The organism is Ruminococcus sp. AM31-15AC (assembly GCF_003462045.1).
Taxonomy (GTDB): Bacteria; Bacillota; Clostridia; order Oscillospirales; family Ruminococcaceae; genus Hominimerdicola; species Hominimerdicola aceti.
Window position 1 is genome coordinate 1 of the sequence record NZ_QTYG01000019.1, and the last position, 46,814, is coordinate 46,814.

A 46,814-nucleotide genomic window follows, 5' to 3' on the forward strand; every position below is an offset into this window, starting at 1 on the left:
ACAAATTTAATCAAATAAACGGTATTGATAATATTGAAAATAGCTTAATAATTTTATCACAAAAAATAAAAAAGTCGTTAAAATATTTACGAAAATTCACAAAACAACTTTGACAAATCAAACCAAATGTGGTATAATATCTGAACAAAGGTAGGGTGCAGTGCGTCTAAATGCGACATTATGGAGAAGGTGAGACATTTTGGGAAGAAAACGCATTGGAGTGATATTGTCTGAGGCAGAAAGCTATTATCAGGAAAGATTGCTGAAAGGCGTAATGACAAAGGCTTTTCAGCTTGACTATGATGTGCTTATCTTCACAAGCTTTGTCAAAGAGTCATTCTTAAAAGCAGTGTCTGTTGGAGAAATGCAGATATATGACGCTATAAATTATGATAAGCTCGATGGCGTCATCGTTCTGGCAGATACGTTGAAAATGCCTGGGCTTTTTGACAAAATATGCAGGGATATAGATGAGAAATGTCATGTTCCTGTGGTTTTTATAGATGGAAGCTATAAGGACTATGAAAGTATTTATACCCGTGACGAAAAACCCTTTATGCAATTGACAGAACATCTTATCGAGGTCCATGGATGCAGGAAGATACTTTTTTTGAGCGGTCCGCTGGAGACTGCCACCACTTGTGAACGGCTTGCAGGATATAAGCGTGCCCTTGAAAAGCATGGCATAGAGTATGATCCGGATTTTGTCTGCTTTGACGGAGGCTTCTGGTATGATAAAGCGGCAGAGGTGGCAAATAATATCATCTATGGCAGACGTAAAAAGCCTGACGCTATCGTTTGCTGTGGAGATTATATGGCTATAGGCGTTGTACATGAATATCAGAAAAACGGTTTGAGCGTGCCTGAGGATATGATAGTTGCAGGTTATGACGCAATAGACGAGGCTATCCATTGCGTGCCGGCTATAACCTCTTGCTCACCGCCGATCTTTGAAACTGGCGTGAACGCAGTAATGACCATAGAGGCAAGGATCAAAGGCGTTGAACTTCAGGGCATTATAGAGGACGGCGGCAAGGTGGAGATAGGTGCTTCCTGCGGCTGTCATGAGGATTACAGCTATACAAAGCGTGATCTTTTATCATCTCAGAACAAGATGAATTATCATGACTTTTTGGACAGCAGTATGACCGATATAATGGCTTGCTCTAAAGATCCCGATGATCTGATGGCCAGGATACAATATTTTCTCTATCTTATCATTGGTCAGAAGAGGTATTATCTCTGCCTTAATGAGGATTGCCTTGGAGAGCATGAGATAGTCGGTGAGATATCCGCTGTTCCAAAGGAATATACAGAAGATATGGTGCTTTATATAAGAAACGTTGACGGCAAAAGCAGAACTCTCCATGATCCTTTTGAACTCAAAGAGATATTTCCTGATCTGGATGAAGAACGAGAAAGCCCTTGTGCATTCTTTATCACTCCGGTACATTTTATAGATCGGTGCTATGGCTATGCTGTGTTGTCTTACGGTGACGAAATAAAAACGATAGATATCACTTATCGTAATTGGACAAATCATGTAAGCAATGCTCTGGAATCAATGCGGATACAAAACTCCATAGCTAATCTTGCAGTACGTGACGCTATGACAGGTGTTTATTCGAGAATAGGCATTGAGAAAAATATCCAGTTTGTTATTGACAGAATGTCAGATCCGAAAAATAAGGCTTTTATCGCTGTCTGCGATCTGGACTGCCTTAAAAAGATAAATGATAATTTTGGCCATAACTGCGGTGATATTGCAATAAAAGCGATCGCAGACGCAGTTTTGGCATCGACCAAAAATCATGAGATATGTGCAAGGGTAGGCGGCGATGAGTTTGTGGTGATAGGCTGTAACGACTATAACGACAACTATCCTGAACGATTTTCTGCAAGAGTCAACGACCGGCTTAGGGTATATAACAGGTTTGCAGGTAACGAATTTGAGGTCAGCGTTAGTATAGGCGGTATTTGTAAACATATAACAGATATCCACGAGCTTGAAGATATGTTTACACAGGCGGATAAGATAATGTACGCAAGTAAATTGGAAAGACATAAAAACAGGAAATAGCAATAGATAAAATATCAGTGCATTACAACGGACGGTCAGTGATCGTCCGTTTTTGCATGTGAGAGACACATATCCACTTGACTTATAGGCTCAAATGTAGTATAATGTAAAAGTTAAGGCGGTTTTCTGCCTGTTAGTAAGACGATTTTTTCGGAAAGGAAATGGATAATAAAATGGTTAAAGCTAAAAAAATAACGGCTGCTCTTACTGCCGCATTGCTTTGTACTGCGAGCCTTACCGCTTGCTCAGACACAAGCTATGTGATGACAGCAGGTGACAGCAAGATAAACGCAGGAATCTACATTTATAATGAGCTTACAGAAATGTCATATCAAATGACGATGATGTATTATCAGAAAGGCATCAAAAAGGACTATTTCGATCAGAAGGTAGACGGAAAGGCATTTGACGAGTATCTTTCAGATTATGCTCTCACTGCAACTAAGGAGTATGCGGCTGTAGTTGACAAGTTCAACGAGCTTGGACTTACTCTTTCAGATGAGGATATAAAGTCCATTAATGACAGCATAAGCAGCACATGGGATTCTCAGGGTGAGTTTTACGAGTCAGAGGGTATCTCAAAGGAATCTGTAAAGCTTGCACTCAAAGGCTCGAAAATGAGGGAAGAGCTTTTTGATCATTACTATGCAGAGGGCGGCGAGGAAGCCGTTTCAGACGATGAAATGGTGAAGTATCTTGATGATAACTACCTGAGATATAAGTCCATTTCATTTGCAAAAACTAAAGCATCAACTGATTCTTCATCATCAGCCACCGATTCTTCTACAGACTCAGCAGCCGCTGCAAATGAGGAAGCCAAGGCAAAAAGAGATGAGTTCCTTGAAAAGGCTCAGGGCGTTTCGTTTGACGATTTCGACAGCATTATAGACGAGTACAACGACTATGTTGCCTCAAAGAAAGCCAAAGATTCCAGTTCCGCCGCTGACAGCGATTCATCAGCCTCAGACAGTTCAACAGCGTCAGATGACACTTCTTCTGTAGCAGAGAGCGACACAAGCTCCACAGCTTCCGACGATACATCTTCTGTATCTGACAGCACAGCAGAATCAAGCTCCGCTTCAGACAGCGACTCGTCAACGGACAGCTCATCATCAGAGCCTGACCCATATGCAAATGAGAAAATGATGAACTACGGTGCTATGGACGATTCACAGAAAGACACTACAAACGGCAAGATACTCAAAGAAGTAAGCGGTATGAGCACAGACGTTGCAACAGCTTATGAGGACGATAACGCATATTACATTCTTATCAAGGGCGATATAAAGGGCAGAGATACAGAATATGCCAAGGACAAACATGAAGATATTCTAAAAGAAATGAAGAGCGATGAATTTCAGAAGAAATTAACAAGCTGGGTAGAAAAGCTTGACATCAAGGTAAACAACAAGGCAATAAAACGTTACACTCCGAAAGTTGTCTACGATAAGCAGACAGAGTATTACAGCAAGAACAAAAATTCATAGCAGATAAAATTACCGCCGCAACCGAGTTTGGTTGCGGCGGCTTTGTCATATCCGAAATTCACTTATGATACCTGGTATTAGCACTTATCTGAAACGCCCTGTAAACCTGCTCCAAAAGCATTATCCTTGCAAGCTGGTGCGGAAATGTCATCTCCGACATTGACAAGCGCAGGTCAGCGGCCGCCTTTATCTCAGGTGCAATGCCGAATGACGAGCCTATTATGAAATTCACTGTGCTGAATCCGTTCAGACCGCATTCGCTGAGCTTTTTGGACAGCTTTTCACTTGAAAGCTGCTTGCCCTCGATGCACATTGCAATGTTGTATGCACCCTTGATGTCAGTGTAGCCTTTCATGGCTTTTGCTTCGTTTTCAAGCGCCGCCGCTATCTCCTTTTCGGATGGGTTGTCAGATAACCTTGACTCGTTCAGCTCAACTATTTCAAGCTTGCAGAACGCCCCCAGCCGCTTTGAGTATTCCGCCGCAGCGTCACGCCAGTATTTTTCTTTCAGCTTTCCAACTGTAATAAGATTTATCCTTATCAAAATGCCACCGCCATTCCGCTGCCCTCAGGCTTTGCTATATGTAAAATATAGTCGCTGTTGCGCTCGTAATCTCCAAGTGCTCCCACAGCCGAGTTTTCAGCCTGCAAAGGCGTGTTGTTTTCCTGACTTAAATGCCCTAAAATAAATTTATATGTACCTGCTGTCATAAGCTTTTTTAGCTGTTCTCCGCAGGCTGAGTTTGAAAGGTGACCATGGTCTGAAGCGATGCGCCTTTTCAGCTCATATGGATAAGGTCCATTTTTCAACATTGACTCATCATAATTTGACTCCAGCAAAACAAGGTCAGAACCGCTCAGGTGCATATCGACCTCATTTGTAACAGTGCCAAGGTCGGTGCATACGCATACCTGCTTGCCGTCAGGGGTCTTTATCTGATATCCACAGCTTGCAGGGGTATCATGAAATGTGGCAAAACCTTTTACGGCATAATCTCCTATGCAGACTTCATTGCCGTCCACCTCGTTGACATCACAGGCAGGGTCTATTTTGCCGTCAGATACAAGTATCTCAAGATTGGTCTTTTGGGCAAATACAGGGATATGATATTTCTTCGTGAGAACTTTAAGTCCCGAAACATGGTCTGAATGTGTGTGTGTGATAAAAATTCCCTGTATCACAGCAGGGTCGATCTCGTTAGCTTTCAAAGCCTCACAAAGACGTTTGCAGGAAACTCCTGCGTCAACAAGTATCCCGCCGTCACTGTTGCCGATAAAAGAGCTGTTGCCCTTGCTTGATGAAAAAAGTGGATATATCCTTGCCATAACTAATTCCTTTCGAAAGTTTTCAGAAGATACTCTGCAACACCGTCTTCTTCATTTGTGCCTGTCACCTGGTCGCAGCATTCAAGCACCTCTTTGCAGGCGTTTTTTACTGCCACTCTTTTATCAGCCGCCTTGAACATAGGCAGATCGTTGGTGTTGTCGCCAAAAGCCGTGACAAAGTCAAAGCCGTAATTCTCACGAAGATACCTCACGCCCTGCTCCTTAGAAGCCGCCGAAGAAAACACTTCAAGATACCAAAGCTTGGGGTCATAAACATCATAATAGTATGTGATGTTCAGCTTTTCATTCTCTTTAAGAGCGTCATACAGCGGTACAAGTTTTTCTTTTTCTGCAATAAATGTGAAGTATATCACATTGTCGATGTACTGAGAAAGGTCACTGACCTGCGTGAAAGACTTGTAATATTTCTCTCTGCGTTCGTTGTAAAAGCTCTTCATTGCAGGTGAAATAAGCCTCTCATATCTTGTGGAAAGCTGGTTATCTGAAACTGAGTACATAAAAGGCTCTAAACCAAGTCCTTTTGAAAGACTTATGATAAGACCGCAAAGCTCCCCGGAAAGGCTGTTTATCTTGACGTATTTTTTCTCCGACATATCATAAATAAGCACGCCGTTCATAAGTATAACGGGAAGTTTCAGGTCAAGCCCCGAAAGTATTTTTCCTGCGGAAGCAAGCGTCCTTGCCGTGGCGGCAGTGAAATTAAGCCCCTTTGCCATGAGCCTGTTCAAAGTGTCTCTTGTGAACTCCGTCACCTCTGCATTGCCGTTAAGCAACGTTCCGTCAAGGTCGGAAATAAAAAGCTCCATATCATGTCCTCTCAAATGCTGTAAAAAACGGCGGCAAATAATATGCCGCCGCAGTGTTATCAATATTAATCAGCCGCTAAGCTCCATTTCGTTAGCGTCAGGCTTGTAAACACGCTGAATGTCAGCTCCAAGCCCTCTGAGTTTCTCATCTATCTTTTCATATCCTCTTTCGATGTAGAAAATATTGTCTATCTCAGTAGTACCCTCTGCGGCAAGTCCTGCTATCACCATGGCAGCGCCTGCTCTCAGGTCAGTTGCCACAACAGGAGCGCCTTTGAGCTTGCCAACGCCCTGTATAACAGCCACCTTGCCGTCAACAGAAATGTCAGCGCCCATTCTTCTAAGCTCAGCCACATATCTGAATCTGTTGTCAAAAATATCGTCTGTAACGATGCTCGTACCCTCAGCAAGCGTCAGCAGTGTTGAGAACTGCGGCTGCATATCAGTAGGGAAGCCAGGGTGCGGCATAGTTTTTATAGAAGTTTTCATTAGCGGACCGTCCACCCAAACATGAACGCTCTCGTCGCTTTCCTCAACGTTTACGCCTACCTTGCGTAGCTTTGCCGTGATAGACTCAAGGTGTTTAGGGATAACATTTGCGATAACAACGTCGCCCTTTGTGGCAGCCGCCGCTACCATATAAGTGCCTGCCTCTATCTGGTCAGGGATAGTCGCATAGGTAACGCCTTTGAGGTAATCAACGCCTCTTATCTTGATAACGTCTGTACCTGCGCCTCTGATATCAGCACCCATTGAGTTAAGGAAGTTCGCAAGGTCAACGATATGAGGTTCTTTCGCCGCATTTTCGATTATAGTAAGCCCCTTTGCCTTTACAGCGGCAAATATTGCATTCATAGTTGCGCCAACTGTAACAAAGTCAAAGTATATCTGATTGCCCACAAGCTCGTCTGCTGTGACATGATTAGCTCCGTTCACTATCTCGTCAGACGCACCAAGCGCCTTGAAAGCTTTCAAATGCTGATCTATAGGTCTGTCGCCAAGGTCACAGCCGCCCGGCATCGGAACAAAAGCCTCGTGAAATCTTCCAAGCAGCGTGCCAAGAAAATAGCATGACGCTCTCATGGTTCTTGCAAGCTCATATGGCACTTCGGGCTTTTCAATGCCCTTTGTGTCAAAATATATAGTATTTTTATCTAAAAGTCTGACCTCTGCGCCCATTTCACGCAGGATCTTCATGCACTTAGTTATATCGCTTATCTCAGGCACGTTCTCAAGAACGCACGGCTCGTCGCACAGGATAGTTGCCGCAACCAATGCAACAGCAGCGTTTTTTGCACCGCTTATCTGCACAGTACCATGCAGCGGCTTACCTCCATGTATAACAAACTTCTCCAAGTTTACACACTCCTTAACGAGATTGTCGGCTTCTCTCTCTGCCGACGCTCAGATTATTATACCACAGCCACAGGCAAAATAAAAGCAAAAAGCAAGAATTTCAACGATTTGGTTAAAATCATTTAACATACACCCAAGCAATCGTTAAATCTGCCTATATAATGCAGGCTATGGCGGTCTATAAAAAGAACAAATGTTCACATACTCTTAACAATAGAATATCCAACTCTTATATTTTAACACACCCCATTCAAAAAATCAATAGTGAATAAGGATATTTTGATAAATTTTCGACAATTTTTTCGGCTTTTTCGGTTAAAATTACAGCAATGTTACAACTGTACGAAATCTTGTACCTTATTGTAACCTTGTTGTAATATTTAAGTACAAAAAATCAGACACTTGCCGTTTGTCTTGACGAAAAAGAACGGCTGTGGTATACTCATAACAACAGATATACTGTAAAAAGGGGAGTGCGGCAGTGGTAAAAAGAAAGAATTTCATATGGGCGGCAGTTTTTGCGGCTGTTATCGTTGCTTGCCTGATATTTATTTTCCTCACAGGTGGAAAGAGCGGAGAAAATTCTGCCGAGATATATGAAAACGGCAAGCTCGTAAAGACTGTTTCTGACCTTTCCCCCGATAAGGAGTATTCCTTTGAGATAAAAACAGAAAACGGCACTAATACCATAACCGTTGGCGCGGGAAGCATTTGGGTGTCTGTCGCAGATTGCTCGAACCAGACCTGTGTTCATGCAGGAAAGATATCCCACGCAGGACAGACCGTCATTTGTGCACCGCACAAGCTTGTGATAAAAATAGTCGGCGAGACATCTGCTGACGCTGTGATATAGGGGTGGAAGCATGAAGATATCAGTACAAAAAATCACCCTTATAGGAATTTTTACCGCCTTGTCACTTATCATTTTCATGGTGGAGGCACAATTCCCTGTTATGCCCATAGGCGGAATGAAGCTTGGGCTTGCCAATATCGTCACAATGGCAGCGATGCTTTTTATCGGCAGAAAAGAGGCAGGCTTGGTGCTGCTTTTGAGGATAGTCCTTGCGGCAGGGCTTTACGGAACTGTGGTGAGCTTTGCGTTCTCACTCACAGGCGGAATTTTAGCGTATCTCGCCATGTACATTGCGGTTTCGAGAGTTGGTGAAAACCAGCTTTGGGTGACATCAGTTTTTGGTGGTTTTTCCCATAACATAGGTCAGCTTTGTGCGGCGGCAGTGATATCAGGCACATGGGCGGTGTTCAGCCTTTTGCCTTATCTCATAATAAGCGGCATTCTCACAGGCACGCTCAATGGTCTTATCCTCCAAAGATTGTGGAAGTCGCCACTTAGAAAATACAGCATAAAAAGATAACAGCGGTGTCAGGGGCATACCTGATGACCGCTGTTTTGTTCTATAGTCAGTTTAGCCAAAAACAGACTTTTCACAAAGTGGCATTTCTACATTTTCAACTTGTGAGAAATAGGTGAAAACTCAGCGTTTTGCTTGCATTTGACCGAAAAATATGGTATAATTAGTTGTTATAATAGGGTCATTATAGGATAGCGTTGAAATTGAACGGAGGAGTGGATTTGAGAATACTTGGTATCGACCCGGGCTACGCCATTGTGGGATTCGGAGTGCTTGAATACAACAGCGGAAAATTCACTGTTGTTGACTACGGTGCAATAACCACTTCTTCGGATATGGATTTCAACAGACGGCTGAAAGTCATCTATGATGATATGACCGAGATAATAACCACCTATAAGCCTGATGAAATGGGAATAGAAAAGCTTTTTTTCAATACCAATGAAAAGACCGCCATTGACGTTGCACAGGCAAGGGGAGTGACACTGCTTCCTGCCATAATAAGAAATATTCCAATCTATGAATATACGCCTTTGCAGGTGAAATGCTCCATAGTCGGCTATGGACGTGCCGAGAAAAAGCAGGTGCAGGAAATGACAAAGACCATGCTTCATCTTAAAGCTATCCCAAAGCCTGACGATACAGCGGACGCAGTGGCTATCGCTATAACTCACGGGCTTTCGGTGAACACAAGGCGTGTTATGAAAAATTTTGAGGAGAAATAATATGATATATTCACTTAGCGGAAAGCTCGTCCATACCGAGAGCGACCTTGCCGTAATAGAATGTGCAGGCGTGGGCTATGCCTGCAAAACAACGTTTTCTACCTTGCAGCAGATTGCAGGCAAAAGCGAGGTCAAGCTTTACACTCACCTCTCCGTAAGGGAGGATGCGGTGGAGCTTTTCGGCTTTGCAACTAAGGAGGAGCTTAAAAGCTTCCGTATGCTCATATCTGTCAGCGGAGTAGGTCCGAAGGCAGGTCTTGCCATACTTTCAGCCTGCACTCCGTCACAGTTTGCGCTTGCGGTTGCAACGGGGGATTCAAAGGCTTTCACAAAGATAAAGGGTATCGGTACAAAAATAGCACAAAGGATAGTCCTCGAGCTTAAGGATAAGGTGGCAAAAGAGAATACCATATCCGTCAGAGGAAATGGGGCTCAGGGCTTTGCAGCTGTTCCAAGCGGAGCTGTCGAAGAAGCTGTCACAGCCCTTGTGGTGCTTGGATATACCGAGGGCGAAGCAATGTCAGTGATATCAAAGCTTGACCCGAATTTGAGCGTTGAAGAGCTTATAAAGAAAGCTCTTATCGGACTTGCGAAATTTTGAGAGGAGAACTCCATAAATGATCGAAAAAGGAGATTTTGATATAGACAGGATAGTCACCCCGAAAGAAACTCAGGCGGAAACAACTGACGATTTCGAGGTGAGCCTTAGACCTAAAACACTTGACGAGTATATCGGTCAGGAAAAGGTCAAGGAGAACCTGAAAATATATATACAAGCGGCAAAGAACAGAGGCGACAGCCTTGACCATGTTCTGCTTTACGGCCCGCCAGGTCTGGGCAAGACCACCCTTTCTGCCATAATCGCCCACGAAATGGGAGTGAACATCAGGATAACATCAGGTCCTGCCATTGAAAAGCCGGGCGACCTTGCGGCGCTTCTCACAAACCTTGAAAAAGGTGACGTACTTTTTATCGACGAGATACACCGTCTTTCAAGACAGGTGGAGGAAGTTCTTTATCCTGCCCTTGAAGATTATGCACTTGATATAATCATGGGCAAAGGTCCTGCGGCAAGGTCCATAAGGATAGAGCTGAACAAGTTCACTCTTATAGGAGCGACCACAAGAGCAGGCTCGCTTTCTGCACCGCTGAGAGATCGTTTTGGCGTTATCCAGCGTTTGGAGCTTTACAATACAGAACAGCTTTCCGATATCGTCAAGCGTTCCGCCATTTTACTTGGCGTGGCTTGTGATGATGACGGTGCAGAGGAGATAGCAAAGCGTTCAAGAGGAACTCCAAGAATAGCAAACCGCTTTTTAAGGCGTGTGCGTGATTTTGCCGAAGTCATGGGTGACGGCAGGATAACCGCAGACATTGCAAAGATAGCCCTCAACAGAATGGACGTTGACAAGCTGGGACTTGACTCTCTCGACAAACGTCTGCTTACGATGATAATAAAAGGCTATGACGGCGGCCCAGTGGGACTTGAAACTCTTGCGGCGGCTATCGGCGAGGAGTCAGTCACCATTGAGGACGTTTGCGAGCCTTATCTTATGCAGTTAGGTTTCCTCTCAAAGACCCCAAGGGGACGTGTGGCGACACAGCTTGCTTACGATCATCTGGGATTTCTCAAGGACGGACAAACGCACCTGTGAGCTTAGTGAGGAATGCTTAATGAGGAATGAGGAGTGAGGAGTGAGGAATTAAGGTATCGCCTAGCGGCGATGAATTTCTTGTTCTTTAAGGACGAACACTGTTCGCCTGCCACTGCACTTTCTATCTTTGGAAAAATTTTATTATCGGATCAATTTAATATGTGTGTTAATATAGAGTTTACATAAATAAAAAATAATATAGAGGTATGACCTCGAAAAGGAGCTAATTATTATGGGAAGATTATTTGGAACTGACGGCGCAAGAGGAGTAGCTATCACAGAGCTTACCTGCGAGCTTGCTATGCAGATAGGCAGAGCTGCCGCAATGGTACTCACAAAGGAAACAAACCACAAGGCTAAGATAATCATAGGCAAGGATACCCGTATCTCAGGCGACATTCTTGAGTCCGCATTGGTCGCAGGTATCTGCTCAGTTGGTGCAGACGCTCACATTCTCGGTATTGTTCCTACCCCTGCCGTTGCAATGCTTGTAAAGAAATACAACGCAGACGCAGGCGTTATGATATCCGCTTCACACAATTCTGTTGAGTTTAACGGCATAAAGCTTTTCTCTGGCACAGGCTTCAAGCTTTCTGACGAGATAGAAAACGAGATAGAAGCACTTATCCTGGACACACCTGAAAAGATAGAGCTTAAGGACGGCTGTGATATAGGTCACGTTTATTACGAAAAGGACGCAGCTTGGGATTATATCCGCTACGTTATGAAAACAGTTCAGACAGATTTCAACGGTATCCGTGTGGCGCTTGATTGTGCAAACGGCTCAGCTTCCGTGTGCGCACAGAGAATTTTCGAGGGACTTGGTGCAAAGTGCATAATGCTCAACGATAAGCCGGATGGAACAAATATAAACAAGGATTGCGGCTCAACACATATCGAGGGTCTGCAAAAGGCAGTTGTTGATAATCATTGCGATATCGGTCTTGCCTTTGACGGCGACGCTGACAGATGTCTTGCAGTTGACGAAAAGGGCGAGCTTATCGACGGTGATAAGATACTTGCTATCTTTTCAAAATATATGAAGAGCATGGGCATACTCAAAAACAACACCTGCGTTGTTACAGTTATGACGAACCTCGGTTTCTTCAAGTATGCAAAGGCAAACGGCATCGTTGCCGCTACCACAAAGGTGGGCGACAGATACGTTCTTGAAGAAATGCTCAAAGGCGGTTATAATATAGGCGGTGAGCAGTCAGGTCATATCATTCTTCTTGACTATGCAAACACAGGCGACGGTGAGCTGACAGGTACAAAGCTTCTGACAGTCCTCAAATGTACAGGCGAAAAGGCAAGCGAGCTTGCTTCCTGCATGGAGTGCTACCCACAGGTGCTTGTGAACGTTAAGATAACAGCAGACAAAAAGGGTATGTGGGATAAAGTCCCTGAGATAACAGACGCTATCAAGATGTATTCCGAAAAGCTTGGTGACGAGGGCAGGATACTTGTCCGTGAGTCAGGCACAGAGCCTCTTGTTCGTGTTATGATAGAGGGCAAGAGAACAGGCATAATCACGGAATATGCACACAAGATAGCGGAGCTTATCGAAAAAATGTAAGGTGATATTTTGAAAATAGCTTTGATAAACGGTCAAAACCATAAAGGCTCTACATATCATATAGGCAGAATGTTAGCCGATAAACTTGGCGGCGAGGTGACAGAGTTCTTCCTGCCGAGAGATTTCGGCGAGTTCTGCTGTGGCTGTACCAATTGCTTTATGAAAGGCGAAGAAAAGTGTCCTCACTATGATAAGCTCGACCCTATCACCAAAGCGGTGGACGAAGCAGACGTGCTGATACTTACTTCCCCTGTGTATGTCTACCACTGCACAGGCTCGATGAAAGCATGGCTCGACCATTACGGCTGGCGCTGGATAGTCCACAGACCTGAAGAGAAAATGTTCTCAAAGCGTGCCGTTGTAATATCGACCGCCGCAGGTGCAGGTATGAACAGCACTAACAAAGATATGGCGGATAGCTTGTCATTCTGGGGCATTCCGAAGATATATAAGATAGGCTTCGGCATACACGCAACGAGCTGGAGCAAAGTTTCAGACAAAATGCTTGCAAAGATAAGGAAAAAGACCGATCGCATTGCCGCAAAGCTTAAAAGCGACAGCTTTGAGCCAAAGGTCAGTGCTAAGGGCAGAATGTATTTCACCATTTTCCACTTTGCAAACAAAAAGGGCTGGAATCCTGCTGACAGTGCATATTGGCAGGCAAAGGGCTGGACGGAAAATAAAAGGCCGTGGAAAAAGTAAATTTTATATAAGGATAAAAAATATGAGAATTGCAGAAAACTGGAAAGACTATAAGATAATAGATACCTCAAGCGGCGATAAGCTTGAAAGCTGGGGCGGAAAGGTGCTTGTAAGACCTGACCCTCAGATAATCTGGAAGTCCCCGAAGCGTTCTGACCTGTGGACAAAGGCAGACGGCATTTATCACCGTTCCTCAAAGGGCGGCGGCGAATGGGAATACAGAAAGCGCCTGCCTGAAAGTTGGAACATAGGCTATAAGAATTTGAAGTTTATAATCAGACCAACGGGCTTCAAGCACACAGGTCTTTTCCCTGAACAGGCTGTGAACTGGGACTTCATGGCTGACAAAATAAGAAACGCAGACAGAGAGATAAAGGTGTTAAACCTCTTTGCATACACAGGCGGAGCTACCCTTGCCTGTGCCGAAGCAGGTGCAAGCGTTTCACACGTTGACGCATCAAAGGGCATGGTGCAGTGGGCAAGAGAGAACGCCGCTGCGTCAGGGCTTTCAGATAAGCCTATTCGCTGGCTTGTGGACGATTGTGAAAAGTTCGTTCAGCGTGAGATACGCCGTGGCAAGACCTATGATGCAATCGTTATGGATCCTCCGTCCTATGGCAGAGGACCTGGCGGAGAGATATGGAAGCTTGAAGATTGTATCTATGACCTTGTAAAGACCTGCTCAGGCGTTTTGAGCGACGAGCCGCTTTTCTTCCTGCTCAACAGCTATACCACAGGACTTTCACCCTCAGTTATGGCATATATCCTTAGAGATGTCCTCGGAACGAGGTTTGGCGGAAACGTCACGGCTGATGAGATAGGATTGCCTGTGGAGGCAACAGGCGGTGTGCTTCCATGCGGTTCAACGGCAATTTGGCAGAAATAGCTTTGCTACAGTAAGGAATGGTGTTCGCATGAAATATGCTGAGAATTATGTTTATATGTACGGTCAAATGATCTCCACCTGTTCGTTTCTTCTTGACGGTGATTTTCCAAAGGCAGACGGCACGGCAGAAATAAAGGAAAAATATCACCTTGTCGGTGGTGAGACCGGAACAGCGGCGGCTGTTCTTTGCAGTCTGAATGTGCCTGTAAAGCTTGGCGGTACTCACCTTGGAAGCGGCAATGAAAAGCTTATAAAGGATTATTTTGCAGACAAGACTGCTGACCTTTCGGAGCTTGTTACAGAGGGTTTCGAGGGCGTGACCGACTATGTTATCATAGATAAAAATACACGCACCTGTTTTGGCGAGTGGGATAAGCTTTATTCACGTTCGGAGCCTTTTTATGAACAGCCTCGGAGGAGTCAGTGAAAAATTCAGCCTGCGTTGCGGCTGACCCTTATTTTGGTGATAAGATAGCCGAGTATTGCGTAAAATATGGCAAGAAATACGTCACCATAGATTGTGACTATGACAGCTATATACATAAGCATTGTGCAGTAAATTGCATATCTCATCAGCACCTTGGTGAATATTATCCGGATAAAAGCTATGATGAGCTTTTCAGGCTTTATACAGATAATACAGACGGGCTTGTGATATTTACCCTTGGCGAAATGGGTGCGATGTATGGCAGGAAGGGTGCTGTGCCAAAGATGTGCCCTGCATTTAAAGTAGACGTAGTGTCAACACTTGGTGCTGGGGACAGCTTTAAGGCAGGCGCTGTATATGGGCTTTATAAAGGTCTTGATGACGATACATTGGTGAAAACAGCCTGTGCTGTGGCAGGTGCGGCGGTGGAAAAGTTCCCTATCGCACTTTATCCGCCGACAGTAAAAGATATTGAAAAGCTTATGGGCAATGTGTAGGGGCGAACAGCGTTCGCATACCCATATATTATAATAAGGTATAAACCGAAATTTCAGACAGGAGGAAAGGTTATGTCTTTTGATTTTGATGAACTTAAACACAAGGCAGGAAATATGCTTGAAAAGGGTAAGGAAAAAGCCCATGAAGCCGCCGAAAGTGAAAAGGGGCAGAAGATAAAGAGCAAAGCAGGAGAGCTGTTTGAAAAGGGAAAGGAAAAAGCCCACGAGTTCGCAGAGAGCGAAACGGGCAAAAAGGTAAAGAACAAGGCTGAAAAGCTCCTTGATAAAGGAATAGACAAAGCCGAGAATGTTTACGAAAAGCATAAGGAAAGAAAGGCTGAACAGAAAGAACAGCCTGAAGATAAGGAATAAACTAAATTTGGTAAGGAAAGTAAAATGAGCATTTTTATTGAAATAAAGGATCTGCACTTTTCCTATGTGAACGACCTTGAAGAGCCGCCTGTTAAAACGGAGGTGCTTAAAGGCATTGATCTGAACATAGAAAAAGGCGAGTTTGTGGCAGTGCTTGGTCATAACGGCTCAGGCAAATCTACACTTGCAAAGTGCATAAACGCTATAAATCTTCCTGAGTCGGGGGCTGTCTATGTGAACGGCATGGACACTTTGGACGAAAATAACCTCTTGCCTATAAGAGAAAAGGTGGGCATGGTGTTTCAAAACCCTGATAACCAGATAGTTGCAACTATCGTGGAGGAGGACGTGGCTTTCGCCCTTGAAAATATGGGCGTCGAGCCGAATGAGATACGCAGGCGTGTTGACGAGGCTCTTAAAACCGTCGGTATGTATGAATACAGACTTCATGCACCCCATAAGCTTTCAGGCGGACAGAAACAGCGTGTGGCTATCGCAGGCATAATCGCAATGAAGCCTGATTGTATACTTCTTGACGAGCCTACCGCCATGCTCGATCCTCACGGCAGGGACGAGGTAATGAAAACTGTCAAAATGCTCAACGAGCAGGGCGTTACTATCGTGCTTATCACCCATTATATGGAGGAAGCCGCACAGGCACAGCGAGTGGTGGTCATTGACGGCGGCGAGGTAATAATGGATAACGTTCCGAAGAAGATATTCTCAAATGTGGAAACTATGAAAAATCTGGGACTTGACGTGCCGCAGGTGACAGAGCTTTGCTGGGAGCTTAAAAGGGCAGGCTATGACATCTCCACCGAGATAATCCACGAGGACGAGTGCGTTCAGAAGCTTTATGAAATGCTTAAGTGATAGGGAGTAACAATGGCAGTAATTAAAACGGAAAACTTGACTTATGTTTACGGCGAGGGCACACCCTTTCGCAAAACAGCCGTAGACAATGTTAATATAGAGATAAATGACGGCGAAATGGTGGGTATAATAGGACATACAGGCTCAGGCAAATCTACCCTTATCCAGCATTTCAACGGCCTTTTGAAGCCCACGAGCGGAAGCGTCTATATAGACGGAGAAAGGCTGTGGGACGATAAATCAAGGCTTCGCCCTATAAGATTTAAGGTGGGTCTTGTATTTCAGTATCCTGAGTATCAGCTCTTTGAGGAAACTTGCTATAAGGATATCGCCTTTGGACCTAAAAATATGGGTATCAAGGAAGATCAGATAGACAAGTATGTCAAAGAAGCCGCAAGAATGGTGGGGCTAAGCCCTGAGATACTTGACAAATCGCCTTTCGAGCTTTCTGGCGGACAGAAAAGGCGTGTGGCTATAGCAGGCGTTATGGCAATGAACCCAAAGGTGCTTATCCTTGATGAACCTGCTTCGGGTCTTGACCCTAAGGGCAGAGAGCAGATACTTGGTCTTATAAGAGAGTATCATGAGCAGATGAAAAATACTGTTTTGCTGGTATCACACTCTATGGAAGATATCGCAAAGAACGTTTCAAAGATACTCGTCATGAACGAATCGAAGCTTTTCTGCTATGACGATACAGTAAAGGTGTTTCACCGCTCTGAGGAGCTTGTGTCAATGGGACTTGCAGTGCCGCAGATAACAAGAGTTATAAACAGGCTCAAAGCCATGGGCATAGATATTAAGGAAGATGTGTATACAGTTGGCTATGCAAAAAAGGTCATCCTTGAAATGCTGGAGCAGAAAAAGAATAAGTAAGCAGCGGACTGCCTTTGACCCATATGAGCAGAGAGCAGGACTGTGTAAGTTGAGATAGAAAAATGGAGGAATATACCTTGATAAAGGATATTACTATAGGACAGTATTTTCCCGGAAATTCTGTCATTCACCGAATGGACGCACGAATAAAGATAATAATGACGGCGGTTTTCATAGTAATGCTTTTCGCCGCAAACAGCGTGTGGGGACTTCTTGTGGGCATAGCTTTTACTATTCTCACTTTTATCATATCGAAAATACCTGGCAAACTCATGCTAAAAAGCTTGAAGCCTATCGTACCGATAATAATATTCACGGCGATACTCAATCTGCTTTTTATCAGAACGGGCAAAGCCTATTTTGAGTGGAAATTTTTGAAGATAACGGACGAGGGAGTTGATACGGCAGTGTTCATGATGATAAGGATAATCTGCCTTATTGTCGGCACTTCGCTTCTTACCTACACCACCTCGCCTATCGACCTGACAGACGCTATCGAAAGATTGCTTTCACCGCTGAAAAAGATAAAAGTGCCTGTCCATGAGCTTGCAATGATGATGACTATTGCCCTGAGATTTATCCCTACCTTATCGAGGAAACAGACAAGATAATGTCAGCCCAGAAAGCAAGAGGAGCGGATATGGAAACAGGCTCGCTCATTCAGAAAGCTAAAGCCCTTATTCCAGTGCTCATACCGCTTTTCGTGGCATCGTTCAGACACGCCGAGGAGCTTGCCCTCGCAATGGAGTGCCGTTGCTATCACGGCGGAGAGGGCAGAACAAGAATGAAACAGCTCCATATGAGCATAGTCGACCTCTACGGCTCGGTGTTCTGCGTGCTGTTCCTTGCAGGCGTTATCGTCATAAATATAGTCGTATAGGAGGGGTATTATGAGCAGTGTTTTTAAAGATATGGACCAAGATGACAGACTTGACACTTTGGAAAGAAAAGTCAAGAAACTTGAGAGAAATGTAAATGGGGGAAGTAAAATGTCAGGCATTATAAAAGACCTTATCGGTATGGAATGTACCATTGACGGTGATGGTTTTTTCAGTACAAGATGCACCATTCTTGATGTCGATGACGAATGGGTAAAGCTCATCGTACACGAGAAGAAAAAGGACTTGACAAAAATAATAAGGATCGACAATATAGAATCCATAACACTCGACTAAAGAAACGGGATATGCTCATGACAAATTTCAGGATAATACTTGCCTATAACGGCACAGCTTATCATGGGTGGCAAAGGCAGAACAACGCCCTTGCCGTCCAGCAGGTGCTTGAAGAAGCTATCCTCTCGCTGACGGGACAGACAGTCACAGTGAACGGCTGTTCACGAACAGATGCAGGAGTGCACGCAAGAAGATTTTGTGCAAGCTTTCTTATAGAGTCCACAATAACCTGCCGTGGGATAGTTTTCGGACTTAATTCAAAGCTGCCGGACGATATCTCCGTGCTGGAGTGCGAAAAAGTCCCCCTTGATTTTCACGCAAGATATATGTGCAGCGGCAAGGAGTATGAGTATATTATACATAACAGCGAGATAAAAAATCCTTTTTATAAAGATACAGCCTACCGCAGTTGGTTTCCAATAGACGAGAAAAAGCTCGATAAAGCGGCACAGGATTTTGTGGGAACGCACGATTTCAAAGCCATGTGTTCCACCGATTGCACAAAGGAGAATACAGTTAGGACTATATTCTCTTTCCATGTAAGACGTGAGGGCGAGCTTGTGATATTCACAGTTTCGGGAGACGGCTTTCTGTACAATATGGTAAGGATAATGGTAGGCACGCTTATTTTTATAAACGAGGGCAAGATAGGAGAAACTCAAATACCCGATATACTTGCGTCAAAGGACAGAACAAGAGGCGGAAAGACCGTTCCGCCGCAGGGATTGTATCTTAACGAAGTGTATTATGATAAAGATAAAGGATCTGAACAAGGTGAATGATAAAAGATCAAAGAGCAGGCGGAGAAAGAAAAATCCGCCTACCAAAGAAGAAAAAACAATAAGAATAACCAAGCAGACGGATTTTGTTCAGCGTGACGAGTTTCACGGTGCAGAAGAGCCTATGCCGAACGTTACTTTCAGAGAGATAAAGCGTCAGAAAAAGGCGGCTCAGAAAGCGGCGGAACGTGAGCAGGAAGAACAGCTCCGAAAAGAAGCGGAAGAAGCCGAGGAGTCACGAAGCAGAATAGAGCTGACGAACACCGAGGATAAAGCCGAGGAGGAAAATCCTGAAAAAGCTGATGAAAGCAAGATAACAGTATCAGGCGGTGAAAATAAAGAGCAGGCTTCAGAAAGCAAAGAGGAAAAATCCGAGCATAAAAGCAGAAAAGAGAAAAAGGCTGAGAAGGCTGAGAAAGCCGAGAGGTCTGACGAGGAGATATCCAACGTCACCGATATAAGAGCGGCAAGAAAGAAAGAGAAAAACAAAAAGCTCTATAAAAAGATAGCCGCCATAGCAGTGGTGGTCGCTTTCGGAGTTGGCGTTTACGCTTCAAGAGGAGTGTGGGTGCCGAAGCTTGAGGGCATTTTGGACAGACCTCATGCCACTATAGTAAACGACGGCAAAAAGCAAAGCGGAAATTTCCCGCTGACCTTTGATGAAAGCTCCGTCAACGTTATAAAAAAGCTTTCCGACGGTATAGTTCGAGTAGACGACAGGAACATTGCTTTTTATGACGAGTCTGGCAATAAGATATCGGATAATTCTCACAACTTTGCAAACCCTGTTGTAAGAACATCTGGAAAGCGTGTGCTTGTTTACGATAACGGTGGAAATTCTTTCAGAGTGCTGAATAAAAAGGGCGAGCTGCTCTCAAAGGATATAGACCAGTCTATACTTTTGGCGGAGATAGCCCCTGACAGCACAGTTGCAGTGGTCACCCAGACTGAGAAATATGCCGCAGTGCTGACAGTTTATGACTCCTCGGGAGCAGAGATATATCAGTGGTCAAGCTCACGAAGAATACTTGATATAAGCTTTGATAAGGACGGAAGCGGCTGTTGTATCTCAACATTTTCCAGCAGTGGCGGAGCGTTACGCTCGGTCATCTATTATGTGACCTTTGACAGCACAGAGGAGAAGATGAAGAGCGAACAGCTTGAAACTCTCGCAGTTGCCGTTCAGCGAAACGATAACGGTGATTATTGGGTAGTGGGCGATACCTGCTTCTACAAGCTTGACAGCAATGGTAAAATACTTATGCAGTATGAATATCCTGGGGAGCTTTCAGATTATGCCCTGACAGACACCACTGCCGCAGTAGCATTCGATGGCATACAGCGTAAAACAGGAACTCTTGCGGTGTTCCGTTCGGACTCTGACGGAGATAAGCCTGATAGCGTTGTTTATACTCAAAGCGGCAAGCCTAAGAAAATGACCGCAGAGAACAAGAAGGTGATCCTTCTTGGCGAGGATAATATAGAAGCCTATGACAGTGCAGGAAATCTACTTGCAACAGCGGCAGTGTCCTCTGAGTATCTTGACTTTGTTTACCTCAACGACAGCGTTTATTTCCTGGGTCTGCATGAGATAAACAAAATAGCTTTCGAGACCTGACGAAAGGCAGGAAAATATGGCATATTTTTTTGACGGAGCAGTTATAATGATCCTTATCGTGACCGCTCTGACAGGATACTGTAAGGGCTTTGTGAGATATGTCATCACAATGCTCGGAACAGTGGCAGCCGTTCTTGTGGCTTTTCTTATAGCCAATATGTCGGCTGAAAATGTATATAACAAATATTTTAAAACACAGCTTATAACGAGCCTTGAAAACGCTGCTGAACAGACGGATCTTTCAAAGCTTGTGAGCAATGAACTGAAAAACGAGGGCGTTGATATCGACCTTTCAGATGAGGAGATAAAAAACGTCCTGTCCGGGACAGGCACTCTTGCGGAGAATACCGAAAAGCTGCTTGTTTCAAAGGGAACAGACCTTGATACCGCTCAGCAAAAGGGCGAGGAGCTTTCAGAGTATATCCACAGCGTTATGCCCCAAAAGCTCAGCGAAAAGCTTGAGGGCAATAAGCTTGGAAAAAGTCTGTCTAAGGCGGTGAAGTTCACTGCCGATCAGATAGACGAAGCCGTCAAGGCTCTCTCTGAGGGTGGCAGAACTGGTGCTGAGTATCTGGAAAAGAACATTTTCCGACCGATCGCCCTGACTTTTATAAGGCTTTGCGTGTTCATGATGGTTTATGTGCTTATGGAGATAGTCATAAGGCTTATCCTGCGTCTGTCGGGAGTTTTTACCCGAATGGCAGGTCTGACAGCGGCAAACCGTTTCGCAGGCATGGCGCTTGGTCTTTGCAAAGGCGGTCTGTATCTGGTGCTGATAGCCTTTATGGTCTGCACTGTGATAAATGCCACCGAAAACAAGCTTCCAAAGTTCAACAGCGCTGTTTTTGAAAATACCTATCTGTTCAGTTACTTCTTTGATATTCTGTATAAATGATCACCGTAAGGTGTATCAGTAAGGAAAGGAGCAAATAAAAATGTTAATGTGTTCAAGATGTAAAAAGCGTCCTGCTGTGGTGTTCATCTCACAGATGAACGCCAAGGACCCTCAGCACAAGAAGAACGAGGGACTTTGCCTTGTTTGTGCTAAGGAGCTTGGCATTTCGCAGGTGGACGATTATATGAAAGCTATGGGCATCTCAGACGATGACCTTGAAGCAATGTCAAATCAGCTTATGGAGGCTTCCGACGGGGACGATTTTGAGCCGGGCGGAACGAACTTCCTGAGCAATCTTTTCGGCGGTGACGCAGCCAATCTTTTCAGCAACCTCGCAGGAGGTATGCCTAAAGCCACCGATGAGGGCGGAGAGAACAAGCCAAAGGATAAAAAGAAAAAGCTTAAATTTCTCAACAACTATTGCACAAATCTTACCCAGAAAGCAAGAGAGGGCAAGCTTGATAACGTTGTGGGCAGAGATAAGGAGATATCAAGAGTTATCCATATCCTGTCAAGACGTCAGAAGAACAACCCATGCCTTATAGGCGAACCTGGCGTTGGTAAAACAGCCATTGCCGAGGGTATCGCACAGAGGATAGTTGCCGGAGATGTGCCGTTCCATATCAAGGATAAGGAGCTTTACCTCCTCGACCTTACCGCACTTGTTGCAGGCACTCAGTTCAGAGGACAGTTCGAGAGCCGCTGCAAAGGTCTTGTAGAGGAAGTAAAAGAGCAGGGCAACGTTATCCTCTTTATCGACGAGGTGCATACCCTTGTTGGCACAGGCGACAATGAGGGAACAATGAACGCCGCAAATATCCTGAAACCGTCACTTTCAAGAGGCGAGATACAGGTAATAGGTGCAACGACTTTCAAGGAGTACAGAAAGTATATCGAAAAGGACTCTGCACTTGAAAGACGTTTCCAGCCTGTAACAGTTTCCGAGCCGACAGTTGAGGATACTATCACGGTTCTTGAGGGCATAAAGCAGTATTACGAGAATTTCCATAGAGTAAAGATTTCAGACGATATGCTCAGAGAGTGTGCAGTGCTTTCTGAAAGATATATCAACGACAGATTTCTCCCTGACAAGGCGATAGATCTTCTTGATGAAGCCTGCGCCTGCACAAGTATCAGAACACCTGAGATAGAGGAGTTCGACGCACTTAACGAGGAGCTTAAAAAGCATGAAAAGCTCGTTGAGGATTACGAGCAGAAGTCAGACCCTGACTATGAGATAATCGCAAAGGAAAAGGGCGAGATACTCAGGATCCAGAACAGACTCAAAGAGGTGGAAGAAACTCTTAAAAACGTTCAGGTCACAGAGGAAGATATCTCAAAGGTGATAGAGCTTTGGACAGGTATCCCTGCCAATAAGATAGCTCAGACCGAGTATGACAAGATAAAGCATCTGAAAGAAGCCCTTTCAAAGCGTGTTATCGGCCAGGACGAAGCCGTTGATAAGGTCGCAAAGGCAATAAAGCGTACAAGAGTTCAGCTTTCAAAACGCCGCAGACCGGCTTCATTTATTTTCGTCGGCCCAACAGGCGTTGGAAAAACAGAGCTTGTTAAAGTTCTTGGAGAAGAGCTTTTTGACGCCACAGAGCCGCTTATCAGAGTTGACATGACCGAGTATATGGAGAAGCACTCAGTATCAAAGCTTATCGGTTCGCCTCCGGGATATGTAGGCTTTGACGAAGCAGGTCAGCTTACCGAAAAGGTGCGCCGCAGACCATATTCAGTGGTACTTTTTGACGAGATAGAAAAGGCTCACCCTGACGTTATGAACATACTCCTTCAGATACTTGACGAGGGACGTATCAACGATTCACAGGGCAGAAGCGTTTCATTTGAGAACACGGTTATCGTCATGACATCAAACGCAGGTTCGACTGATAGAGATACAGGTGTGGGCTTCAATAAGACCGACAGCGATATCGCCAAGGATAAGGCAATGAAAGCCCTGAGAGAGTTCCTGCGTCCTGAGTTTCTTGGAAGAATAGACGAGATAGTTGTGTTCAATCCGCTCACAGAGGAGAATTTCGCAGGCATAGCAGGTCTTATGCTGGACGAGATGAAGTCGCCGCTGGGGGAAAAACATATCAGCCTGAGATATACAGATGAAGCTCTGAAAGCTATCGCACATAAGGCATATGGTCAGAAGCTTGGTGCAAGAGATATCCGCCGTGTCATAAGAAACGAGGTGGAGGATAAGATAGCCGAACTGCTTATAGACAAGGGCGAGGGAGCGGTGTCCGCCGTGGCAATATCTGCTGACAACGGAGAGATAAAGGTGGACGCACTTTAAAAGCCTAAAGTTATAAAATCAGGGTAAAAATTATAAAAAAATACTTGATTTTTATGGCGGTATGTTATATAATAAAGGTAAGGTTGTTAGTTTTTTAACAACGTGAATTAAAAAATTAAATTGAGAGGTGTCTTTAAAATGGCAGGTTTAAACAAAGTTACTGTTGATGACATTAATGTAAAGGGCAAAAAGGTACTCGTAAGAGTTGACTTTAACGTTCCTCTTAAGGACGGCGTTATTACAAACGATAACAGAATAACAGCTGCTCTCCCAACTATCAAGAAGCTGGTAGCTGACGGCGGCAAGGTAGTTCTGTGTTCACATCTCGGCAAGCCAAAGAACGGCCCAGAGGCTAAGTTCTCACTTGCTCCTGCTGCTGCAAGACTTGCAGAGCTTCTTCCTGAAACAAAGGTAACATTCGCTGCTGACGATACAGTAGTTGGCGACAACGCTAAGAAGGCAGTTGCTGAAATGGCTGACGGTGATATCGTTGTTCTTGAGAACACAAGATTCAGAGGCGCAGAGGAAACAAAGAACGGCGAAGCTTTCGCTAAGGAACTTGCAGGCCTCGTTGACGACGAAGTATTCGTAATGGACGCTTTCGGTTCAGCTCACAGAGCTCATGCTTCTACAGCTGGCGTTACAAAGTTCGTTAAGGAAACAGCAGTTGGTTACCTCATGCAGAAAGAGATCAACTATCTCGGAAATGCAGTTGAAACACCTGTTAGACCATTCGTTGCTATTCTCGGCGGCGCAAAGGTAGCAGATAAGCTCAACGTTATCTCAAACCTCCTCGAGAAGTGCGATACACTTATCATCGGTGGCGGTATGGCATATACATTCCTCAAGGCACAGGGCAAGGAAGTTGGTCTTTCCCTCGTTGACGATACAAAGATCGACTACTGCAAGGAAATGATGGAAAAGGCTGAGAAGCTCGGCAAGAAGCTCCTTCTCCCTATCGACACAACAGTTGCAGCAGGTTTCCCTGATCCAATCGACGCTCCTATCGACGTTGAAGTTGTTGACTCCGACAAGATCCCAGCTGACAAGGAAGGCCTTGATATCGGCACAAAGACACAGGAACTCTTCGGCGAGGCTGTTAAGTCCGCAAAGACAGTTGTTTGGAACGGTCCTATGGGCGTATTCGAGAACCCAACACTTGCAGCAGGTACTATCGCAGTTGCAAAGGCACTTGCTGAAACAGACGCTACAACTATCATCGGCGGCGGCGACTCAGCAGCAGCAGTTATCCAGCTCGGTTTCGCTGACAAGATGTCACACATCTCAACAGGCGGCGGAGCTTCACTTGAATACCTCGAGGGCAAGGTTCTTCCGGGTATCGACGTTATTGCCGACAAGTAATTTATATATTTGCTCGACTTAAAAGCTGGGGCAGGCAGTCATTTGCCTGCCCCTTTTTAATTATGGGGGTATCAATGATTTACCGTGAACCTTTGGTTTTGACAGTATACTATTCACAAAGCAGTATTACTGCGGCATTTGTTTTTGCCTGTATATTGGCTGTTGCGTCGGCACTGGCGGCAGTTGGATTTGTAAAGATCGGCTGTAAGCGTTACGGAAATTCAGAAAGTTCCGATGATTGCAGTAAATATGTTAAAACGTTTGCTAAGGTAGTAGGGGAAAGCAGATCCGAATATGAGGATTTTTCCGAAAGCAGGGGAGCGTATACTTCCTATGTAAACCAGCTTGAAATCGAATATACAGATCAAAGCGGCATAGTTTACCGCAAATTTATCGAAAACATTCTTAACGACGGCTATGTAAATATATGTTATGGTGAGAATGATCCCGACGATTTTTACCTTTCGGATTATGCAGACGGTATCGCCGAAATTGAAAATGAATGCCGCGGCGAATTTGTTTACGGGATAAGCATGAGAATTTTTTTCGGAGCTTTTGCAGCGGTGTTTGCTGTAATCTCTATAATGACTTTCATACATACTTTTAATATGAAAACCTTCGAGGACAGCGGGTCGGAAAGCGGACATATTGTCATTATCTCGCCCGATTCCTCTGAAAGAAACGAGGTGACGGAATGAACGAATTAATGCTTTTAGCTGAAAATTTCAAGGTCAGTGTTTTGGCAGGCGTTAACCTTGGCTGGCAGGGAATCGGAGGGATAATTCTGTTCCTTACAGGAATAGGGCTGATATATTTCGGTATCAAGGCGCTTAAAGGCTATCGGTTTTTCCCGGATCAAGAACAGAATATTCCCGAAGAAGACCATTATGAGCCAATGCAGGCAAAGGCTTTGCAGAAGGTAAAAACAACAATGCCGTCTTTTAGCGGCGGTGAAGATCAGGTCTTTGTTGAATGGAAAATAGGTTATACTGTGAACGGAGAAAAGTATACCCAGATAGTTACAGACAACGGTTATAATAAAGGGGATATGATCGATATAAAGTATAATCCTGAGAATCCGCAGGAGTTTTATCTTGACGACGAAAAATCAAAGGTGGAAGTCACCGAGGAAGAAAAGGAAGCAGAGCAGAAAGAGGAAAAGACACCGTTCGGTTATGCGGCGATAGCTATCGGCGTGCTGCTGGGGATTTTCGGCGCTGTTATGCTTATCGACAAGCTTTAAGGAGAAAATATGCCAACTGATGAGAGTTATTTTGAATACATACTCGAACAGCTCAGCGAGCTTGAAGATATCCGAGCAAGAAAAATGTTTGGTGAGTATATATTATATTATAAGGACAGAATATTCGGTGGCATTTATGATAACAGACTTCTTGTGAAGTCCGTGAAAGCTGCAGAAGATCATCTTAAAGACATAACGTTAGAGATGCCCTATGAAGGTGCAAAGCCAATGTACCTTGTGGATAATACCGATGATAGGGATTATCTCAAAGGGCTTGTGGAAGCAATGTATGAACAGCTCCCACCGCCAAGATCAAAGAAAAAATAAGGTAAAAAACAGCGGAGGTTCTTTGTTAATTAGTTGACAAATACGAGTGAATGTTGTATAATAGACTTGGAAAACTAGCAGGAGCAGTTTTTCTGTTCCCTATAAAAAATAAAGGAGTTTTTTATCATGAAAAAAGCTGTAAGAAAAGCAATTATTGCAGGAAACTGGAAAATGAACAAGACAAGACCTGAGGCTAAGGAGCTTCTCGAAGCTATCAAGCCACTTGTTGCAAATGCTGAGGGCAAGGTTGAAGTTATCGCTTGCGTACCTTTCACAAACCTTGAAACTGCTATCAACGCAACAGCAGGCTCAAACGTAAAGATCGGTGCAGAGAACGTTCACTTTGAGAAGAGCGGTGCTTTCACAGGCGAGATCTCAGCAGATATGCTCGTTGAGCTTGGCGTTGAGTACGTTGTTATCGGTCACTCAGAGAGAAGACAGTATTTCGGCGAAACAGACGAAACAGTAAACAAGAGAACAAAGGCAGCTCTTGCAGCTGGTCTGAAGCCTATCGTTTGCGTTGGCGAGCTTCTCTGGGAGCGTGAGTGCAACATCACAGAGGAAGTTATCGCAAGACAGGTAAAGCTTGATTTCTTCGGCGTATCAGCAGAGGACGTTAAGAAGTCCGTTATCGCTTATGAGCCGGTTTGGGCTATCGGCACAGGCAAGACAGCTACAGCAGATCAGGCAGAGGAAGTTTGCGCATTCATCAGAGCAACACTTGCTAAGATCTATGACGAGGCTACAGCAGAGGCAGTTACAATTCAGTACGGCGGCTCAATGAACGCTAAGAACTGTGCAGAGCTTCTTTCTAAGGAGAACGTAGACGGCGGTCTTATCGGTGGTGCTTCACTGAAGGCTGCTGACTTCAACACTATCGTTCAGGCAGCTGTTGAGGGCTAATTAACAGACGGATATCTAGGGGCAAAATATCATTCGTCACAAGAACAAACAAATAAAAAGTTCCGCAGGGGACGGCTGCGGCTGTCCTCTGCTTTTTTTGAACAGGGGGACGCAACTGTGAAAAAAATAATATTTGCAGCATTAGTATTATCCATGTGTATGTCATTTGCAGCCTGCGGAAACACTGATGAAAGCAGCGCACCTGCGGCAGAAAGCTCTCAGACAACATCTGAAGCTCAGCTTGAAAATGTAACTATCAAAATGGACTCTAGTAAGCTCCTTAGCGGCGTTGAGTTTACAGACAGCGAGCTTCTCGACAAAACCGCAGAGTTCACCAAAAAGGTAACTGAGAACGCAGAAGAAAAAGAGCCGGATTCAAAGGAGTATGTTGTTGGCGGCGATTGGCTGGATATAAAATGTTCAGACGGAACTTCTATCTACTATGAAGCAGGAGAGAGTAACTATGTCCGTATCGGCGCAAAGACCTATTACACAAGCGACGATACCGCCAAGGAATTTAAGGAATATGTCCTGAGCTTCCTTGAAAATGGCGGTTATTGGGGATAATACGAATATAAATGATGTTGAAAGGACTAAGAAATATGTCAAAGAAACCCATAGCACTTATCATTATGGACGGCTTCGGCTATAATCACAAGGATTACGGCAACGCTATCAGAGCTGCCAAAACACCTAATATCGACAGACTTCTTGCCAACTATCCGCACACTCTTATCGGTGCAAGCGGCATGGACGTTGGACTTCCTGAGGGACAGATGGGTAACTCAGAGGTAGGCCATACAAATATCGGTGCAGGAAGAATAGTTTATCAGGAACTTACAAGAATTACAAAGTCTATCAAGGACGGCGAATTCTTCTCAAACGAAGCTTTCACAGCAGCCGTTGAGAACTGCAAGAAGAATGACAGCGCACTCCACCTGTTCGGACTTCTTTCAAACGGCGGCGTTCATTCACATAATTCACACCTCTATGGTCTTTTGGAGCTTGCTAAGAAAGCAGGTCTTACAAAGGTATACGTTCATTGCTTTATGGACGGCAGAGATGTTCCTCCTACAAGCGGTGCTGACTTTGTTGCTGAGCTTGAAGAAAAGCTCAAGGAAATTGGCGTCGGCAAGATAGCAACAGTAATGGGCCGTTACTATGCAATGGACAGAGATAACCGTTGGGAGCGTGTAGGCAAGGCTTATGACGCAATGGTATACGGCGAGGGCAATAAGGCTGATAACGCAGTTGACGCTATCAAGGCTTCCTATGCCGCTGACGTTACAGACGAGTTCGTTGTTCCTACAGTTATCGATGAGAACGGCAAGATATCCGCAAACGACAGCGTTATCTTCTTCAACTTCCGTCCTGACAGAGCAAGAGAGATAACAAGAACTCTCGTTGACGACGACTTCACAGGCTTTGAGAGAAGAAATGGCAGATTCCCACTTTACTATGTCTGCATGACACAGTATGACGCAACAATGCCAAACGTTGACGTTGCATTCAAGCCAGCAAGCCTTGAAAATACTTTCGGCGAGTATATCGCAAAGAAGGGTCTTTCACAGCTTAGAATCGCTGAAACTGAGAAGTATGCCCACGTTACATTCTTCTTCAACGGCGGCGTGGAAGCTCCTTTTGAGAACGAGGACAGAGCCCTCATCAATTCACCAAAGGTAGCAACTTATGACCTCCAGCCTGAAATGAGTGCATATCTTGTTTGCGACGAAGTTCTCAAGAGAATAGAGTCTGATAAGTATGACGCAATTATCCTCAACTATGCAAACTGCGACATGGTAGGTCACACAGGCGTGTTCGACGCAGCCGTAGCAGCCGTAGAGGCAGTTGACGAGTGCGTAGGCAAAACAGTCGACGCAGTTCTTGCAAAGGGCGGCATAGCACTTATCACAGCAGACCACGGCAACGCAGATAAGATGATGGAAGAGGACGGCTCACCGTTCACAGCCCACACAACAAACCTTGTACCTCTTATTATCGCAGGCGCAGGCAATGTTCTTATCAGAGAGGGCGGCGTTCTTGCTGATCTTTCACCAACAATGCTCAAACTCATGGGTCTGGAGCAGCCAAAGGAAATGACAGGTAAGTCTATCATCAAGGACTAATTTCCATAAAATAATCAAGGCAGTACCGAGAAAATCGGCACTGCCTTTTTTGTATCCCATCTATTCACTTGCTCTGTATATTGCCCAAACCCTATTTCAGCGGGTCAAGCCCTTTAGCCATTATGCAGTAGGTACTGCCGTATGGGTTCGGTATGGGTGGCATTCTGCTCACATGAAACTCTTTCGGCAAACCACGGCTGTCACATGGGAAACTCATGGTCACACAAGTGCCTTTGCCGATCTCGCTGCGATAACTTAGTTCACCGTCAAAACGGTCGCAAAAGCATTTTGCCAGTGCAAGCCCCAACGCCTCGCTGCTACTGTATTTCTGGAATGTGCCAAAGGGCGTGATAGCCGCCTGCCATACATCGTCTGTCATGCCGTTGCCGTTATCACTTATTGACAGTATTATCCTGTCGTCCTCGGTTTTTAGGATAAGCTCCACCTGCCGTTGTTCCTTGTCATTGTACATATATGCGTTCACAAGCAGATTTACAAGCACATTTTTAATAAGGCTTTTGTTTGTTTCAAAATAAATGCACGGGTCAATGGAGTATCTGAAAATACAGCCGTCCTCTTCAAGCAAATTGCCTTCTTCGTCGCATACCTCACCGCATATGTCTGACAGGCTCTGATATTCAGTTGTGAAATTGCCACTGAAATATTTTGCAAGTTCTGTCATGTTCACCGTTGCGGAAAATGTCTTCAGTATACGAAGCCTCGCCTCATGGTCAAAATGCTCATATTCAGTGCCGACTTTTGAAGAAAAGGATTCCTTTTGGCTGTCAAGCATCGCTAACATTTTAGAAAGCTCCATCCTTATGTTGCCGAGAAAATTCGATTTGAAGCGTAAATATCCAGACTTGTCCGAAAGACGTTCTATGTCCATGCAGGAGTAATAGTGTATGAGATAATTCGTTATAATGCCATTATCTCTCAGTGGTTCAAACCGCATTGCCGCCGAGTCTGCAAACCTGCCCTTATATTCAAAGGTAGCTGTCTTTTCAACAGGCAGAATGAAAGCGTTTTCCGGAGTATCGCATAAAGCAGAAATATCTATAACATCAGGCAGATCGCCATGATTTTTCCAAATGACATTAAGCTCAGCGTCAGTGAGGATAATGTTTTCCTCAGACTGAGCGTATATCTCTTTCACAGAAGATGTCAGTTCCACTTTGTTAGCCTGCCTTTCATAAAGATCTCATGTAAATATTATAACCTAAACTGTCGGGGTAGTCAATAAAAAATCATCAATATTTGATCACATTTTAAAGAATTTAGCAGTGCTTTGACGAATCAGGACGCAGGTGGCTTTGCGGTATTGCCTTAAAGAAAAAAAGTTCTAAGTTTTTTGTAAAAACACTTGCAATGTATAGAAAAATGTAGTATAATAAGTACAGAAAAATTTTTAGGAGGTAAATTAATTATGGCAGTTAAAGTCGCAATTAATGGTTTTGGACGTATTGGACGTCTTGCATTCAGACAGATGTTTGGCGCAGAGGGCTACGAGGTAGTTGCAATCAACGACCTGACAAAGCCTTCAATGCTCGCTGATCTTCTTAAGTATGATACAGCTCAGGGCGGTTACTGTGGCAAGATCGGTGAGAATCTCCACACAGTATCAGCTGACGATGAGGCTAATACTATCACTGTTGACGGCAAGACTCTTCAGATTTATGCAGAAAAGGACGCTAAGGATTGTCCTTGGGGCAAGCTTGGTGTAGACGTAGTTCTCGAGTGCACAGGCTTCTATACATCAAAGGCTAAGAGCCAGGCTCACCTCGATGCTGGCGCTAAGAAGGTAGTTATCTCAGCTCCTGCTGGTAACGACCTCAAGACTATCGTTTACTCAGTAAACGAGAAGACACTTACAGCTGACGATACAATCATTTCAGCTGCATCTTGCACAACAAACTGTCTTGCTCCTATGGCTAATGCTCTTAACAAGTATGCTCCTATCCAGAGCGGTATCATGAGCACTATCCATGCTTACACAGGCGACCAGATGATTCTTGACGGTCCTCACAGAAAGGGTGACCTGAGAAGAGCAAGAGCTGGTGCTGCTAACATCGTTCCTAACTCAACAGGTGCTGCAAAGGCTATCGGTCTTGTAATCCCAGAGCTTAACGGCAAGCTCATCGGTTCTGCACAGAGAGTTCCAGTTCCAACTGGTTCTACAACAATCCTTACAGCAGTTGTAAAGGGTGCTGACGTAACAGTTGAAGGCATCAACGCTGCTATGAAGGCTGCATCTTCTGAGTCATTTGGCTACAATGAGGATCCAATCGTTTCTTCTGACGTTATCGGCATGAGATTTGGTTCACTCTTCGATGCTACTCAGACAATGGTATCTAAGATCGCTGATGACCTCTATGAGGTACAGGTAGTTTCTTGGTACGACAACGAGAACTCTTACACATCACAGATGGTAAGAACAATCAAGTACTTTGCTGAGCTTGCATAATCTGCACAGCTAAAACTAAATTGTTTACTAAAGACCGCTTCATCATGAGGCGGTCTTTTTTTGTATCAGTTTATAGCAATGGTGGGTAATCAACGGGCGAACAGTGTTTGCCCGTTGATCATAATTACACAAAATGTATATACCGGGTCAGTTGTTTCAATTTTTTTTTTTAATTTCTATTGAAATTTTAATTAATATGGTGTATAATATTCTTGTGGTTGGTTATTCATGATACTTTAATTATACCACAAAAAAGACTGCTGTCTTGCTTTTTTGCAAGATCGCAGCCTTTTTTCTTGGGGACTTTTTTACAGTCCCTTTTGTCGTTCATATCAGAAACCACGTCCTCCGCCATGACCTCTGCCAAAGCTCATTCCCTTGGAATTAGAAGTAACAATGCCGTCAATAGTCACGGTTTCCGACTGCGACCCAGCCGTAATGGTGTAAGTTTCGCCTTTCTTCAGGTCAGCGCTTGTGAATACAACGCTCTGCCAAGTCTTTGTAGGGGTAAAGCTTAAGATCTCCTTGCCGTCACTGTCAGTGATAGTCAGTTTTTCGTTTGCCGAAACTGTCGAACCAAGATCGTGCAGAACACTGTATTGTGTGGAGTTGTCACCGAAGCCTTCTTCCATTCCAACTGCACCACAGGCGATGAGCGTTCCCCCTGTTACAGTTGCAGTGCCGTTGTAGTCAAGTGCACCGTTGCCACCGTTAGTAGGTCCGCAAACGCAAACTTTACCGCCTGTCATAGTGAAGTTGCCATTTGAGTCAAGTCCGTCGCCTTCAGCGTCAATGGTTACAGTTCCTCCATTGATGTTAAGTTCGACACCGTCCTGTGACGAGAATTGGTCAGCACCCATTCTGTCTGTTGATCCTGTGTCGCTTCCTCCTGCGCAGTTTATTCCGTCATCGCTTGCTGCCACTGATATGGTGCCACCGTCTATTGTCACGATAGATCCCTCGATACCTTCGTAGCTCTTTGTGATGTCTACAGTGCCGTCGGATATGGTCAGATTTTCATTAGCGTGCATTCCGTTGTCACCTGACGCCGCAGAAATATTTCCTCCTGTTACCACAATGTTTCCATTGCTGTGTACTGAATCGTCTGCCGAATCTATCTTGAACTCGCCACCGCTTATGTTCACCTCGTTGCCTGCCTTTAAAGCCTTTGCAGATGTTGAAGTGCTGTCCGTTGTATCTGTGTTGTCAGCCGTAGGCATTGCAGGCGGTTCGCCTCCTGTGCCGTTTCCGTTATCGTCAGGTCTGCCCATTCCGTTCGGACCACCACCACCGTTGCCCATGTTGTTCTGCCAATTTCTGTTTGGCGTGCCGTCAGACTTCATAGAAGCGTTTGCACTTCCACCTCCTGTGGTGATGTCAAAGCTTCCGTCCTCGATAGAAAGCACAGTTTCCGCCTCGAATGCGTCATTGTTTGCGACTAATGTGAAGCTTCCCCCTGTCACGCTTATAAAGCCTTTGTCAGAAGCCTCTGTGTTAGTGGATTTTATGCCGTTCGTGCCTGCGGAAATGTTGAATGTTCCGCCCGATATCTTAACGCTGTCCTTGCCCTCCATAGCGGTTGAAGCCGAGGTCACATTGATATTGCCGCCAGTGATAACAAGATCGTCCTTTGAAACTATGCCGTGCTTGTAGTTCGCATTCACAGTAAGTGTACCGCTGCCGTTTATAGTAAGGTCTGCTTTGGAGAAAATAGCACCGTCTGTGTTGCTGTCATCTTCTCCTAAAGAGTAGCTTGCACTGTCCGTCAAAACGTTCTCTGTGCCGTCCTCCAGCACGATATAAACTTTTTTAGCTTTGCTCACGAGCAGGGGAGCATTGTCTGAACAGGTGATATCCAATCCATTGAAAATAAGCTTTATTTCAGCCGTCTTGTCCGCTAAAACGATTATCCTGCCGTTGGTCGCCGTGCCTGAAAGAATGTAAGTGCCTGCCTGCGAAATGGTAACAGTTTCCCCTTCTGAGGTCGCACCCTCACCGTCTATAGCCGCACTGCCATCAGCAAATGTAATCCCTACTGAGCTTTCCTCGTCATATCCAACGTCAATGTCCTCTGCCGCAATGCTTGCGTCAATGTCAGACTTTGCTGCCTGAGAAACACTGCTTGTGGTCTGTGAAGAACTTGCACTCTCTGAACAGCCTGAAAAAGCTGTGACCGTGATAAAAAACGCCGCCGTGATAGCCGCAAGCTTCTTTGTGTCCGAAGTTTTCATGAAAAATACCCCCTTTTGCATGGTAAAAAAAGGTTGAAAAAAGCCGCACAAGACCGCTTTAGCCTTGTGCGGTTTTGCTTATGGATACTTTTGTTATTTTGTCAGAATGATTGTTCCTCAATGTCTGCTGCCACTGCACACATTATTTCAAGGTTGCCGTTTCTGCATCTAAGTTCGTCAATAAGCTTCTTTTCGTTAGCGTCACCCTTTAGCTCTATGCGGTATTTCAGCTTGAAAAGGCTTCCCATATTTGTGGTCTTTACCGAAACAAGCTCACATTCTGAAAGATACTTTTCAAATATATCGTCAAATACCTCAGTGTAATCAAGGCTTTCAGGGATAGTGATACTAAGATCCTTGTGACCCGACTTCTTTTTGCCAATAGGCAGAAGCGTGTAAATAATGTTCAGCAGGCTCACGCACACAGCAAGCATAAGAGCCAACGCAAGGTGGTTCGTGCCCGTCGCAAGACCCACCGCCATTGAAAGGAATATAGCACAAATGTCCATTGCGCTTCCCGGTACAGAACGGAATCTTACCAAGCTGAATGCACCCATAACAGCCACGCCCGTGCCGATGTTTCCGTTTACAAGCATTATCACTACCTGTACTATCACAGGCAGCAAAGCAAGCGTCATCATAAAGCTCTTTGTCTTTTTCTGCTTGAAGTTGAAAGCAAACGCTATTATAAGACCAAGCACCAACGAAGCCGCAGTGCTGAAAATAAATTCGTTTGTAGTTATCGCCGCCACGGTCGTTTCAGTGGTGGTCACAGTAGTAGCCGCAAGAGTAGTTGAATTAAGCACAGCTTATCACCTTACCTTTATGTATTTTTTCAGAAAATTCATTAAGATACGCAGTTCCGTATTTTGAGAATGACGCAGGATATATCTCCAGTTCATCAAGTATAGCCGATAACCAAAGAGGCATAGCGTTCGGTATCTTTATTTCCATTACCCTCACGCCAGCAGGCAGAAGCTCTTTTCCCCAAATGCCCTTGTCAAGCTCTTTTTGCTCCTCACGGTAAAGAATGTGCGTGTCAAAGGTCAGCCTGAGGGAAGGGTCTTCTGCACCGCAGTAAGCAAGTCTGTCATAGCTAAGATACATTGCAGGAGCAATGCCCTTATAGAATTTGAGAAAATATTTCAGCTCGTTCTCTATCTGCGGATTATCATGAGGTACATCTTTGCCTGCAAAGAAATCACGGGTCTGTGCAAGGGTCATTTCAATACGCCTCTTGTAGACCACACCCTTGTATTTCTTTTTAAGCTCCACAAAAACCATGTCTTCATCATTAGGTACGCCGTAGCTCCTCACTCTCAGCTTTTCCTTGTAAACAGGCTTTTCAATGGAGTTTCTCACAAGCTGATGACTTGGTGTGTCATAATATATGTTGCAGATAGTACTTTTGTAATATCTGTCTTTGACAAAATGCCCATCGAGCTTTTTTATAAGCTTTTCATAAGTCGGTTCATCAACGATATATTTTTTCTCTATCCGTCTGAACACTTCCTGATTGCCATTCATATCCACGCCTCTTTTCGTGATTTTTTCGTATGCTTCGTGTAAACTTTCCTTTGATTAAAAGTATATATGAATAACTTTAAATATAGCTAAACCTTATATGTATTTTGTGTGAATGTTTATGAATATTGCAAAATACCATATATTTGTATACAAAAAACGGGTGAACTTCTGTCCACCCGTGGAAATTATTTTGCACTATATTATTCCGCAATAGCCTTGTGGAAGATCTTCTTACCCTTTTTGATAACAACAGGCTCAGAGAGATCAACAAGACCCTTAGGGTCAGTGAATTTCTCGCCATTCACTGCAATACCGTTCTGAGTAACAAGACGTCTTGCCTCGCCATTTGAAGGGCAAAGACCGCACTTAACGAGAAGCGTAAGAATACCTATCTTGCCGTCAGTAAGATCAGCCGCCGCAATAGTCGTGCTAGGCATATCGTCACTGTTTCCACCGCCTGCAAAAATAGCCTTTGCCGCAGCGTCAGCCTTGTCAGCCTCTTCTTTGCCGTGAACAAGCTTTGTCAGCTCGTAAGCCAAAAGCTCCTTAGCCTTGTTGTATTCAGCACCCTCCATGTGTTTCTCCATTTCCTCTATCTCCTCGATAGGAACGAATGTGAGCATCTTCAGGCACTTGATAACATCAGCGTCGCCAACGTTTCTCCAGTACTGATAGAACTCGTATGGAGAAGTTTTTTCAGGGTCGAGCCATACAGCGCCCTTTTCTGTCTTGCCCATTTTCTTGCCCTCGGAGTTGAGCAGGAGAGTGATAGTCATTGCATAAGCGTCCTTGCCAAGCTTCTTTCTGATAAGCTCAGTGCCGCCCAGCATATTAGCCCACTGATCGTCACCGCCGAACTGCATATTACAGCCGTAATCCTGGAAAAGTCTGTAGAAATCGTATGACTGCATTATCATGTAGTTGAACTCAAGGAAAGTAAGACCTCTTTCCATTCTCTGCTTGTAGCACTCGAATGTAAGCATCTTGTTTACAGAGAAGCAAGCGCCAACGTCACGAAGCACGTCGATGTAGTTAAGGTCCATGAGCCAGTCAGCGTTGTTTACCACAAGAGCCTTGCCGTCAGAGAAATCAATGAAACGGCTCATCTGCTTTTTAAAGCAAGCAACGTTGTGCTCGATAGTTTCCTTTGTGAGCATCTTTCTCATGTCAGACTTGCCCGAAGGGTCGCCTATCATGCCTGTTCCGCCGCCCAGCAGAGCGATAGGCTTGTTGCCTGCCATTTGCAAACGTTTCATAAGGCAAAGTGCCATAAAGTGACCAACGTGTAGAGAATCAGCAGTTGGGTCAAAACCAATGTAGAAAGTAGCCTTACCAGCGTTGATAAGCTCCTTTATTTCCTCCTCGTCAGTGAGCTGAGCGAGAAGACCTCTTCTTTTCAGTTCTTCAAATACTGTCATTTTTCATACCTCCGTATTATTTTTTTGCGGTACATAAATAAAAAATCCCCTGACAGAAAATCTGTCAGAGGACGAATTATCGTGGTACCACCTCAGTTTATCGGGAAACTCCCGACCTTACAGGCTCAGCAGAAAGCGAAGCCATAGCACTGTAACGTGTGCAAACCGTTTCGCCTTACGCAAAAGCTTTCTCAGCGAACAGCTCAGGAATGTATTCACACTTTGTAGAAATGCTTTCTCGCACCGACCGAAAGCTCTCTGAAATTTCGCAAAAGGCTACTTATTTCCGTCATAGCATTTAAACCTATTGATATGACTATAGCACACTTTCACCCTTTTGTCAACCCCCTTTTTGTTAGAAGTGAGGAATGAGGAGTGAGGAGTGAGGAATGAGGAATGAAGGTATCGCCTGCGGCGATGATTATTGTAGGGGACGACGCCCTCGGCGTCCCGCTCGGAGGTGCGAGGCTTGAATTTTCACAAACTATGCCGGCGTATAAAGACGGGCGACCTTTTTGCCCCTGCATTATCCCCCACTTTTTTAAAGAATTAACTTATTCGTCTACAAATGTACAAAAACATATGATATAATAAAATTTATATGATTTTATTTAGTTGGGAGATAGAAAAATGCTGAAGCTTTTTAGGTATCTGAAAAACTATAAAAAAGAAAGCATAATCGGTCCGCTGTTCAAGCTTATCGAAGCCTGCTTCGAGCTTGCAGTGCCGCTTGTTATGGCTAATATCATTGACGTGGGTATAAAAAATCAAGATAAGCCCTATATCTATAAAATGGGTGGTGTGCTTGTCCTCCTCGCCTTCTGCGGTCTGGCTTGTTCGTTGACTGCTCAGTATTTTGCCGCAAAAGCGTCACTGGGCTTTGGAACAGCCCTCCGACGTGATCTTTTCAAGCATATCAATTCACTGTCCTATGCGGAAATAGACAGCGTTGGAAGTCATACCCTCGTCACAAGAATGACAGCGGATATCAATACCGCTCAGCAGGGCGTGAATATCCTCCTTCGTCTGTTTCTTCGTTCGCCTTTTATCGTTTTAGGCTCAATCATAATGGCATTCTCTATCTCAGTGAAGCTTACCCTTATCTTCCTGATAATCGCCCCTTGCCTTGCTTATGTCATCTATCTTATAATGCACATCACTATACCGCAGTATAAGAATATCCAGAAAAAGCTGGATAAAACTAACCTTATGACAAGCGAAACTCTCACAGGCGCAAGAGTTATCAGAGCCTTTTCACGTCAGAAAGACGAGGAAAAAGAGTTCGCTGATAATACCGAAGAGCTCAAACGCCAGCAGATTATCGCAGGAAGAATTTCCGCCCTTATGAACCCTGCCACCTATGTTATCGTAAACTTCGCTATCATCGCTATCATTTGGTTTGGCGGCAAAGCGGTTTATACAGGCTTTATCTCACAGGGCGAAGTGATAGCCCTTGTAAACTATATGAACCAGATACTCTTAGCACTCCTTGCTATGGCGATACTCGTTACAAATATCACCAAAATGCAGGCTTCCGCTATCAGAATAAATGACGTTTTCGCTGTGGAGCCAAGTGTATCCGATAAGGATAATAAGCCTGTCGCAACTGACGGTAACGCTCCATGCGTTGAGTTCAGAAACTGTTTCTTCTCGTACGCATCAGCCGAAGCCGACTCTCTTTCGGATATAAGCTTCAAAGCCATGAAAGGCGAAACTATCGGTATAATCGGAGGTACAGGTTCAGGTAAGACCTCTCTTATCAACCTTATCCCAAGATTCTATGATGTCCGTCAGGGCGAAGTCCTTGTTGACGGCGTTGACGTAAAAGAGTACCCATTCTCACAGCTCAGAGGCATGATAGGCATTGTTCCTCAGAAAGCCGTCCTCTTTAAGGGTACTATAAGACACAATATGCAGTGGCGTGATAAAAACGCCACGGACGAGGATATCTGGAACGCTCTTGACATTGCTCAGGCGAAAGATTTTGTTGAGAAAAAGCCTGATAAGCTTGACGAGATGATACTTCAGGAGGGCAAAAACCTCTCAGGCGGTCAGCGTCAAAGACTTACCATGCAAGAGCATTGGTTGGTGATCCTGAGATACTCATTCTCGATGACTCAGCCTCCGCCCTTGACCTTGCCACAGATGCAAGGCTCAGAAAAGCTATCCACGAAAAAACAAGCGGTATGACCGTTTTCATAGTTTCACAGAGAATCTCATCTATAAAAAGTGCCGATAAGATAATCGTTCTTGACGATGGTAAAATAGCAGGTATCGGCACTCATTCAGAGCTTTATAACGGCTGCGAGGTATATAAAGAAATATGCCTTTCACAGCTTTCAGAAAAGGAGGCGCAGGCAAATGGCTAAGCAAAGCACAAAAAACAAGCTTGATACCTCAGCTCTCAGACCGCTTCTCAAATACGCAAAACCGCATATGTGGCTGTTCATACTGTCCATGGTCTTTGCGGTCATAGCAGTTGCCACCACACTTTATGCACCAATCCTCGTCGGCAATGCTGTTGACCTTATCATAGCCAAGGGACTTGTAGATTTTGACGGAATTATCAATATCATCATCAAGCTTGGCGTAACAGTCACCGTAACAGGCATTGCCCAGTGGCTCATGTCACTTTGTACAAATAAGATAACCTATTGCGTGGTAAGAGATATCCGAAACGATGCTTTCGCAAAGCTCCAAAAGCTACCCCTTTCTTATATCGACTCCCACCCTCACGGTGATATAATCAGCCGTATAATCTCCGACTTGGAGCAGGTGTCAGACGGACTTCTCATGGGCTTTTCACAGCTCTTTACAGGCGTGTGTACAATTTTCGGTACACTTGGATTCATGCTCTCCATCAACGTGAAAATAACCCTTATCGTGGTTATCCTAACTCCGCTTTCCCTATTTGTCGCAAGATTTATCGCCAAGAACACATTCAAGCTTTTCCACCAGCAATCAGTTGCAAGAGGCGACATGACCAGCCTTGTTGAGGAAATGACAGGCAATCAGAAGGTAGTAACAGCATTCGGCTATCAGGAAGAAGCTGAGGAGCAGTTTGAAGAAGTAAACCTCAAGCTTCAAAAGGTGGGACTTAACGCCACATTCTTCTCATCACTCACCAACCCATGCACACGTTTTGTAAACAACCTTGTCTACATGGCTGTCGGTATCGTAGGCGCACTCTCCGTAATAAAAGGCGTTGGCTTTACTGTTGGTAACCTTAGCTGTTTCCTCACTTATGCAAATCAGTATACAAAGCCTTTCAATGAAATATCAGGAGTTATCACCGAGCTTCAAAGTGCATTCGCTTCTGCAAAGCGTGTCTTTGAGGTCATAGACGAAACAGAGGAGATATCTGACAGCCCTAACGCTACTGTTCTTACCTCCGTTGACGGCACATTAGACGTTGACAACGTGTCCTTCAGCTATGTGCCTGATGTGAAGCTTATCGAGAATTTTAACCTCCATGTAAAGAGCGGTCAGCGTACAGCTATCGTAGGACCAACAGGCTGCGGCAAGACCACCATGATAAACCTCCTTATGAGGTTCTATGATACCGACAGCGGCGAGATACGCATAAGCGGCGAGCCTATAAAGGATTGTACCCGTGATTCCATGAGAAGTATGTACGGCATGGTCTTGCAGGAAACGTGGCTGAAAACAGGCACCATAAGAGAGAACCTCTGTTACGGCAAGCCTGACGCCACCGAGGAAGAAATGATAGCCGCCGCCAAGTCAGCCCATTGTCACGGCTTTATAAAGCGTCTGCCAAAGGGCTATGATACCGTTATTTCAGACAGCTACAGCACTATCTCCGCAGGACAGAAACAGCTTCTCTGTATCGCACGAGTAATGCTCTCTCTGCCGCCAATGCTCATTCTGGACGAAGCTACATCGTCTATAGATACCCGTACGGAGATATTGGTACAGCGTGCCTTTGAGAAAATGATGCAGGGCAGAACGAGCTTTATAATTGCCCATAGACTTTCTACTATCAAGAACGCAGATACTATCATAGTAATGGATTCGGGACACATAGTAGAGCAGGGAAGTCATGATGAGCTTATGGCAAAGAACGGCTTCTATGCCGATCTCTATAACTCACAGTTTGCTGTGACCTGATCCCGACGTTTGTTTATAAAAACCTGATATAGGGGCGGCCTTTGGTCGCCCTTTTGTATTTTGCCCTATTTTTTATCCCGTCCGTCTTTTTGATCCCTCCATTACCCCACCCTTATTTTTATCATAAAAATTATTGACTTTTATCTTAAAATTGTTGTATAATGTTATATATTTCACGGGATATACACAATCGTGTTTTATAATGTATAGTAACGAAAACCTAAGGAGTGCCTATGTTCGGATATGTCCGCCCTTTCAAACCCTATATGCGAATGTTTGAATATGATATCTATAAAGCTGTCTATTGCGGACTCTGTAAGGATATGGGTAGGCGCTATGGCTTTGTGACACGCTTTACCCTTAGCTACGATTTCGCATTTCTCTCCCTTATGGATCTCTCTGTGAGGGGAGTTAAGCTTGACGCAGAAAAGCAACGCTGTATCGCACACCCTCTTAAAAAGACCATGTGCGCAAAGTGTACCTGCGATCTTAAATATACGTCCTCAGCCGCAGTGATACTCACATATCATAAGCTCCGTGACGATATAGCCGATAAAGGGCTAAAAGGCAAGCTTGCCGCATTTGCACTTCTGCCTTTTTTCAAAAAGCCCTATAAGAAAGCGGCTCGCCTTTATCCGGATCTTGCCCCTACCGTTGAAAACGCAATGGAATTGCAAAATAAAATAGAGCGTGAAAAAACAGCAGGCATCGACCTTGCCTGCGAGCCTACCGCACTTATGATGCAAGCCGTTGCAGGCGGACTTACAAGCAAGCATGACCAACGCCGACCGCTCCTTGAACGGTTCGGCTACCTCCTCGGCAGATTTATCTATATCTGCGACGCTCTGGACGACCTGCCGGACGACCACGAGAGTGAAAGCTACAATCCGCTCCTTGCAAAATTTCCAACCACCGAGGGCATAAATGCGGACTATCTCAAAAAAGTCCACGCCTTTTGTGATGATAGCATAAATTTCACCCTGGGTGAAATGGCAGATATCTATGTGAAGCTCGACCTTGAGCGATATCGTGATATACTTGATAATATCGTGTATCTTGGGCTGAAAAATGTCTATACTCAAATAAGAAGCGGAAAATTCCGCAATAACAGGAAAGGAAATAACGATCAATGATCTCCAAAGACCCTTATAAAATTTTAGGTGTATCCCCAACAGCTTCAGACGCTGAAATAAAATCAGCTTATAAAGAGCTTGTGAAAAAATATCACCCCGACCAGTATCAGGATAACCCCCTAGCTGACGTAGCTGAGGAGAAAATGTCCGAGATAAACGCCGCCTATGACCAGATCATGACCTCAAGACGTGGGGGAGGATACCAGTCCGCAGGAAGCGGCTATGACGGCTATGCTTCCTCACAGGGCTTTGACTCAGGCTATATCAGAAGCCTTATCCAAAGCGGAAGCTATACTCAGGCAGATCAGATACTTGATAATGTGTCCTCCTCGGAAAGAAATGCCGAGTGGTATTTCCTCAAAGGCACTATCTGCCACCGCAGAGGCTGGCTCAATGAGGCTTATAACAACTTCACAAGAGCCGTCCAGCTCGACCCAAGTAACATGGAGTATCAAAGCGTGCTGGCCCAGATGAACAGACAGCGAAGCGGCTATATGAGCGGCAACCCAACTCAGGGCTACCGAGCGGGCGGCATGAGCGGCCCTGACTGCTGTTCCTCACTTTGCTGTGCAGACTGCTGCTGTGAAATGATGGGTGGCGACCTTATACCGTGCTGCTAAAGACCCATGAGAAATAAAATAGCTTTTCGAGTGGCGCTTGGCGGCATATGCTCTGCTGTCTGCCTGCTTTTGATGTTTTCAAGCAGCTTTTTGCCCATGCTCGATTATACTATCCCTACATTCGCCGGCTTCATGATGGTTGTGATGATAGTGGAGGTGGATAAAAACTGGGCGATAGCCACCTATTGTGCAGTGAGCCTGCTGAGCATTTTCGTGACCCCAAATTACGAAGCAACCCTGCTTTTCATACTGTTCATGGGGTATTATCCAATACTTAAATATTATCTCGACCAAAAGAAAAACCGCCTGTTGGTGTGGGCAATAAAGCTTGCAGTGTTCAATGTGGCGATAGTCATATTCTTTTTGGCTTTTCAGTATATCTTTACTTCGGTGGATATGCTCGAGGGCATGGAGATGTTTGGCAAGTATGCCGTGCTTGTTCTGTGGGCGGCGGCAAACCTGTTTTTCTTTATTTATGACTATGCCCTCACACAGCTGACAGATATGTACATAAATTGGTTTAGGAAAAAAATACTCAGAAGAAAATGACGGTGACGTTTTTATGAACGAAGAACAAGAGAAAGAAATATTAAACGAGGCGAAAATACAAACTGCAAGGCACAAGAAAAAAATACAGATAATAAGCCTTGTTGCAATAATAGCGGTCATAGTAATGGCTACAGTGGCGTGTATACCTCTTATAAAAGCACTTCACAGCGAGGCAGGTATTGCAGCCTTGGAGCGTAAGCTTGATAACTACAGTGGCATTGTGGGAGTGCTTATCTTTACTTTCATACAAGCTCTTCAAGTGGTCATAGCGGTCATACCGCCTATACAAGTGGTGGGTGGAGTGCTGTTCGGCTGGTTCTGGGGCGGTTTGCTATCATTCTTGGGTACGCTCCTTGGCACAATGGCAATATTCGTGCTTGTGAAAAAATTTGGCAGACCGATAGTGGAAGCCTTTGTTGACGAGAAACAGCTAAAAAAATTCAAATTCCTGCAAAATGAGAAAAAGCTAACCGTTATCCTTATAATCCTCTATCTCATACCGGGAATACCCAAGGACGTTATCTCATATATCGTCCCCCTGACTCCCATAAGCAAGAAGGATTTTTTCTATTATGTCATGCCTTGCAGACTTCCGGCAATAATGCTCTCCACGATTTTGGGGAGCAATGTAAAAAGCGGTAACTTCACGGTTGCACTTGTGGTGCTTGGAGTAGCTCTAGTAGCAGGTATCGTTGGCTTTTTGTTCAAAGATGTTATAGTGAATAAAATGAAACAACATAAGAAGAACAAATAAGTAAAGTTGCACAAAGTTGAGTTTAGATGAAAAAAATATAAAAAAGTGCTTGACAAAAGGCTCTTGTAGTGGTATAATAAATATCGTTGATTGAGCGGTAAGCTTGAAAGACCACCAAAAAAGCCTGGTCAGGCAGTATGCGGGTGTAGTTCAGTGGTAGAACTCCAGCCTTCCAAGCTGGTCATGTGGGTTCGATTCCCATCACCCGCTCCAATATATCTTAAACTTTTATCCGAGTTTGAGGTATCAATGAGTACAGTATGCGTCATTAGCTCAGTTGGATAGAGCAACCGCCTTCTAAGCGGTAGGTCACTGGTTCGAATCCAGTATGGCGTACCATTAAACTCGTTCCAGATGAAAGTCTGCTGCGAGTATTTTCTTCTAATATGTATGGTGGGTATAGCGTAGCTGGCCTAACGCGTCAGTTTGTGGCACTGAAGACCGTGAGTTCGAATCTCACTACCCACCCCACTGAATACGTTCTGCGTTAAGCAGAGCGTATTTTTTTTTACATATCGCAGGGCGACCTTTGGTCGCTCGTTTTTTTTATATACCACCGACAATGACCTATATCCTACCGACTTGGATTATTATATCCCACCTGCAAATAGACAGAAAAAGGACGGCAACTTAAAAGCTGCCGCCCAGATCCAGAGGTTATATATTTTATAAAGCGAAATTTTTGTTGTAAACAGCCTCGGCTATCCTGAATGTTTCGTCATCAAGTGCAGGAACAGCGTCAGCAGTGATCAAGGCTGCACCTCTCTCAAAAGCGTCCTCCGCAATGCCATCGGCACCATGCTGAATAACAACGCTTCTTAACTCAGAGCAATCCACGAAAGCCTTTGCACCAAGCTTCTTTACAGATGATGGGATAACAACTTCTCTCAAAGTCTTACAGCCACGGAAAGCCTCGCTTCCAACATAAGCGATCTTGCCTGATATCCTCACCGTCTTAACTACAGTATTCTGAGCAAACGCTCTCTTGCCTATCCTGCTAACGGAATCAGGAAGATAAACGTTCTCGAGCTTCTCACAAAGTGCAAATGCACACTCGCCTATCTTTCTTACAGATCCTGCGAACTCAACCTTTTTCAGAGCAGAGCAGCCGAAGAATGCGTAGTCGCCAACAGCCTCGATTCCAAATGGTATAGAGATCGCTTCCAGACCTGAGCAGAATGTGAAAGCATTCTCTGCGATCTCGATCATAGCTGCCGGTATCTCAAGCTCTCTCAGAGAAATGCAGTTCTGGAAAGCTCCATTTCCTATGGAAACTATATTTTCATTAAGATAAATTTCTTTCATTGAAGAGCAAAAGCCGAATGCAGACTCACCGATCTCTCTTACGCTCTCGGGCAGGTCAGCTCTCTCCAAACTGTCGCAATTGTAGAATGTGAATGGCAGTATCCTTTCCACACCGTCAGGTATAGTCGCAAATCTCAGAGATTCACAACCGCAGAATGCCATCTCACCAATAAACCTTACGCTCTCAGGTATAGTCACATTCACCAGTGAACAGCATTTGTAAAATGCCTTTCTTCCGATGACAACAACGTCCTTTGAGATAACAGCGCATTTAAGGTCGTAAAGATGTGCGAAAGCACCGCCTGCAACAGCTATGACCTTTTTGCCACGAAGCTCAAAAGGAAGCTCCAGCACTTCGATATGGCTGTCACCGCAGTATCCGGTAATAATACACATATCGTCAGCTGTAACATATTTAAAACAGCCCGAGATCTTCTCGCTGCTGATACTGCTGCTTGCAGTTACACCAACGCTCTCAAGTGCTTCTTTGAAACCATTGTCGCCCATAAAATTAATGCTTTTCATCAGCGTGACCTCCATTATACCCACTATAAATATATACCTCGTAACTGAACTTAAACGTTTTCTGTATTTTCTAATGAAATTATACTACAGTAAACTATTTTTGTCAATGGTATTCGCAATATTTTATTTATAAAAAATTAATTTTCAGAACTTTTTCACTGATTGTGAACGGCTTTTTTGTCACTTTTCACAATTAATTTACGCAAAATAATTTTAGTTTTCACATATCGTTCTCAACCTTTGAGAATACTGTAATTTTATAGTAGCAAACGTTTTCGCAAATGACACAAAAAGCTAATACCAGTTTATAGAATTTGCTTGATTAATCGAACCAAACCATAAGATGATGTTTTTCTTATATTTGTAAGATTGTCATAAATTATATTTAT

At 44.5% G+C, this 46,814-nt stretch carries 43 protein-coding genes, 3 tRNA genes, 2 pseudogenes and 1 other annotated feature; of the genes and pseudogenes, 38 read left to right on the top strand and 10 right to left on the bottom strand.

The window, feature by feature from the left end; translation table 11 throughout:
• The first annotated feature begins 199 nt into the window (after positions 1–199).
• Entirely contained in the window at positions 200–2,080 is a 1,881-nt protein-coding gene (locus tag DW793_RS07095; RefSeq protein WP_118157484.1) for a GGDEF domain-containing protein, read from the top strand.
• Between the two features lie 173 nt (positions 2,081–2,253).
• The gene (locus DW793_RS07100) at positions 2,254–3,567 is read left to right on the top strand and encodes a hypothetical protein (RefSeq protein ID WP_118157485.1); all 1,314 of its coding nucleotides are present in this window, start codon (positions 2,254–2,256) and stop codon (positions 3,565–3,567) included.
• 58 nt (positions 3,568–3,625) lie between these two features.
• Here the strand turns inward: DW793_RS07100 and rlmH are convergent, their stop codons facing one another.
• The 4 genes from rlmH to DW793_RS07120 form a co-directional block, all read right to left on the bottom strand.
• Entirely contained in the window at positions 3,626–4,111 is a 486-nt protein-coding gene (gene rlmH, locus DW793_RS07105) for a 23S rRNA (pseudouridine(1915)-N(3))-methyltransferase RlmH (RefSeq protein ID WP_117926925.1), read from the bottom strand.
• Positions 4,108–4,893: an MBL fold metallo-hydrolase gene (locus DW793_RS07110; protein WP_117926926.1), complete on the bottom strand. Its 786-nt coding sequence runs from the start codon at positions 4,891–4,893 to the stop codon at positions 4,108–4,110. The genes rlmH and DW793_RS07110 overlap by 4 nt, the downstream gene beginning before the upstream one ends.
• A gap of 2 nt (positions 4,894–4,895) precedes the next feature.
• Positions 4,896–5,720, bottom strand: coding sequence for an HAD family hydrolase (locus DW793_RS07115; protein ID WP_118157486.1), 825 nt, complete (start codon positions 5,718–5,720; stop codon positions 4,896–4,898).
• 69 nt (positions 5,721–5,789) lie between these two features.
• The gene (locus DW793_RS07120) at positions 5,790–7,076 is read right to left on the bottom strand and encodes a UDP-N-acetylglucosamine 1-carboxyvinyltransferase (protein WP_041337601.1); all 1,287 of its coding nucleotides are present in this window, start codon (positions 7,074–7,076) and stop codon (positions 5,790–5,792) included.
• A 481-nt stretch (positions 7,077–7,557) separates the two neighbouring features.
• Here DW793_RS07120 and DW793_RS07125 point away from each other — a divergent pair, with 481 nt between their 5' ends.
• From DW793_RS07125 to gpmI, 26 genes and pseudogenes are all read left to right on the top strand, one after another.
• Positions 7,558–7,929, top strand: a complete 372-nt coding sequence (locus DW793_RS07125; RefSeq protein WP_181988315.1) for a NusG domain II-containing protein — start codon at positions 7,558–7,560, stop codon at positions 7,927–7,929.
• A gap of 10 nt (positions 7,930–7,939) precedes the next feature.
• Positions 7,940–8,449: a Gx transporter family protein gene (locus DW793_RS07130; protein WP_118157488.1), complete on the top strand. Its 510-nt coding sequence runs from the start codon at positions 7,940–7,942 to the stop codon at positions 8,447–8,449.
• A gap of 218 nt (positions 8,450–8,667) precedes the next feature.
• A complete protein-coding gene (gene ruvC, locus DW793_RS07135; RefSeq protein WP_022287459.1) occupies positions 8,668–9,171 on the top strand; it encodes a crossover junction endodeoxyribonuclease RuvC in 504 nt (167 codons plus the stop codon).
• A 1-nt stretch (position 9,172) separates the two neighbouring features.
• The gene (ruvA, locus tag DW793_RS07140) at positions 9,173–9,772 is read left to right on the top strand and encodes a Holliday junction branch migration protein RuvA (protein ID WP_117896727.1); all 600 of its coding nucleotides are present in this window, start codon (positions 9,173–9,175) and stop codon (positions 9,770–9,772) included.
• Between the two features lie 16 nt (positions 9,773–9,788).
• Positions 9,789–10,826, top strand: coding sequence for a Holliday junction branch migration DNA helicase RuvB (gene ruvB / locus DW793_RS07145; protein WP_117896726.1), 1,038 nt, complete (start codon positions 9,789–9,791; stop codon positions 10,824–10,826).
• A 232-nt stretch (positions 10,827–11,058) separates the two neighbouring features.
• On the top strand, positions 11,059–12,402 hold the full coding sequence (gene glmM / locus DW793_RS07150; protein ID WP_118157489.1) for a phosphoglucosamine mutase: 1,344 nt from the start codon (positions 11,059–11,061) through the stop codon (positions 12,400–12,402).
• Between the two features lie 9 nt (positions 12,403–12,411).
• Positions 12,412–13,104, top strand: coding sequence for a flavodoxin family protein (locus DW793_RS07155; RefSeq protein WP_118157490.1), 693 nt, complete (start codon positions 12,412–12,414; stop codon positions 13,102–13,104).
• Positions 13,105–13,126: 22 nt separating this feature from the next.
• Positions 13,127–13,990 (top strand): class I SAM-dependent methyltransferase, encoded by an 864-nt coding sequence (locus tag DW793_RS07160; RefSeq protein ID WP_118053221.1) that lies wholly within the window; start codon positions 13,127–13,129, stop codon positions 13,988–13,990.
• A gap of 28 nt (positions 13,991–14,018) precedes the next feature.
• Positions 14,019–14,417: a hypothetical protein gene (locus tag DW793_RS07165; RefSeq protein WP_118157491.1), complete on the top strand. Its 399-nt coding sequence runs from the start codon at positions 14,019–14,021 to the stop codon at positions 14,415–14,417.
• Complete coding sequence (locus DW793_RS07170) at positions 14,414–14,914, top strand: carbohydrate kinase family protein (protein WP_118157492.1); 501 nt, start codon at positions 14,414–14,416, stop codon at positions 14,912–14,914. Before DW793_RS07165 ends, DW793_RS07170 begins: the two co-directional genes overlap by 4 nt.
• Before the next feature lie 72 nt (positions 14,915–14,986).
• Positions 14,987–15,286 (top strand): hypothetical protein, encoded by a 300-nt coding sequence (locus tag DW793_RS07175; protein ID WP_041337612.1) that lies wholly within the window; start codon positions 14,987–14,989, stop codon positions 15,284–15,286.
• Between the two features lie 24 nt (positions 15,287–15,310).
• A complete protein-coding gene (locus DW793_RS07180) occupies positions 15,311–16,159 on the top strand; it encodes an energy-coupling factor transporter ATPase (RefSeq protein ID WP_118157493.1) in 849 nt (282 codons plus the stop codon).
• Between the two features lie 12 nt (positions 16,160–16,171).
• Positions 16,172–17,035: an energy-coupling factor transporter ATPase gene (locus DW793_RS07185; protein ID WP_118157494.1), complete on the top strand. Its 864-nt coding sequence runs from the start codon at positions 16,172–16,174 to the stop codon at positions 17,033–17,035.
• A 77-nt stretch (positions 17,036–17,112) separates the two neighbouring features.
• Positions 17,113–17,915, top strand: a pseudogene (locus DW793_RS07190) (energy-coupling factor transporter transmembrane component T).
• Between the two features lie 10 nt (positions 17,916–17,925).
• Complete coding sequence (locus DW793_RS07195) at positions 17,926–18,210, top strand: hypothetical protein (protein WP_118157495.1); 285 nt, start codon at positions 17,926–17,928, stop codon at positions 18,208–18,210.
• Positions 18,211–18,221: 11 nt separating this feature from the next.
• Positions 18,222–18,992: a tRNA pseudouridine(38-40) synthase TruA gene (gene truA, locus DW793_RS07200; protein WP_242989180.1), complete on the top strand. Its 771-nt coding sequence runs from the start codon at positions 18,222–18,224 to the stop codon at positions 18,990–18,992.
• Positions 18,958–20,607 (top strand): DUF5711 family protein, encoded by a 1,650-nt coding sequence (locus DW793_RS07205; protein WP_118157496.1) that lies wholly within the window; start codon positions 18,958–18,960, stop codon positions 20,605–20,607. Before truA ends, DW793_RS07205 begins: the two co-directional genes overlap by 35 nt.
• 16 nt (positions 20,608–20,623) lie before the next feature.
• On the top strand, positions 20,624–21,502 hold the full coding sequence (locus tag DW793_RS07210; protein WP_118157497.1) for a CvpA family protein: 879 nt from the start codon (positions 20,624–20,626) through the stop codon (positions 21,500–21,502).
• Positions 21,503–21,542: 40 nt separating this feature from the next.
• Positions 21,543–23,810 (top strand): ATP-dependent Clp protease ATP-binding subunit, encoded by a 2,268-nt coding sequence (locus DW793_RS07215; RefSeq protein ID WP_118157498.1) that lies wholly within the window; start codon positions 21,543–21,545, stop codon positions 23,808–23,810.
• Between the two features lie 138 nt (positions 23,811–23,948).
• Positions 23,949–25,172: a phosphoglycerate kinase gene (locus DW793_RS07220; protein ID WP_118157499.1), complete on the top strand. Its 1,224-nt coding sequence runs from the start codon at positions 23,949–23,951 to the stop codon at positions 25,170–25,172.
• A 74-nt stretch (positions 25,173–25,246) separates the two neighbouring features.
• Positions 25,247–25,870: a hypothetical protein gene (locus DW793_RS07225; RefSeq protein ID WP_117878208.1), complete on the top strand. Its 624-nt coding sequence runs from the start codon at positions 25,247–25,249 to the stop codon at positions 25,868–25,870.
• Positions 25,867–26,415 (top strand): hypothetical protein, encoded by a 549-nt coding sequence (locus DW793_RS07230; RefSeq protein WP_117903783.1) that lies wholly within the window; start codon positions 25,867–25,869, stop codon positions 26,413–26,415. The genes DW793_RS07225 and DW793_RS07230 overlap by 4 nt, the downstream gene beginning before the upstream one ends.
• 9 nt (positions 26,416–26,424) lie before the next feature.
• Positions 26,425–26,742: a TfoX/Sxy family protein gene (locus DW793_RS07235; protein WP_117939655.1), complete on the top strand. Its 318-nt coding sequence runs from the start codon at positions 26,425–26,427 to the stop codon at positions 26,740–26,742.
• 126 nt (positions 26,743–26,868) lie between these two features.
• Entirely contained in the window at positions 26,869–27,645 is a 777-nt protein-coding gene (gene tpiA / locus DW793_RS07240) for a triose-phosphate isomerase (protein WP_022287442.1), read from the top strand.
• A gap of 117 nt (positions 27,646–27,762) precedes the next feature.
• Positions 27,763–28,212, top strand: coding sequence for a hypothetical protein (locus tag DW793_RS07245; protein ID WP_118157500.1), 450 nt, complete (start codon positions 27,763–27,765; stop codon positions 28,210–28,212).
• Positions 28,213–28,247: 35 nt separating this feature from the next.
• Positions 28,248–29,771 (top strand): 2,3-bisphosphoglycerate-independent phosphoglycerate mutase, encoded by a 1,524-nt coding sequence (gpmI, locus tag DW793_RS07250; RefSeq protein WP_117863195.1) that lies wholly within the window; start codon positions 28,248–28,250, stop codon positions 29,769–29,771.
• A gap of 91 nt (positions 29,772–29,862) precedes the next feature.
• Here the strand turns inward: gpmI and DW793_RS07255 are convergent, their stop codons facing one another.
• Positions 29,863–30,945: a sensor histidine kinase gene (locus tag DW793_RS07255; RefSeq protein WP_118157501.1), complete on the bottom strand. Its 1,083-nt coding sequence runs from the start codon at positions 30,943–30,945 to the stop codon at positions 29,863–29,865.
• A 252-nt stretch (positions 30,946–31,197) separates the two neighbouring features.
• On the opposite strand from DW793_RS07255, the gene gap reads away from it, so the two are divergent.
• Positions 31,198–32,235: a type I glyceraldehyde-3-phosphate dehydrogenase gene (gene gap / locus DW793_RS07260; RefSeq protein ID WP_022287438.1), complete on the top strand. Its 1,038-nt coding sequence runs from the start codon at positions 31,198–31,200 to the stop codon at positions 32,233–32,235.
• Positions 32,236–32,567: 332 nt separating this feature from the next.
• On the opposite strand, the gene DW793_RS07265 is transcribed toward gap, so the two are convergent.
• The 4 genes from DW793_RS07265 to tyrS all read right to left on the bottom strand — a co-directional run bounded on the left by DW793_RS07265 (position 32,568) and on the right by tyrS (position 37,411).
• Entirely contained in the window at positions 32,568–34,466 is a 1,899-nt protein-coding gene (locus tag DW793_RS07265; RefSeq protein ID WP_181988316.1) for a carbohydrate-binding domain-containing protein, read from the bottom strand.
• A gap of 101 nt (positions 34,467–34,567) precedes the next feature.
• Positions 34,568–35,272 (bottom strand): DUF4956 domain-containing protein, encoded by a 705-nt coding sequence (locus tag DW793_RS07270; RefSeq protein ID WP_390624661.1) that lies wholly within the window; start codon positions 35,270–35,272, stop codon positions 34,568–34,570.
• A complete protein-coding gene (locus DW793_RS07275) occupies positions 35,265–35,993 on the bottom strand; it encodes a polyphosphate polymerase domain-containing protein (RefSeq protein WP_118123513.1) in 729 nt (242 codons plus the stop codon). Before DW793_RS07275 ends, DW793_RS07270 begins: the two co-directional genes overlap by 8 nt.
• 200 nt (positions 35,994–36,193) lie before the next feature.
• Positions 36,194–37,411 carry a tyrosine--tRNA ligase gene (tyrS, locus tag DW793_RS07280; RefSeq protein WP_117878221.1) on the bottom strand — a complete coding sequence of 406 codons (1,218 nt, stop codon included), beginning with the start codon at positions 37,409–37,411 and terminating at the stop codon, positions 36,194–36,196.
• 64 nt (positions 37,412–37,475) lie between these two features.
• Positions 37,476–37,713, bottom strand: a binding site (T-box leader).
• A gap of 328 nt (positions 37,714–38,041) precedes the next feature.
• Here tyrS and DW793_RS07290 point away from each other — a divergent pair.
• The 9 genes and pseudogenes from DW793_RS07290 (at position 38,042) to DW793_RS07330 (ending at position 45,066) form a co-directional block, all read left to right on the top strand.
• Positions 38,042–39,780 (top strand): annotated as a pseudogene (locus DW793_RS07290) (ABC transporter ATP-binding protein).
• The gene (locus DW793_RS07295; RefSeq protein ID WP_118157504.1) at positions 39,773–41,539 is read left to right on the top strand and encodes an ABC transporter ATP-binding protein; all 1,767 of its coding nucleotides are present in this window, start codon (positions 39,773–39,775) and stop codon (positions 41,537–41,539) included. The pseudogene DW793_RS07290 and the gene DW793_RS07295 overlap by 8 nt, the downstream one beginning before the upstream one ends.
• A gap of 233 nt (positions 41,540–41,772) precedes the next feature.
• Complete coding sequence (locus tag DW793_RS07300; protein WP_118157505.1) at positions 41,773–42,672, top strand: DUF5685 family protein; 900 nt, start codon at positions 41,773–41,775, stop codon at positions 42,670–42,672.
• On the top strand, positions 42,669–43,292 hold the full coding sequence (locus DW793_RS07305; protein ID WP_118157506.1) for a J domain-containing protein: 624 nt from the start codon (positions 42,669–42,671) through the stop codon (positions 43,290–43,292). The genes DW793_RS07300 and DW793_RS07305 overlap by 4 nt, the downstream gene beginning before the upstream one ends.
• A 6-nt stretch (positions 43,293–43,298) precedes the next feature.
• Complete coding sequence (locus tag DW793_RS07310; RefSeq protein ID WP_046439958.1) at positions 43,299–43,841, top strand: hypothetical protein; 543 nt, start codon at positions 43,299–43,301, stop codon at positions 43,839–43,841.
• Between the two features lie 13 nt (positions 43,842–43,854).
• Entirely contained in the window at positions 43,855–44,595 is a 741-nt protein-coding gene (locus tag DW793_RS07315) for a TVP38/TMEM64 family protein (RefSeq protein ID WP_117878000.1), read from the top strand.
• 139 nt (positions 44,596–44,734) lie between these two features.
• Positions 44,735–44,808 (top strand) — tRNA-Gly (locus DW793_RS07320).
• A 49-nt stretch (positions 44,809–44,857) separates the two neighbouring features.
• Positions 44,858–44,934 (top strand) — tRNA-Arg (locus tag DW793_RS07325).
• Positions 44,935–44,988: 54 nt separating this feature from the next.
• Positions 44,989–45,066, top strand: a tRNA-His gene (locus tag DW793_RS07330).
• 195 nt (positions 45,067–45,261) lie between these two features.
• Here the strand turns inward: DW793_RS07330 and DW793_RS07335 are convergent.
• On the bottom strand, positions 45,262–46,425 hold the full coding sequence (locus DW793_RS07335) for a leucine-rich repeat domain-containing protein (RefSeq protein WP_181988318.1): 1,164 nt from the start codon (positions 46,423–46,425) through the stop codon (positions 45,262–45,264).
• Between the last annotated feature and the right edge of the window lie 389 nt (positions 46,426–46,814).

Bases quoted from the DNA above. Each gene is read 5' to 3' on its own strand.
- DW793_RS07100 (WP_118157485.1), top strand. From the start codon at position 2,254: ATGGTTAAAGCTAAAAAAATAACGGCTGCTCTTACTGCCGCATTGCTT.
- DW793_RS07110 (WP_117926926.1), bottom strand. From the start codon at position 4,893: ATGGCAAGGATATATCCACTTTTTTCATCAAGCAAGGGCAACAGCTCT.
- DW793_RS07115 (WP_118157486.1), bottom strand. From the start codon at position 5,720: ATGGAGCTTTTTATTTCCGACCTTGACGGAACGTTGCTTAACGGCAAT.
- DW793_RS07130 (WP_118157488.1), top strand. From the start codon at position 7,940: ATGAAGATATCAGTACAAAAAATCACCCTTATAGGAATTTTTACCGCC.
- ruvA (WP_117896727.1), top strand. From the start codon at position 9,173: ATGATATATTCACTTAGCGGAAAGCTCGTCCATACCGAGAGCGACCTT.
- ruvB (WP_117896726.1), top strand. From the start codon at position 9,789: ATGATCGAAAAAGGAGATTTTGATATAGACAGGATAGTCACCCCGAAA.
- glmM (WP_118157489.1), top strand. From the start codon at position 11,059: ATGGGAAGATTATTTGGAACTGACGGCGCAAGAGGAGTAGCTATCACA.
- DW793_RS07160 (WP_118053221.1), top strand. From the start codon at position 13,127: ATGAGAATTGCAGAAAACTGGAAAGACTATAAGATAATAGATACCTCA.
- DW793_RS07165 (WP_118157491.1), top strand. From the start codon at position 14,019: ATGAAATATGCTGAGAATTATGTTTATATGTACGGTCAAATGATCTCC.
- DW793_RS07175 (WP_041337612.1), top strand. From the start codon at position 14,987: ATGTCTTTTGATTTTGATGAACTTAAACACAAGGCAGGAAATATGCTT.
- DW793_RS07180 (WP_118157493.1), top strand. From the start codon at position 15,311: ATGAGCATTTTTATTGAAATAAAGGATCTGCACTTTTCCTATGTGAAC.
- DW793_RS07185 (WP_118157494.1), top strand. From the start codon at position 16,172: ATGGCAGTAATTAAAACGGAAAACTTGACTTATGTTTACGGCGAGGGC.
- DW793_RS07195 (WP_118157495.1), top strand. From the start codon at position 17,926: ATGAGCAGTGTTTTTAAAGATATGGACCAAGATGACAGACTTGACACT.
- truA (WP_242989180.1), top strand. From the start codon at position 18,222: ATGCTCATGACAAATTTCAGGATAATACTTGCCTATAACGGCACAGCT.
- DW793_RS07205 (WP_118157496.1), top strand. From the start codon at position 18,958: ATGATAAAGATAAAGGATCTGAACAAGGTGAATGATAAAAGATCAAAG.
- DW793_RS07210 (WP_118157497.1), top strand. From the start codon at position 20,624: ATGGCATATTTTTTTGACGGAGCAGTTATAATGATCCTTATCGTGACC.
- DW793_RS07215 (WP_118157498.1), top strand. From the start codon at position 21,543: ATGTTAATGTGTTCAAGATGTAAAAAGCGTCCTGCTGTGGTGTTCATC.
- DW793_RS07220 (WP_118157499.1), top strand. From the start codon at position 23,949: ATGGCAGGTTTAAACAAAGTTACTGTTGATGACATTAATGTAAAGGGC.
- DW793_RS07225 (WP_117878208.1), top strand. From the start codon at position 25,247: ATGATTTACCGTGAACCTTTGGTTTTGACAGTATACTATTCACAAAGC.
- DW793_RS07230 (WP_117903783.1), top strand. From the start codon at position 25,867: ATGAACGAATTAATGCTTTTAGCTGAAAATTTCAAGGTCAGTGTTTTG.
- DW793_RS07235 (WP_117939655.1), top strand. From the start codon at position 26,425: ATGCCAACTGATGAGAGTTATTTTGAATACATACTCGAACAGCTCAGC.
- tpiA (WP_022287442.1), top strand. From the start codon at position 26,869: ATGAAAAAAGCTGTAAGAAAAGCAATTATTGCAGGAAACTGGAAAATG.
- gpmI (WP_117863195.1), top strand. From the start codon at position 28,248: ATGTCAAAGAAACCCATAGCACTTATCATTATGGACGGCTTCGGCTAT.
- gap (WP_022287438.1), top strand. From the start codon at position 31,198: ATGGCAGTTAAAGTCGCAATTAATGGTTTTGGACGTATTGGACGTCTT.
- DW793_RS07265 (WP_181988316.1), bottom strand. From the start codon at position 34,466: ATGAAAACTTCGGACACAAAGAAGCTTGCGGCTATCACGGCGGCGTTT.
- DW793_RS07275 (WP_118123513.1), bottom strand. From the start codon at position 35,993: ATGAATGGCAATCAGGAAGTGTTCAGACGGATAGAGAAAAAATATATC.
- tyrS (WP_117878221.1), bottom strand. From the start codon at position 37,411: ATGACAGTATTTGAAGAACTGAAAAGAAGAGGTCTTCTCGCTCAGCTC.
- DW793_RS07295 (WP_118157504.1), top strand. From the start codon at position 39,773: ATGGCTAAGCAAAGCACAAAAAACAAGCTTGATACCTCAGCTCTCAGA.
- DW793_RS07300 (WP_118157505.1), top strand. From the start codon at position 41,773: ATGTTCGGATATGTCCGCCCTTTCAAACCCTATATGCGAATGTTTGAA.
- DW793_RS07305 (WP_118157506.1), top strand. From the start codon at position 42,669: ATGATCTCCAAAGACCCTTATAAAATTTTAGGTGTATCCCCAACAGCT.
- DW793_RS07310 (WP_046439958.1), top strand. From the start codon at position 43,299: ATGAGAAATAAAATAGCTTTTCGAGTGGCGCTTGGCGGCATATGCTCT.
- DW793_RS07315 (WP_117878000.1), top strand. From the start codon at position 43,855: ATGAACGAAGAACAAGAGAAAGAAATATTAAACGAGGCGAAAATACAA.
- DW793_RS07335 (WP_181988318.1), bottom strand. From the start codon at position 46,425: ATGAAAAGCATTAATTTTATGGGCGACAATGGTTTCAAAGAAGCACTT.